The organism is Embleya sp. NPDC020630 (assembly GCF_044334985.1).
In the GTDB taxonomy this organism is placed as follows: domain Bacteria; phylum Actinomycetota; class Actinomycetes; order Streptomycetales; family Streptomycetaceae; genus Embleya.
Genome location: NZ_JBIRUB010000021.1, coordinates 56410 through 112515, shown reverse-complemented (window position 1 = coordinate 112515; position 56106 = coordinate 56410). Strand labels below are relative to the sequence as shown.

Annotated in this window: 61 protein-coding genes (2 of these 61 cut by a window edge); 39 read left to right on the top strand and 22 right to left on the bottom strand. The window is 71.4% G+C overall.

The window, feature by feature from the left end; translation table 11 throughout:
• On the top strand, positions 1 to 742 hold the 3' portion of the coding sequence (locus tag ACH4XV_RS40540) for an IS1380 family transposase (protein WP_395798287.1). Its footprint begins 638 nt before the window's first position; the window shows 742 of its 1380 coding nt (coding positions 639–1380); the start codon falls outside the window, past its left edge; its stop codon occupies positions 740 to 742.
• A gap of 712 nt (positions 743 to 1454) precedes the next feature.
• Positions 1455 to 1838: an HNH endonuclease signature motif containing protein gene (locus ACH4XV_RS40535; protein WP_395798285.1), complete on the top strand. Its 384-nt coding sequence runs from the start codon at positions 1455 to 1457 to the stop codon at positions 1836 to 1838.
• Positions 1839 to 2186: 348 nt separating this feature from the next.
• On the opposite strand, the gene ACH4XV_RS40530 is transcribed toward ACH4XV_RS40535, so the two are convergent.
• The 9 genes from ACH4XV_RS40530 to ACH4XV_RS40490 form a co-directional block, all read right to left on the bottom strand.
• Complete coding sequence (locus ACH4XV_RS40530) at positions 2187 to 2657, bottom strand: NUDIX domain-containing protein (RefSeq protein WP_395798318.1); 471 nt, start codon at positions 2655 to 2657, stop codon at positions 2187 to 2189.
• Positions 2579 to 3367, bottom strand: a complete 789-nt coding sequence (tmk, locus tag ACH4XV_RS40525) for a dTMP kinase (protein ID WP_395798283.1) — start codon at positions 3365 to 3367, stop codon at positions 2579 to 2581. Before tmk ends, ACH4XV_RS40530 begins: the two co-directional genes overlap by 79 nt.
• The gene (locus tag ACH4XV_RS40520) at positions 3364 to 4779 is read right to left on the bottom strand and encodes a B12-binding domain-containing radical SAM protein (RefSeq protein ID WP_395798281.1); all 1416 of its coding nucleotides are present in this window, start codon (positions 4777 to 4779) and stop codon (positions 3364 to 3366) included. The genes tmk and ACH4XV_RS40520 overlap by 4 nt, the downstream gene beginning before the upstream one ends.
• Positions 4780 to 4819: 40 nt before the next feature.
• A complete protein-coding gene (locus ACH4XV_RS40515; protein ID WP_395798279.1) occupies positions 4820 to 5653 on the bottom strand; it encodes a hypothetical protein in 834 nt (277 codons plus the stop codon).
• A gap of 327 nt (positions 5654 to 5980) precedes the next feature.
• Positions 5981 to 6616 carry a hypothetical protein gene (locus ACH4XV_RS40510; protein WP_395798277.1) on the bottom strand — a complete coding sequence of 212 codons (636 nt, stop codon included), beginning with the start codon at positions 6614 to 6616 and terminating at the stop codon, positions 5981 to 5983.
• A 405-nt stretch (positions 6617 to 7021) separates the two neighbouring features.
• Positions 7022 to 7690, bottom strand: a complete 669-nt coding sequence (locus ACH4XV_RS40505; protein ID WP_395798275.1) for a hypothetical protein — start codon at positions 7688 to 7690, stop codon at positions 7022 to 7024.
• Positions 7687 to 8406, bottom strand: a complete 720-nt coding sequence (locus ACH4XV_RS40500) for a hypothetical protein (protein ID WP_395798273.1) — start codon at positions 8404 to 8406, stop codon at positions 7687 to 7689. Before ACH4XV_RS40500 ends, ACH4XV_RS40505 begins: the two co-directional genes overlap by 4 nt.
• Complete coding sequence (locus tag ACH4XV_RS40495; protein WP_395798271.1) at positions 8403 to 8804, bottom strand: hypothetical protein; 402 nt, start codon at positions 8802 to 8804, stop codon at positions 8403 to 8405. Before ACH4XV_RS40495 ends, ACH4XV_RS40500 begins: the two co-directional genes overlap by 4 nt.
• A gap of 1155 nt (positions 8805 to 9959) precedes the next feature.
• A complete protein-coding gene (locus ACH4XV_RS40490; RefSeq protein WP_395798269.1) occupies positions 9960 to 10511 on the bottom strand; it encodes an ATP-binding protein in 552 nt (183 codons plus the stop codon).
• A 152-nt stretch (positions 10512 to 10663) separates the two neighbouring features.
• Between ACH4XV_RS40490 and ACH4XV_RS40485 the strand changes: the two genes are divergently transcribed.
• The 4 genes from ACH4XV_RS40485 to ACH4XV_RS40470 all read left to right on the top strand — a co-directional run bounded on the left by ACH4XV_RS40485 (position 10664) and on the right by ACH4XV_RS40470 (position 15033).
• Entirely contained in the window at positions 10664 to 12103 is a 1440-nt protein-coding gene (locus ACH4XV_RS40485) for an NF041680 family putative transposase (RefSeq protein WP_395798267.1), read from the top strand.
• 369 nt (positions 12104 to 12472) lie between these two features.
• Positions 12473 to 13207: a DUF5753 domain-containing protein gene (locus tag ACH4XV_RS40480; protein WP_395798265.1), complete on the top strand. Its 735-nt coding sequence runs from the start codon at positions 12473 to 12475 to the stop codon at positions 13205 to 13207.
• Between the two features lie 23 nt (positions 13208 to 13230).
• Positions 13231 to 13437: a DUF397 domain-containing protein gene (locus tag ACH4XV_RS40475; protein ID WP_395798263.1), complete on the top strand. Its 207-nt coding sequence runs from the start codon at positions 13231 to 13233 to the stop codon at positions 13435 to 13437.
• 936 nt (positions 13438 to 14373) lie between these two features.
• The gene (locus ACH4XV_RS40470) at positions 14374 to 15033 is read left to right on the top strand and encodes a pentapeptide repeat-containing protein (RefSeq protein ID WP_395798261.1); all 660 of its coding nucleotides are present in this window, start codon (positions 14374 to 14376) and stop codon (positions 15031 to 15033) included.
• A 24-nt stretch (positions 15034 to 15057) separates the two neighbouring features.
• Here the strand turns inward: ACH4XV_RS40470 and amcA are convergent, their stop codons facing one another.
• Both amcA and amcB read right to left on the bottom strand, forming a co-directional pair.
• The gene (gene amcA, locus ACH4XV_RS40465; RefSeq protein ID WP_395798259.1) at positions 15058 to 15225 is read right to left on the bottom strand and encodes a multiple cyclophane-containing RiPP AmcA; all 168 of its coding nucleotides are present in this window, start codon (positions 15223 to 15225) and stop codon (positions 15058 to 15060) included.
• Positions 15209 to 16303, bottom strand: a complete 1095-nt coding sequence (amcB, locus tag ACH4XV_RS40460) for a cyclophane-forming radical SAM peptide maturase AmcB (protein ID WP_395798258.1) — start codon at positions 16301 to 16303, stop codon at positions 15209 to 15211. The genes amcA and amcB overlap by 17 nt, the downstream gene beginning before the upstream one ends.
• A gap of 771 nt (positions 16304 to 17074) precedes the next feature.
• On the opposite strand from amcB, the gene ACH4XV_RS40455 reads away from it, so the two are divergent.
• Positions 17075 to 17623 (top strand): DUF6879 family protein, encoded by a 549-nt coding sequence (locus tag ACH4XV_RS40455; RefSeq protein WP_395798256.1) that lies wholly within the window; start codon positions 17075 to 17077, stop codon positions 17621 to 17623.
• Between the two features lie 33 nt (positions 17624 to 17656).
• On the top strand, positions 17657 to 18511 hold the full coding sequence (locus ACH4XV_RS40450; protein ID WP_395798254.1) for a DUF5753 domain-containing protein: 855 nt from the start codon (positions 17657 to 17659) through the stop codon (positions 18509 to 18511).
• Between the two features lie 56 nt (positions 18512 to 18567).
• Here ACH4XV_RS40450 and ACH4XV_RS40445 read toward each other — a convergent pair whose 3' ends face one another.
• Positions 18568 to 19365, bottom strand: coding sequence for a helix-turn-helix domain-containing protein (locus ACH4XV_RS40445; RefSeq protein ID WP_395798252.1), 798 nt, complete (start codon positions 19363 to 19365; stop codon positions 18568 to 18570).
• A 339-nt stretch (positions 19366 to 19704) separates the two neighbouring features.
• Between ACH4XV_RS40445 and ACH4XV_RS40440 the strand changes: the two genes are divergently transcribed.
• From ACH4XV_RS40440 to ACH4XV_RS40360, 17 genes are all read left to right on the top strand, one after another.
• On the top strand, positions 19705 to 20238 hold the full coding sequence (locus ACH4XV_RS40440; protein WP_395798250.1) for a hypothetical protein: 534 nt from the start codon (positions 19705 to 19707) through the stop codon (positions 20236 to 20238).
• A gap of 356 nt (positions 20239 to 20594) precedes the next feature.
• Complete coding sequence (locus ACH4XV_RS40435; protein WP_395798248.1) at positions 20595 to 21050, top strand: hypothetical protein; 456 nt, start codon at positions 20595 to 20597, stop codon at positions 21048 to 21050.
• A 78-nt stretch (positions 21051 to 21128) separates the two neighbouring features.
• Positions 21129 to 21866 carry an SAF domain-containing protein gene (locus ACH4XV_RS40430; protein ID WP_395798246.1) on the top strand — a complete coding sequence of 246 codons (738 nt, stop codon included), beginning with the start codon at positions 21129 to 21131 and terminating at the stop codon, positions 21864 to 21866.
• On the top strand, positions 21866 to 22699 hold the full coding sequence (locus ACH4XV_RS40425; RefSeq protein ID WP_395798244.1) for a hypothetical protein: 834 nt from the start codon (positions 21866 to 21868) through the stop codon (positions 22697 to 22699). The genes ACH4XV_RS40430 and ACH4XV_RS40425 overlap by 1 nt, the downstream gene beginning before the upstream one ends.
• Positions 22696 to 24078, top strand: a complete 1383-nt coding sequence (locus ACH4XV_RS40420) for a CpaF family protein (RefSeq protein WP_395798242.1) — start codon at positions 22696 to 22698, stop codon at positions 24076 to 24078. Before ACH4XV_RS40425 ends, ACH4XV_RS40420 begins: the two co-directional genes overlap by 4 nt.
• A complete protein-coding gene (locus ACH4XV_RS40415) occupies positions 24075 to 24977 on the top strand; it encodes a type II secretion system F family protein (protein WP_395798240.1) in 903 nt (300 codons plus the stop codon). Before ACH4XV_RS40420 ends, ACH4XV_RS40415 begins: the two co-directional genes overlap by 4 nt.
• On the top strand, positions 24974 to 25870 hold the full coding sequence (locus ACH4XV_RS40410) for a type II secretion system F family protein (protein ID WP_395798238.1): 897 nt from the start codon (positions 24974 to 24976) through the stop codon (positions 25868 to 25870). The genes ACH4XV_RS40415 and ACH4XV_RS40410 overlap by 4 nt, the downstream gene beginning before the upstream one ends.
• 76 nt (positions 25871 to 25946) lie before the next feature.
• On the top strand, positions 25947 to 26237 hold the full coding sequence (locus tag ACH4XV_RS40405) for a hypothetical protein (protein ID WP_395798236.1): 291 nt from the start codon (positions 25947 to 25949) through the stop codon (positions 26235 to 26237).
• 104 nt (positions 26238 to 26341) lie between these two features.
• Positions 26342 to 26740, top strand: a complete 399-nt coding sequence (locus tag ACH4XV_RS40400; RefSeq protein WP_395798234.1) for a TadE family protein — start codon at positions 26342 to 26344, stop codon at positions 26738 to 26740.
• 3 nt (positions 26741 to 26743) lie between these two features.
• Positions 26744 to 27226 carry a TadE/TadG family type IV pilus assembly protein gene (locus ACH4XV_RS40395; protein WP_395798232.1) on the top strand — a complete coding sequence of 161 codons (483 nt, stop codon included), beginning with the start codon at positions 26744 to 26746 and terminating at the stop codon, positions 27224 to 27226.
• Complete coding sequence (locus ACH4XV_RS40390) at positions 27223 to 27711, top strand: pilus assembly protein TadG-related protein (RefSeq protein ID WP_395798230.1); 489 nt, start codon at positions 27223 to 27225, stop codon at positions 27709 to 27711. Before ACH4XV_RS40395 ends, ACH4XV_RS40390 begins: the two co-directional genes overlap by 4 nt.
• Positions 27708 to 31115, top strand: coding sequence for a BTAD domain-containing putative transcriptional regulator (locus ACH4XV_RS40385; protein ID WP_395798228.1), 3408 nt, complete (start codon positions 27708 to 27710; stop codon positions 31113 to 31115). Before ACH4XV_RS40390 ends, ACH4XV_RS40385 begins: the two co-directional genes overlap by 4 nt.
• A 751-nt stretch (positions 31116 to 31866) precedes the next feature.
• The gene (locus tag ACH4XV_RS40380; protein ID WP_395798226.1) at positions 31867 to 32268 is read left to right on the top strand and encodes a hypothetical protein; all 402 of its coding nucleotides are present in this window, start codon (positions 31867 to 31869) and stop codon (positions 32266 to 32268) included.
• A 177-nt stretch (positions 32269 to 32445) separates the two neighbouring features.
• Entirely contained in the window at positions 32446 to 32688 is a 243-nt protein-coding gene (locus tag ACH4XV_RS40375) for a hypothetical protein (protein WP_395798224.1), read from the top strand.
• A gap of 158 nt (positions 32689 to 32846) precedes the next feature.
• The gene (locus ACH4XV_RS40370) at positions 32847 to 33287 is read left to right on the top strand and encodes a hypothetical protein (RefSeq protein WP_395798222.1); all 441 of its coding nucleotides are present in this window, start codon (positions 32847 to 32849) and stop codon (positions 33285 to 33287) included.
• A gap of 25 nt (positions 33288 to 33312) precedes the next feature.
• Positions 33313 to 33537 (top strand): hypothetical protein, encoded by a 225-nt coding sequence (locus ACH4XV_RS40365; RefSeq protein ID WP_395798220.1) that lies wholly within the window; start codon positions 33313 to 33315, stop codon positions 33535 to 33537.
• A gap of 128 nt (positions 33538 to 33665) precedes the next feature.
• On the top strand, positions 33666 to 34475 hold the full coding sequence (locus ACH4XV_RS40360; RefSeq protein ID WP_395798218.1) for a hypothetical protein: 810 nt from the start codon (positions 33666 to 33668) through the stop codon (positions 34473 to 34475).
• 126 nt (positions 34476 to 34601) lie between these two features.
• On the opposite strand, the gene ACH4XV_RS40355 is transcribed toward ACH4XV_RS40360, so the two are convergent.
• Entirely contained in the window at positions 34602 to 34790 is a 189-nt protein-coding gene (locus ACH4XV_RS40355; RefSeq protein ID WP_395798216.1) for a hypothetical protein, read from the bottom strand.
• Positions 34791 to 35183: 393 nt separating this feature from the next.
• Here ACH4XV_RS40355 and ACH4XV_RS40350 point away from each other — a divergent pair, with 393 nt between their 5' ends.
• From ACH4XV_RS40350 to ACH4XV_RS40300, 11 genes are all read left to right on the top strand, one after another.
• On the top strand, positions 35184 to 35837 hold the full coding sequence (locus ACH4XV_RS40350) for a hypothetical protein (protein ID WP_395798214.1): 654 nt from the start codon (positions 35184 to 35186) through the stop codon (positions 35835 to 35837).
• An 88-nt stretch (positions 35838 to 35925) separates the two neighbouring features.
• On the top strand, positions 35926 to 36378 hold the full coding sequence (locus ACH4XV_RS40345) for a hypothetical protein (protein WP_395798212.1): 453 nt from the start codon (positions 35926 to 35928) through the stop codon (positions 36376 to 36378).
• A gap of 152 nt (positions 36379 to 36530) precedes the next feature.
• Positions 36531 to 37877, top strand: coding sequence for a DUF317 domain-containing protein (locus ACH4XV_RS40340; protein ID WP_395798210.1), 1347 nt, complete (start codon positions 36531 to 36533; stop codon positions 37875 to 37877).
• Positions 37878 to 38090: 213 nt separating this feature from the next.
• Positions 38091 to 39050, top strand: coding sequence for a hypothetical protein (locus ACH4XV_RS40335; protein WP_395798208.1), 960 nt, complete (start codon positions 38091 to 38093; stop codon positions 39048 to 39050).
• A 167-nt stretch (positions 39051 to 39217) separates the two neighbouring features.
• Positions 39218 to 39757 (top strand): hypothetical protein, encoded by a 540-nt coding sequence (locus ACH4XV_RS40330; RefSeq protein ID WP_395798206.1) that lies wholly within the window; start codon positions 39218 to 39220, stop codon positions 39755 to 39757.
• Positions 39758 to 39869: 112 nt separating this feature from the next.
• Positions 39870 to 40847: a hypothetical protein gene (locus tag ACH4XV_RS40325; RefSeq protein ID WP_395798204.1), complete on the top strand. Its 978-nt coding sequence runs from the start codon at positions 39870 to 39872 to the stop codon at positions 40845 to 40847.
• A gap of 93 nt (positions 40848 to 40940) precedes the next feature.
• A complete protein-coding gene (locus ACH4XV_RS40320; protein WP_395798202.1) occupies positions 40941 to 41783 on the top strand; it encodes a hypothetical protein in 843 nt (280 codons plus the stop codon).
• A gap of 59 nt (positions 41784 to 41842) precedes the next feature.
• Positions 41843 to 42325, top strand: a complete 483-nt coding sequence (locus ACH4XV_RS40315) for a hypothetical protein (protein WP_395798200.1) — start codon at positions 41843 to 41845, stop codon at positions 42323 to 42325.
• Positions 42326 to 42477: 152 nt separating this feature from the next.
• Entirely contained in the window at positions 42478 to 42750 is a 273-nt protein-coding gene (locus ACH4XV_RS40310) for a hypothetical protein (protein WP_395798199.1), read from the top strand.
• 118 nt (positions 42751 to 42868) lie between these two features.
• Positions 42869 to 43300 carry a hypothetical protein gene (locus ACH4XV_RS40305; RefSeq protein WP_395798197.1) on the top strand — a complete coding sequence of 144 codons (432 nt, stop codon included), beginning with the start codon at positions 42869 to 42871 and terminating at the stop codon, positions 43298 to 43300.
• Between the two features lie 55 nt (positions 43301 to 43355).
• A complete protein-coding gene (locus tag ACH4XV_RS40300; RefSeq protein WP_395798196.1) occupies positions 43356 to 44012 on the top strand; it encodes a hypothetical protein in 657 nt (218 codons plus the stop codon).
• A 128-nt stretch (positions 44013 to 44140) separates the two neighbouring features.
• Here ACH4XV_RS40300 and ACH4XV_RS40295 read toward each other — a convergent pair whose 3' ends face one another.
• The gene (locus ACH4XV_RS40295; RefSeq protein WP_395798194.1) at positions 44141 to 44887 is read right to left on the bottom strand and encodes a prepilin peptidase; all 747 of its coding nucleotides are present in this window, start codon (positions 44885 to 44887) and stop codon (positions 44141 to 44143) included.
• 1720 nt (positions 44888 to 46607) lie between these two features.
• On the opposite strand from ACH4XV_RS40295, the gene ACH4XV_RS40290 reads away from it, so the two are divergent.
• Positions 46608 to 49466 (top strand): AfsR/SARP family transcriptional regulator, encoded by a 2859-nt coding sequence (locus ACH4XV_RS40290; protein ID WP_395798192.1) that lies wholly within the window; start codon positions 46608 to 46610, stop codon positions 49464 to 49466.
• Between the two features lie 94 nt (positions 49467 to 49560).
• Here ACH4XV_RS40290 and ACH4XV_RS40285 read toward each other — a convergent pair whose 3' ends face one another.
• From ACH4XV_RS40285 to ACH4XV_RS40275, 3 genes are all read right to left on the bottom strand, one after another.
• The gene (locus ACH4XV_RS40285) at positions 49561 to 49959 is read right to left on the bottom strand and encodes a hypothetical protein (RefSeq protein ID WP_395798190.1); all 399 of its coding nucleotides are present in this window, start codon (positions 49957 to 49959) and stop codon (positions 49561 to 49563) included.
• A gap of 238 nt (positions 49960 to 50197) precedes the next feature.
• Complete coding sequence (locus tag ACH4XV_RS40280) at positions 50198 to 50527, bottom strand: pyridoxamine 5'-phosphate oxidase family protein (protein ID WP_395798188.1); 330 nt, start codon at positions 50525 to 50527, stop codon at positions 50198 to 50200.
• Between the two features lie 35 nt (positions 50528 to 50562).
• Positions 50563 to 50703 (bottom strand): hypothetical protein, encoded by a 141-nt coding sequence (locus tag ACH4XV_RS40275; protein ID WP_395798186.1) that lies wholly within the window; start codon positions 50701 to 50703, stop codon positions 50563 to 50565.
• Positions 50704 to 50992: 289 nt separating this feature from the next.
• Here ACH4XV_RS40275 and ACH4XV_RS40270 point away from each other — a divergent pair, with 289 nt between their 5' ends.
• A complete protein-coding gene (locus tag ACH4XV_RS40270; protein ID WP_395798184.1) occupies positions 50993 to 51250 on the top strand; it encodes a helix-turn-helix domain-containing protein in 258 nt (85 codons plus the stop codon).
• 319 nt (positions 51251 to 51569) lie between these two features.
• On the opposite strand, the gene ACH4XV_RS40265 is transcribed toward ACH4XV_RS40270, so the two are convergent.
• The 4 genes from ACH4XV_RS40265 to ACH4XV_RS40250 all read right to left on the bottom strand — a co-directional run bounded on the left by ACH4XV_RS40265 (position 51570) and on the right by ACH4XV_RS40250 (position 54295).
• Positions 51570 to 52139, bottom strand: coding sequence for a YrhB domain-containing protein (locus ACH4XV_RS40265; protein WP_395798183.1), 570 nt, complete (start codon positions 52137 to 52139; stop codon positions 51570 to 51572).
• Positions 52140 to 52218: 79 nt separating this feature from the next.
• Positions 52219 to 52659, bottom strand: coding sequence for a hypothetical protein (locus ACH4XV_RS40260; RefSeq protein WP_395798181.1), 441 nt, complete (start codon positions 52657 to 52659; stop codon positions 52219 to 52221).
• Positions 52646 to 52855, bottom strand: coding sequence for a hypothetical protein (locus tag ACH4XV_RS40255; RefSeq protein ID WP_395798180.1), 210 nt, complete (start codon positions 52853 to 52855; stop codon positions 52646 to 52648). Before ACH4XV_RS40255 ends, ACH4XV_RS40260 begins: the two co-directional genes overlap by 14 nt.
• 279 nt (positions 52856 to 53134) lie before the next feature.
• Positions 53135 to 54295: a permease-like cell division protein FtsX gene (locus tag ACH4XV_RS40250; protein WP_395798178.1), complete on the bottom strand. Its 1161-nt coding sequence runs from the start codon at positions 54293 to 54295 to the stop codon at positions 53135 to 53137.
• 435 nt (positions 54296 to 54730) lie between these two features.
• On the opposite strand from ACH4XV_RS40250, the gene ACH4XV_RS40245 reads away from it, so the two are divergent.
• Positions 54731 to 55606: an aminoglycoside phosphotransferase family protein gene (locus ACH4XV_RS40245; RefSeq protein ID WP_395798176.1), complete on the top strand. Its 876-nt coding sequence runs from the start codon at positions 54731 to 54733 to the stop codon at positions 55604 to 55606.
• A gap of 48 nt (positions 55607 to 55654) precedes the next feature.
• Here ACH4XV_RS40245 and ACH4XV_RS40240 read toward each other — a convergent pair whose 3' ends face one another.
• Positions 55655 to 56106 carry the end of a helix-turn-helix domain-containing protein gene (locus ACH4XV_RS40240; protein ID WP_395798174.1) on the bottom strand. The gene runs 943 nt beyond the window's last position, so 452 of the gene's 1395 nt are visible here — the last part of the coding sequence; the start codon falls outside the window, past its right edge; the stop codon is at positions 55655 to 55657.

Below are 56106 nucleotides of genomic sequence, written 5' to 3'. Positions count from 1 at the left end.
CGCGCAGGTCCCGAGGAAGCGCCGACGGGGACGGAACACACTGATACGGACGGATTCGGCCGGCGGCACCCACGACTTCCTCGCGTGGCTCTCCCGACCGGGCCGGTGGCTCTCGTACTCGATCGGGTTCACGATCACCGATCGGATCCACGCGGCGATACTGCGCGTCCCGAAGGCCGCGTGGACACCCGCCTACGACGCCGACGGTCGCCCGCGTGAGGGCGCGTGGGTCACGGAGGTCACCGACATGCTCGACCTCACCGCGTGGCCGAAGGGCATGCGGGTGATCGTACGCAAGGAACGCCCGCACCCCGGCGCGCAGTTGCGGATCACCGATGTCGACGGCAACCGGTGCGTGGCCTTCGTCACGAACACGGCCGGCGGGCAGCTCGCGGACCTCGAACTGCGCCACCGCCGACGCGCCCGCGCGGAGGACCGCATCCGCCAGGCGAAGGCGACCGGCCTGCGGAACCTGCCCCTGCACGGTTTCGCACAAAACCAGGTCTGGTGCGAACTCGTATCCCTCGCCTGCGAATTGATCGCCTGGACGCAGATGCTCGCCCTGACCGACGACGCCCGCCGATGGGAAATAAAGAAGCTCCGCTTCCGCCTCTTCTCCACCGCGGCCCGCCTGGTCCGCACCGGCCGACGGGTCGTCGTCCGCCTGCCCGACCGATGGCCTTGGACCGGGCACATCCTCGAGGGAATCGCCCGACTCGACCAACTCGCCGCACCCACATGACACCCGACCCGATCGCCCCGACGAACCGAGACAAAACCCGGAGACGTGGAACCCGGCGCCCACCCGACGCGACAATCGGGCCACCGGCATGCCCAAGCCCCAAAAAGGCCGCACCTCACCAGCACAGAGTCCCCGTCAGCGAACCGACGAGGACTCATGAACGATCGAGGTTAGCGCGTCCGCCACCCGACAACCCGACAACCGGACAACCGGACAACCGGACAACCGGATAACCACCTCACACTCTTCACGGACGACTTTCAATACCGGCGCGAGGGTTACTCCATCGGCAAGCTCTCGCTCACGCTTGCCGAGAGGACCCTGCGCCTGAAACAGGACCGCGCCGTCCACCTGCGCGCCTGGCTCAACGCCCCCCGACGCCCGGCGCAGCGGTGACCTGTGAGGGTAACGGCGCGTGTACTCTGGGTAACACGCGTTACCCATCTCCCGTTTGCATCCTGCCGCCGTGAAATGCCGTGCCGGGAAGACGACTTGACTCTGCGGGCGGAGCAGAGTGTGCATGGAGCCGCGCCCGGATCCACCGCGTAGGCCACGCGCCGGGCCCACCCCGGCCGGGGGCCCGCTCACACCGTCGAGACAAGGAACGCTCCCAACTCAGCCTGCGAGCTGCGTTGGGACGTATTGAAGGCGGCCGTCCAGTCCTGCGGCCGACAAGCCGAGATGCGCATCGTCGGCGACGGAATCGAGACCATTGCCGGAGGTCAGGCAAGGTGATCGTACGTGTACGCAAACCCGGTCCCGCAAAAGGCTCCTGACCACGCAAGGGGAGGTCTGCGCGTTCACCGGCCCCACTCCGGCCCTGATGCTCGAGGCGGCACATCCGTACAGCTACGCCGAGGAAGGACGACACCACGACCAGAGAGGCCTGCTCCTGCGCAGTGATGTCCATCGTCTCTTCGATCTCAGGCACGTCTGCGTCGCCCCGGAGACCGGAGTACTGGAGCTTTCGGACTATCTCGTGAAGCAGCCGTGCAATGCCTCCCTGCACGGACAGGCCGTGCACATTGCCCTCCATAGGAATCACCAGGCGTGGCTCCCCCGACACTGGAACTCGCATCGCATCTCAAGGGCCTGAACACGCACCGAATCTCTTCCGGAAGTCCGAGGGTCGTTCAAGGAAAAGACGAACGTGCTGTTTTTTGAGACCACGATGCCCTCGTATGCGTCCACGCCGGTCCACGCAGCAGAGCACTGGCAACCCGACAGGGGGAACCATGACTGCGCGCGGGTTCGCCGCCGAACAGCTCCTCCCCGGCGGCCCCGCCGCAGGGCGATGACCTCGGCGGCCGGGCCACGCCGTTGTCGAATCGATCGGTTCAAGGCATCCCAGGTGCGAGGCTCGACGCCGAAGCTCGATGACCGTTGCCGTGACGGCTGGACTGCCGCACGTGTTTCGTGTGTCGCACTGGCGTATTCGGATCGGTTATGCCTTTCCGGCGGGGAAGTACCGTTCGGTCCGGTCGAACCCGGACGGACCCGGGCCTGGTGGTTCGGTTTCCGGGGTGGTTCTCGCTGGATGCGGCCAGCCGTGCATGGTGATGCCGGTGTCGCCGTGCAGGTAGGCGCGAAGTCCCGCTTCCGGGTAGGGGATCAGGTCCTCGGGCAGATCGTGCACGGCGAACCACGCCAACCGGAGGCATTTGTCGGGTTCGCGGTTGACGGGTTCGTTCTCCCATGTGGTGGCTTCGAAGAAGAAGCCGATGCGGTCGGGTGCGTCGTTGCCTTGGTGGTGGTGGACGGTGTGGACGAGACGGAGGTGGCCGGGGTCGACGACGACGCCGGTTTCCTCGTTTGCCTCGCGGGCGGTGGCCGCGGTCAGTGTCTCCCCGGGGTCGAGTTTGCCGGAGGGGGCGTGCCATCGGCCATACCCGTAGGGGCCGCCGCGTTGGGACAGGAGGATCTTGTCTCCGTCGCGGAGGATGAGGTGTACGTCGATGACTGGGGTGGTGGGGTCCATGTTCTCTGTTCGGGTGGGGGGACGTGGTCGGGGGTGACCCTAGCCGAGGTGATTCCGGTCGCGTGCACGATCGCGGCGGCGACACTCGCGGGGGTGATGGTGTCGGTGTCCAGGCGCAGGACGGGTATGGCCATGTCCTGCAGGGTGGTGATCGCTTGTTCGTACAGGTCGAGTTCGCGGGTGACGTTGTCGGGGTCGTCCTCGAAGCGGTGGTGGGATCCGCGTGTGTGCAGGCGTCGGGTGATGGTGGGGGCGGGGGCGGTGAGTACGACGGCGAGGTCGGGCAGGGTGATGCCGGTGTTGATGGCCCGGATGAACTCCGCCGGGACGCCGTCGAGGCGTTGGAGGACGAGGCTGGAGGCGAGGTAGCGGTCGCAGACCACGGTGTGGCCGGCGGCCAGGTGGGGGCGTATCTCCGTGTCGAGGTGGTGGTGTCGGTCGGCGGCCACGAGCAGGGCCAGGGCGGTGCCGCGTACCTCCTGGGCCAGGCGTCGGGTGGCGATGCCCAGGGCGCTGCCGGAGGGTTCGGTGGTGGGGTGGACGGTGTGCCCGGCTTCGCGCAGTCGGTGGGTGATCGCGGTGACGGTGGTGGATTTCCCGACTCCGCCGGGGCCGTCCACGGTCAGGAAGTATCCGGGGGCCTTCATCGGGCGTCCGTCGGGGGGTGGGTGCGGGCGTATTGGCGGCGGGTGAGGTCGGCGAGCCGGCGGCGGAGGGTGGGCAGGGGGGTTTGGGAGAACGCGATGCCGACGGAGAAGTTGAACTCGTCGCGCTGCCGCATGCCTTCGTTTGCGCCGTCGTCGGTCAGGTCCACGTCTTCGTAGGCCTGCATGCGGTCGGGGTCGTGGCCGGCCCGGACGAGCCGGTTCCATACGGGTGAGCCGGGGTAGGGGCGGAACTCGAACACCGAGGCGCGGAAGGTGCCGGGCAGGCGGTCGGACAGGGCCCACAGGTGTTCGATGTGTGCGACGGTCGCGGTGAGGTCCGCGGTGTGTTCGTCGGGGTAGCCGAGGATGAAGTAGCCCTTGACGTCGATGCCGCGTTCCATCAGGCGGCGGGCCACCGTGAGGGTCATGGCGGTGGTGATGCGTTTGTCCATCATCGCCAGGACCCGGTCCGAGCCGGATTCGATGCCGAGTGCGACCTCGCGCAGGCCGTTGGCGGCGAGGGTGTCGAGCATGGCGTCGTCGAGGCGGTGCAGGACGTTGATGCGGCCGGTGGCGTCCCAGACGTAGCGCTCGCCGGTGTGGTCGCCGGTGAAGGCGTCCATGGCGGTGCGGATGATCCGTTCGGCGCCGAGGAACAGGTCGTCGACGAACCGGAACGCGGTCGCGCCGTATCGGGCGTTGAGGTGGTCCAGTTCGGCGAGGATGCCCGCCGGGGTGCGGGTGCGGATCGTGAGGTCGCGGTTCATGGAGACTGCGGCGCCGCAGAAGCCGCAGTCGTAGGGGCAGCCGCGCGAGCCGACGATGTTCGCCTCCACCCGTCCGTCGGCCGCCCGGTAGGGATCCTGGGGCAGGAACGCGCGGTCCACGAGGGGGAGTTGCTCGACGTCCGGGGACAGCCAGGGATTCGGGTCGCCGCGGTGGCGTCCGACGGCGATGGCGTCTCGGTGGGGGTCGCGCCACATCACCTGCGGGAGTGCGGCGCGGCGGGTGTGGTCGTCCAGCAGTGCGGCGACGCGGGTTTCGCCCTCGCCCAGGACCAGGGCGGTCAGTCGTTCGAAGCGCGGATCGCACAGCACCGTGTGTGGCATGGCCTTGGCGTGGTGGCCCCCGGCCATGATTTTGATGTCCGGGTCCAGGGCGTGGGCGATGCGGGCGGAGAGGGCATAGGTGGGGGCGAGGAGGTTGAATCCGGCCCAGCGTGGTCGGGCCCGGTTCACGATCGCGGCGCTCTCGTCGATGCCCAGGCCGTGTGCCTCGGCGTCCAGGAGGCCGACGTTGTGGCCGGCGTGCCGGGCGTGGGTGGCGATGTAGGCCATGCCGAGTACGGGAAGGGTGTAGTCGTTGACGCGTGGGCGCACGGTGTAGTCGCGCAGGGGAGCGTTGACGAACACGGCGTCCAGGGTCCGTGTCGGGTCGGCTCCGGCGATGAGGTCAGTGCTGTGCCGTGGTGCCTCCGTACTGCCGTTGGTCGGCATGTGACGTCCCCCAGGTGAGTGTGAACAGCGTCAGGGCGTGCAACTGCCGGTCGGTGCGGGCCCATCGGCGCCAGTGGGTGCCGAACTCCTTTTCGGTGGCGGGCCAGGGATGGTCCGGGACGATGCGGCGGGCCCAGGTGCGGACGGCCAGGTCGTGGTGCGGGTAGATCGAGAAGTCGCCGGTGAAGTCCGCGGCGGCCGCGGCGGCGGTCCACGGGCCGATGCGCGGGACCTCGTCCAACGCCTCGACGAGTGCGCCGGCGGGCAGGGTCCGCCACCGGTCGGCGTGTTGGAGATAGGCGTGCGCGGCGGCCTGGAGCGCGGTGCGGTGGAACAGGGCGCCGACGTTCTTGAACGCCTCCTCGGGCAGCGCGAGGACCGTCTCCGGCCCGGGGGCGGTGGACAAGCGGCCCGCGGTGGTCTCCACGACGGGGCCGTGGGCCGTACACCAGGCGCGATGGATCTTGCGGGCCTGCGCGGCTCGAACGACCTGGCGCAGGATCGCGGTGCTGATCGCCTCCCACAGAGATGGGTTGGGGACCCGCACCACCGTGCCCAGGCTTTTCAACGCGGTGCTCAAGGGCTTCGGCACCGCGGGTAGTTCATCGGGTTCGGTGACGGTGACGGCGGGCTTGGGGTCGTCCTCGCCGGTGACGACGTCCAGCCGCAGACCCTCGCCCGGGTCGAACGTGGCCAGCCACAGGCCGGATCCGGTGTCCAGCAGGCGTACACGCGAGCCGGTCGGGCCGGTGGTCCAGGCGGGATGGTCGGTGGTCGGTGTGACCGTCACGAGTGCTCCTCGGCGAGGCGGTGGGGCATGCGGACAGCATGTCCCGACTCGGCGCCCCCGCGATGCGTTTCGACGTGATGTCACCCTCTGGGCCCTTTCCCGGGTAATGAGCCTTGCCGCCCTTTCGTTGTGGGGAACCGAAACGTCGGACAGGAGGGAGAACTCCCAACCCCCGCCGGCGTGAGGCGATCACCGTGGCGCGGTGGATACACGGGGCGCTTGCCCGTGCCGTTCGTTGCGTGGCGGCGGAGGCCGACGAGGTGCGCCGCGTCGGGGATGCGGCGTGTTCGTACCCGGTGAAGTACGCGGGTCCCGTGGGTGGGACGGTTACGGTTCGTCGTTGACGATCGTGCAGCCGTGCAGGATGCGGACCAGTTGGCGGGCCTGCATCCAGGGCAGGAGGGGTGAATCGAACGTCAGGGACTTCGCTGTGGAACTGGTGGTGCGGGTACGCGGGTCGATGCTCCAGAGCGTGCCGTACACGCCGGTGACCACCGATGCCGCGACGCGCACCTTCACCGCCCCGCGGCGCAGGTGTGGGCACCGTCGCAGGGATGGCTCGACGCCCGCGCGGGACATCGGCGGATGCGTGGTCTCCAGGCCGTTGGGCCAGTCCGCCCAGTCGCCGCGGCGGTCCTCCAGCAGCCACAACACGCCCCGTTCGTCGACGTCGGCCGGTTTTCCGGAGACCTGGCACAGGAGCAGTTCCATTGCTTTGCGCTGGCGTTGGGGGTGGACGAGTCCGAGGTCGGGGCGGCCGCGGCCCGGTCGGGAGGAGTAGCGGGCCCACAGGACGCCGCGGTCGTCGCGGTCGGTGGGTCGCGGCGGCAGGTAGGAGATACCGAAAGTGTCGACCTGGAGATCGCGGTTGTCGCGGGTCTCCCCGCTCCAGGTGCTGACGTAGGGGACCGGGATCGCGGGTTTGCGGTGGCCGGTGCGCTTCGGGTTCTTGGCGGCGCTCATGATCACCGTGCCGGTCGATACACGGGGACGGGAAGGGTGTCGGGCGCCGGCAGATGTGGGACGCAGGGCGAGGCCGCCGGTAGTGGGGTCGGCGGGTCGACGTGCGCCGGGCGGTCCCGGGGAAGGTGTCCATTGTTCGCCGGGTGTGCGGCCGCGATTCCGGAGGCGATGCCGCCGCACCGTTCGAGGACGGCGACCGGGGCGAGGGCGCCCGCGCTGGCGTGGAGGGTCCCGGAGCGGGGGCAGGGCGTGCACGGTGACAACGCGGATCGTCCTCTCGAAGCGGTGGACAACAGTGGCGGAAAAAGGCGTCGGGGAACGGGACACGGTCGGGCGCGTGGGCGCGACGCACGGCGTCGCAGGAGTGCGTGGCGGCCGGCGCCGCAGTCCGGTCGGGGTGGGCGTTCAGGCGGGGTCGGAGCCTGGACCTGTCTCACAGATCAGGGACGTCACGGTGTCGGCGACGTCCTCTACGCTGCGGTGGTCGGTGTCCACGACCGGGCCCGGGAAGGCGGCGGCGATGCGGGTCTGGGCGTGCAGGCGATCCACGAGAAGGTGTCTGAAGGCCACCATGCCCCGATGGCGCGGGGTCGGGTTCTCGGCGGCGTCCAGGCGGCGGATCGCCTCGTGGGGGCTCACACACAGGTGGATGGTGAGGTCCGCCGGGGGGAGATGACGCTGAAGCCTGGCCGTCTCTTCGTCCGGGTCGGCGGTGTCCGGGTCGAGATCGGTGAGGAAGGCGGCCATGGCGGTGACGGTGTAGCCGGCCATGAGCACCTCGCCGGGGGCGTCGAGCACGTGCGGATGCTCGGTGACGCAGCGCAGGGCCGCCCGCCACAGCATGGTGCGGGTGCCGTTGGCGATGGTGGGGTGTTCCCAGGACAGGTCCACGAACCGGGGGTCCGGACACGGCACCGTCGTGATGCCCAACTCCCGGTGCACGCAGGCGGCGACGGCCGTCACCCCGGACCCGGGGCCGCCCTCGATGGCGATCAGCCGTCGGGCGCGCGAGCCGGGCCGGCTCCTGGACCGAAACGGCGGGGTGACGGCGTTCGCCGGTGCCGCGACGATCATGTGGTGCCTCCGAGTTCATCGGGGGTGAAGCCGGTGCCCAGGAGCGAATCCCGCAGGTGCCGGAACAGGGTCAAAGCCGGCGGGCGCGTCAGGTGCCGGGGCTCCGTCAGGACCATGGGCAGGCCCGTCGCGTCGAAGACGTTGAAACGCCACGTCAACACGACAGGGGTGGCGGGATGCGCCACACACGACGCGGTGACCGAGTGGGCCGGCGGAGTGAACGGGCGGAACGTCTCGTTCGGGACGAACAGCGGATGTTGTGGAACGTAGGGACGGGCCCGAGGCGTTTTCACCGCGCGCCTCCGTCCGATGCCGCGGCCGGGAGCGTACCGAGCGTCGCGGCCACCTCCGTCCGCGACCGGCGGCGCTGCCCGGGAGCGGGGAAGGCGTCCGCGAGGCGCACGGCCTCCGGCGACCCGGATCAACGCGTCGCCGTCCGGCGACGCGTCCCGCAACGTGGCGGGGAAACGGGCCAGGTGTTCGGCGGCAACACGGTTGGCATCGGCGATCGGGAACGTGGCGAGCAGCCCGAGAACGGCCGCCTCGGCCTCCGCCGGGGTCAGGCTGACGACGTCGGTGACGGGGTGGGTGCAGCCGCCCATGCCCGGGACACTCAGGTGATACTGCTTGGAGTCGCTCAGGTGACGGCGCTCCTGCCCGCGGATCGGGTACCTGCTGACCTCCACATCGGGCATGTCCGCGCGCGGGCCGCTCACGAGCCGCTCCCCAACGCCCGCAGGTTCATCAGACCCAACCGGACCAGTATCGCGAACCCCTCGGGCCGGACCGCCGACCACTGCTCCGGCTCGCCGACGCAGGTGCCGACCGGGCCGGTCGCGGCCGTCTCCACCAGCACGGCGAACCCGGGCTCGGTCAGGTACGGCGCACCGGTATCCAGAACGGCCGCCAAGCCCTTGTTGTAGTGGTCCACGGCCTCGCCCAACACCGCACAGGAGGGCCTGTACCTGCCCAGGCAGCTGACGACGTCGGCCAGGTTCATCCCGAACGGCCCGTAGGACGGGGCGTCTCCGCACCCCACCAACCACGGGGCACCCGTGCAGTCGACGCGGACGTCCCTGGGCTCGAGCGACCACACGACCGTCCCCGGGGCCATGGCCACGACCCTCTCGACATCGACCAGGAATCAGCGGCCGTCGACTCCCTGTGCCAGCCCGCCGACGCGTGGCCCGTTCGAGGTCGCCACGGCGCTGGTCGGCGAACACCTCCAGCGCCACCACGAACCCCCCGTCCCGCGCCCGCGCGAGGACGGCACCGCCATCGGTGGTCGGCTCGAACACGAGAGCGCGATGAAACGCCCCGTCGAGCCGCCCGATCGCCTCGGCGGCCGGGCCCAGGCACGCCGGGTCGACGCCCACGGTGGGGACGGACGTCTCCCACTCCAAGGGCGCCAGATTGCCCAGCCACTGCTCGTCGTAGTCGGACCGCACCGCGGCCACGTGGGCGTCGAGCAGGCCGTCCGAAGCCCACGCGCGAAGTCCGGGAAACACGGCGAGGGTCGTGGCCGGCGGGGAGTTGCGTGCCGCCCGGATATTCCTGGCCCCGGATGTCTGCGGCGGGTCGGGCTCGTTCACGGCTTGCTCCAGACGGATCGATGGTCGAAGTACGGCGGACGCCACGGCCGTTCCGGTGGGTCGCGGCGCCCGCCGGTCGTCCACCGGGGGGCGGTGGACGACGGCCCGGCCGGTACCCGGCGTGCGCTCGCGGAGGTGGGGGCGAACGCGCCGACGGCACAGGAGACGGCCGGGAAACGGGTGCGTGCGGCGGCACGCGATATCCCGGTGTCGGTGCGGGCGGTGCGCGTGGGAACAGCGGCACCGCCCACACCGGCCCCGCCCACGCCCCCCGGTCCGGGGCGGGCGCATCCTCACGCCTTTGTGAGGAGCCGTGACCCACCGTGCTCTGTCTCGTCCACAGAGCACGGGTGCGGCAGTGCCGATGGCGGTGACCTCCGGATCGCGGTGCCACCGCCGTGGCGCCGATTACGGGCCGGCGGGTTGGGTGGCCGCCAGGAAGGAAATCCCGGGCTCCTGGCGGCCGACTCGCTACCTGAACCGCAAACGGCGCAGGTCGCGAGAGTCGTTGGGGTGACGGTCCGTCAGGACTGTTTGTTTCGGCGGGGTCTCGGGTGACCATCGTGGTTGCCGCTCTCCAGGCCACGGAGTTGGCGGATTGGTCGTGAGTGGCCTGGCCGGGTTCAACAGGCGCTCAGCTACGGTGGTCCCAAGTCATCCGCGATGACGGCGGTGCTTCAGGCGACTTGTATCCGATCACCGCTTTGGAGACGGGAGAAGCGGAAGGCTTCGGCCGTTCCTGCATGGGAATCGACTCCAACGCCGTGTGCGAGGTGGTTTCTGTTCACGGGCTCTATGCGCTCGGGGCAGTCGAAGGCGACACGAATGATCTTTTGGGCAGCCTGGCCCGCGAACCCGTCACCGCGAAGCACGACCAACTGCCGAGCCAGCGTCATAACCAGCCGTAGTCCGCGTCCGTGCTCACTGTTGGTGTCGGTGCTCGAATCGATACACAAGGAGCGATGGGGTGCGTCGTCCCCAACGCCGATGAGGAGCTGGTCGTCACGCTTTATCCACTCCAGGGTCACCATGCCGGTACCGACGTGCTTCACCGCATTGGTCACCAACTCGGAGACCACCAGCATCACCGTGTCGGTCCGCTCGTCATCCAGGCCAACCGCACGGCATACGCCGACAACATGAACGCGGGCCAGCGCCGGCGCTCGGCTCGACATAGGTAGCTTGACTATGGATGCCGGGTGGTTCGACGGTGCGTCTTGGGTGGGCATGGCAGGAACTCCCCTTGCTCGATAGGTGCTCAGCTTGATCTTTAACCCCGGCAAGGTTGGTCTTGCCGGGGTTTGTGCGTTTGGCGGACAGCAGTGCGGCCGCCCTGCAAGCTTCGAAATGTCTGGTAACGAAGCAAACAGGAACGGCCGCTGTGACGAGTCTTCTGCAGGATCCCGCCCGCGTCGAGTCCCTGAACGTGTTGTCACGCTTCAGGACGGACTTCCACGGCTGTCTCACCACGCGCGCGGACGCGTTGTTCGAGCTGACCGACGCGCTCTCGTGTGCCGACGGTGCCGTGACGTCCCTGGTCGACCTCACCCTCACACCCGAACACCGTCGCGGCCACGGCGCCCTCTACGACGGATTGAACAGCGGTCGGGTAGACGAGGAACGCCTGCGGACCGTCCTGGCGGGCCTGCCGCTGCCCAGATGCGCGGACGGCCGGATCGTCCTCGCCGTGGACGTCAGCCCCTGGTTGCGCTCGGACGCTCCCACCAGCGCGGAACGGCTGTTCTGCCACGTCTACGGCCGCGCGAAAAGCAAATCCGAGCTGGTCCCCGGTTGGCCGTACTCGTTCGTCGCCGCGTTGGAGTCCGGACGCACGTCCTGGACCGCGATCCTGGATGTCGTCCGCCTGGGCCCCGCGGACGACGCGACGGCGGTGACGGCGAACCAACTTCGCCGCGTGGTGGCCGCGTTGACGAAGGCGGGTCACTGGGGCGAGGGCGATCCCGACATCGTCGTCGTCATGGACGCCGGCTACGACGCCACCCGCCTGGCGTTCGTCCTGGCGGATCTGCCCGTCGAGATCCTGGGCCGGATCCGCTCGGACCGGGTGATGCTCCACCCGAGACCGCCCCGCCTGCCGGGCACCAACGGCCGCCCGCCCAAACACGGTCCCGCGTTCGCGCTCGACAGACCCGAAACCTGGTCCGCTCCGACCCACGCGACCGTCACCGAGACCACCCGCTACGGCACCGCCCGGGCCGACGGTTGGGACCGGATGCACCCACGGCTGACCCACCGCACGAGTTGGCTCGACCACGACGGCGAACTCCCCGTCGTCGAGGGCACGTTGGTCCGTCTGCGTGTCGACCGCCTACCGGGTGACCGCGACCCCAAGCCGGTCTGGCTGTGGTCGTCGAAAACCGGCGGCACGGCGATCGACGTCGACCGCCACTGGCGCTCCTACCTCCGGCGATTCGACCTCGAACACACCTTCCGCCTGTTCAAGCAGACCCTGGGATGGACCCGTCCGAGGATCCGCACGCCCCAGGCGGCCGACCGCTGGACGTGGCTCGTGGTCGCCTGCCACACCCATCTGCGGCTGGCCCGCTCGCTCGCCGCGGACCTGCGTCGCCCCTGGGAGAAACCCGCCGAACCCGGAAGGTTGACCCCGGCCCGGGTCCGCCGCGGGTTCAGGAACATCCGCCCGAACCTCGCCCAGCCGGCCGGCGCACCCAAACCCGGAAAACCCGGCCCGGGACGCCCTCCCGGCTCCAGGAATCTTCGACCCGCACCCCGCTACGACGTCGGCAAGACCGTCAAACGCGAGCGCACCCTCACCGCCCACCACGACCGCACAGGATAAAGACCAAGCTCAGGGCATGTCGGAGAACGGCGTACGGTGACCGCCGTGCCCAGATGGAGATCTTGTGTGAGCGGAGAAACGCCGTCCGTCACATCCCACAGATTTGTCCGATCGTGGGTGCACGGTCAAGCCGACAGGGTGTCTTACCGGTACTTACCAAGAATTACCGAGTCGCTGTCACGTGACGAGGAAGGCCACTACCCTCAGACTCGATCCGATCAAGTCGCGAGATAGCGAACAGGCTTTCGGAGAAGGTGAGTTCATGAATCCGTCCACGACCGGCAATGCTCGTCGCAGGCTTGGGGAGCTCCTTCGCGAGCACCGGAGGGACAGCGAGATGACCGGCGCACAGGTCGCGGCAAAACTTCGATGCTCGGGGCGCACATCAGTCGCCTGGAGACCGGCAAGCGGATCGTGACGCGCACGCTGATCAATGCCTTCGCGAAGGTCTACAATCTCGACGAGCAGCAAATCGCTGCCCTTGAGTCGCTGCGCAAACAGGCACACGAAGCCGAGGCCCCGTGGTGGGCCACGTACAACGTCGGAAGCGCATATGCGCGTCTACTGGAAGCCGAATCCGTAGCGCTGCGCTGCCTCGACTATCAGACCGTTCTTGTTCCGGCTCTGCTCCAAGTGCCGAAGTACGCCTTCGCCGTCAACGCCATGGGTTCGGCGGACCTGAGCCGTGGCCAGGTGGATGCGCTCACCGAGGTTCGCATGAAGCGGCAGGAGCGCCTGCGGGACGATCGCCCGCTCCGACTCGAGGCGATCGTGACGGAAGCAGCCTTGCGCTTCGTCGTCGGTGGCCCGGACGTCTACGGAGGCCAGATCCGCCATCTGCTCGACGTGGTCGACCACCTGGAGCACGTCACAGTGCAGGTCATCCCCTACGCGGCTGGGGAGAACGGTACGCAGACGGGTACGTTCAACTTGTACGAGATGCCCTACGGCGAGGGGGACTTGGCCTTCGGTGAATCGGTCAGCGGAGCAACGGCCATCACTGCCCCGCTCGAACTACGCCACCTGCGGAGGTTGTTCATCGAACTGCGAAACTCGGCCCTCAGCCCCAAGGACAGCCGCGCGTTGATCAGCAGCCTCGTCTGATCAACCGGAAGAAAGCGAGAGACATGAGCCACGCCTACGTCGACGATGCCACGGAACTATCCGGGGCTCCCTGGCGCACCAGCTCGTACACCGGAAACAACAGCCAGTGTGTGGAAGTCGCCCCGCTACCCACGCCATCCATCGCCGTCCGGGACTCGAAGGTTCCCTCGGGCCCTGCGCTCACGTTCGTACCGAGCGCGTTTGCGGCGTGCATAGCTGCGATTGCATAAGCGCTGTTCCACTGAGGACGCCCCGGCGAATGGGGGGCGTCCTCACCGCGTCACGGTAGCGCTCATGCCCGACGAAACGGGAGAGGTTCACGCCGCGCAGGTTGGTCCTGGGCCCATACGTTCCGCTCGCATCACGTGGCGTCGCCAGTCCAGCTGGTTGTGATGAACGTCCGTGTGTGTCGCCCGTACGTTGCGACAGACCACCCTCCCGCGTGAATTACGCCATGCCCGGGAGGACCCGACGCGACGAAGCGCTCCGTCTCCCGGGCCGGGGCGAAAGACCGAGGGAGGACCGCATGGCCGACCACGGTGGTGACAAGGCACGGATCAAACCAGGGAATTCGCAGCCCACGCCGGGCGGGTTGAACGACCACCCGAACGGTTCCGCCCGGCGCCTATCGCAGAGACGACAGGTGACGACAGGGATCGCCCGCCTCCTCGCGGACGCGGGCGCTCTCCCGCACGGCTGGGGAGATGCCTTCGCAACGGCGACTACACCTCGGCCATCGACCGCAACGCCACCGGTGAACACGGATGCCAGATGACCCGAGTCTCGGCGGCCCAGCCACCGGGTGCCAGTGCGCCGACCCGGGGACTCGGCGTCGCACCTCGGGCGGTGCGCGCGGGGGAGGCTGACGGTTCGGCCCCTTCGTTGCGGCGGGTCGGGCGGGCTGGGTTCGCCAATCGACGACGGTGACCCGGTTCGCCCACGCTCCTGTCCACTCCGAGCGGCGCTCGCCGCCGGGAAGGGTCCATCCGGTCTCCGGGGATTCGCGTACGACGGGATGTGACGCATGCGCCGCCAACTGCTCGTGGAGGCCATTGAGCCCGGAGGCCGAACAGGCGGAGACCACCGAGCTGCGGCACCGAACGCGTGGCGTGCGCTGGCGACCGGGCCGCCCTCCTGTGGTGCTCGCTCCGGCTAGCCTGGCGGTCATGGAGTTCCGCGATTTCGGCGAACGTCGGTCCGTACAGCGTCCGAACCTCGAGGCCGTGGACCTGGAGGAGCATCCGGGTCTGTTCAAGGGTCTCGTGGACCTGACGGCGGTGGTCGTCGAGGGCGGTGCACACACGGGGGTCCGGTCCGAAGGTGCGATCACCTACGGGTCGTTGACGGACGTCGGGTTGGGCGAGACGCACATCCAACCGTTGCGGCTCGCGGACGTCGTGATGAGGCGCTGTGATCTGTCCAACGCGCGGTGGCGCGATGTCGGGATGTCCCGGGTGGAGCTGGACGGTTGTCGGGCTGTGGGTCTGGCGTTGAGCGGCACGCTCGACGACGTGTACGCGGTGGACACGCGGTTCGACATGATGGCGCTGGGCCGCGAGCGTGGCCGGGCGTGGACGGTGTTCGAGCGGTGTTCGTTCAAGGATGCCGTGCTGTCCGGTTCGTTCGATCGGGTGATCTTCCGTGATTGCGACCTGTCGGGTGCCGAGTTCGAGGCGACGTCGGCGCGCGGGGCGGATGTGCGTGGTTCGCGCCTCGACGGGGTGCGCGGGCTGATGACATTGCGGGGGGCGACCCTGGACGGGGACCAGGCGCGCGAGGTGGCCGAGCAACTCGCGGCGGAGGCGGGCTTCCTCGTTGCACGCTGATCCGCCCGTTGCCCGGCGGTTCGGCTACTTGCTCCAGTTGTCCCAGGTCGGCCGATTGTCGAATCGCTGACCCTGGTTGTCCCAGGTGGGGCGGCTGTCGAACCCGGCCGGGGCGACAGTGGTGCGGGCGGCGGCGACGAGAGGCCACCAGGTCTCCGGGTCGGCCGCGATGCGGTCAGCGAGTGCGAGCATGGCGTGCAACTCCTTCTACGAGGGCGATCTTCGAGGCGGTGCAGTATCGGGTGCGGGTGCCGTCGAGGCGGCCTCCGTGCTCGAAGTACTTGTTCGCGGGGTGGCCACCGCCGCAGAACGCGTAGTACGGGCAGCCGGCCCGGCAGGCATCGACACCGGCGAGGAATTCGGCCAGCCATGCGGTGCGGTCGGCGGCTTCGTCCAGGAGCATGTCCAGCGGGGTGTGGCGGACGTTCCCCGTCGTCAAGGTCCCGAATCTCTCGTCGTCGAACCCGGCGAGCTCGGGCGAGATCAGGACCACCGAGCCGTCGTAGGCGATAGTCGGCAGCGGGTCCAACCTGTCGGAGCCGTCGGGCCGGTCACCGTGCAGGACGGCCCCGGCGAACGACAGGACCCGGTCGATCTCGCGGACCCGCATCCGGCCGTCGCCGCGCCACGCAGCGACCATGGTGTCCCAGAACGCGGTCGTCTTCTCCGTGTCGTGCCACCGACGCCGAGTGTTGGCGCCTTCCTGCTCCTCGATGTTGATGCCGGCCACGTCGGCTCCGAGGTCGGCGAGGAATCCGTACAGCTCCCGCGCGACGGCCGGCGTGGGGTCGACGACGACGGCGATGACCGAGAACGGGATCCCGTGGCGGCGCAGGGCGTCGATGCCGCGCAGGATCCGTGCGAACGCCGGTGCATCGGACCGGGTGACGCGCTCGGCGTTCATGGGCTCGGGTCCGTCGATGCTCACGCCCACCCGCATGCCGTGGTCGCGGAAGAAGCGGCACCACGCGGCGTCGATCAGGGTGGCGTTGGTTTGCACGCTGTGTACGACGCCCCGGAACGGGCGCATGAGTGCCGCGAGGCGGTCGCGGCCGACGGTGAGCGGTTCCCCGCCGTGCCAGACGACTTCGAAGTCGGGTCGGGTTGCGGCCCAGTGGTTCACGCTTGCCGCGACGCTCTCGGCGACGCTCGGCGACATGAGGTGCTTCGCCTTGCGAAAAGGCAGGTAGCAGTAGCGGCAGTCCAGATTGCACAGGGTGCCGGGCTGCATGATCACGGAGTTCGGAACGGTCGTCAGGCGCGAGGACATCGGAACCCCCGTTCGGTTGCGGTGTGGAACAGGACTCCAGGTGCGTGCACGTGCGCCGATGCGGCGAAATCAGCCTGCGACTGGTCGTACGTCGCCGTCGCTCCCGCTTTCCACTCTGGAGTCAGAGTGCCGCCGCTCGGCGGGGGTTCTCCACAGCCTTCTATGGATGTGCAGGGCGATTCATCGCCGATCGAACGCCTCGATTGCTCCCACGATCCGTCGCATCGCCGCACGTGGTGCCCAAGGCTCAACGACGAACACGGTGGCCGGCTGCCACGTGTTCGGGCCTACCACGGCCCTTCCGACCCCAACACGCGCGCAGCGGCCGTCATCGTCCGCCTGGGCTCTCGACGCCGAAGTGGTCGTGGCGTGGATGGTGGCTCCCGGGGTGGTGTGGCGGATCGATGGCCCGTCACGTCGCAGGTATGGCTTGCCGGGCTGGTTCGTCATGAAGTCGAGTTGTCGGTGGCCGTGTTGTGTCGATGAGCTTGACCGCTGTCGCCATGCGGGGTGAAGGTCGTAGAAGTCCGTGCACATCCGTCGATTCGGAGGGCGTCGTGGCCTTACGGTTCATCGCGAAGGATCCGGAAAGCAAGACGGGCGCGTCGCCCACGGTGTGGGTGGACGACGAGACCGGCGAGATCGTCGTCCAGGGGTGGACGCCCGGTGAGGCACTGCTGGCGCAGTGCCGGCACACCGGACCGATTCCGGACTCGGAGTTCGTTGTGCGTCTGCCGGCGAGGTTGGCCGGCCCTCTGAGGGAGGCTGCCGATGTCGCCGAGCGTACCGCTGGATGAGTCGCCCTTCACCGAACGGCTCGGCGGACTGATGGGCGTGGCCCGGTCGTCCGCAGTGCATTGGGAAACTCGGGACAGTTACGCCGTCGATGGTGAGGACGAGGACTTCGAGGCGTGGCGTGCCGGACGGATCACGGACGAGGAGGAGGCGGCGTGGTGGGGGCCGTTCCTGGACGAGGTGGTCGCGGCGACCGGTCGTGGTGTCACGTTCCGCAGGTTGCGGGTGGTTTCCGAGCCGATCTCGGACTACATCCGCTACGAGCACATCGGCACCGGACAGAACATCAAGGCCGGCGAGGAGGTCCGGTGGTTGCCTCGTGCACAAGCGGGCGACCTGACGCTGCCCGCGCTGGACGGCTGGGTGTTCGATGAGCAGGTCCTGCTGCTGCATCACTTCGGCGGTGACAATCGCATGATCGGCCACGAACTGGTGCGCGAAACAGCGCGGGCCGCCGCGTACTCCGAGGTGTTCGAGCGGTTGTGGGAGCGGGCCACTCCACACGAGGAGTATCGAGTCGGCTGAACCCGGATCCCAGTACCGCTGGTACGCACAGCCATGGTCACCTCACCATCCTCCGGCGCCCAGGCCGCCCGCGCGGCGTTGGGCGCGCGCCTGCGCGAGATCATGCGGAACGCGGATCTCGACGGCGTCCGTCTCGCAGCCCGAGCCGGGTTGCACGCGTCGAAGTCCAGCCGTCTGACGACCGGCGCGACGCTTCCCTCACCGTCGGACATCCGTATCTGGTGCGCGGTGTGTGGCGCGGACGACCAGGTCGAAGACCTGCTGGCCCGTTCCCGGGACGTCGACTCGCTGTACGTGGAATGGAAGCGGCGACACAGGGGTGGCCTGCGTCGGCTCCAGGACTCCTACACCGCCGAGTTCGAAAGAACGCGCCGCTTTCGCGAGTATCGGTGTGACGTGGTCCCCGGATTCGCGCAGACCCACGCCTACGCGCAGGCCCTGTTGGCTTCCGTGGCCCGCTTCGACCGCATCCCCGACGACTCGCAGGAGGCGGCGACCGCGCGCCTCGCACGATCCTCGATCGTCCGGGCGCCCGCAGAGCGCACATTCGTGCTGCTGATCGATGAAGCGGTCCTTCACCACCGCATCGCGGACAACGTGGTCATGTCCGAGCAACTGAACCACCTCGCGGCCCTGATGGCATTTCCCGCCGTGTCCCTGGGCATCCTGCCGATGCACGCACGCCGGGACTCGATCCTGCCCCTGGAGTCGTTCCTCCTCCTCGACGACTTCCAGGTACGCATCGAACTGCTCACTGCCGAGATCCGCGTCACCGCCCCGAGCGAGGTCAACGGCTACCTCCGCGCCTTCACCGAACTCTCCCGCCTCGCCGTCCACGGCGCCCAGGCCCGCGCATTGATCGGCACAGCGCTGAACACCTTGACCTGACCTTCTCGCCGCAAGCAGACCTGTCCAACTCGCACAGGCCACTCTTTACTCGCGGGCTATGGCGTGGTCGGTGAGGGGCCGGCTACGGTGGGCTCGTACATCGCGAACAGGCTCCATCCGCCCGCCAGTCGGGTCGTGACCGTGAGTACTTCGTGGACCGCGCCGTCCTCGGTCGTCTCCTCGTGCGTGATGACCGGTTCGATCAGGGCCGCGTCCTGGCTGTGCCAGTGCGGCGCGATGCCCGGCAGCGCGAGCAGCGACTCCAGGGCGGCCGTGACGTCGGTGTCGAACGGGCGCCGCACCCGAAGGTCCCGGGCCAACGCCACCGCGGTGTCGCGCAGTCGGCCGACGTCGGTGAAGCGGCGGGCGGCCGTCGGGCCGAACGCCCACAGCAGTCCGTTGACCCAGGGCCCGTCCCTCGAGGCTCCCAGCCACGCGCGGAACGGGGCGGTGGCGTCGACGAGGTTCATCGCGTGGTCCAAGAGCGCGGCGGGTCGGGGTTCGAGCCGGTGCAGGAGTTCGCGATATCGCTCTTCCGGCACCGTCTCCGGGGGCGGGTCCTGGGCCGGAGGGCACGCGAGCAGCGACAGGCGTTCGCGCTCGGCTGCGGTCATCCGCAGGGCATCGGCCACGCGGCGGAGCATGTCGGTGGGGGGAGCGGTGTGGTCGCCGCGTTCCAGGGTGGCGTACCAGCGCAGGCTCACGCCGGCGAGCGAGGCGACGTCGTTCTGGCGCAGTCCGGGTGCCCGTGCGGCGGTGCGTGGGCCCAGGTGTACGTCGCCGGGGTCGATACGGGCCCGGCAGGTGGTGAGCAGGTGACACAGGTCCTCGCGCCGGATGTGGTCGGCTTCCAACGTCCATCCCCCCAGGTCGTCGCGTTCACGGATGCGGCGACCGAAAATCGACTTGTTTGTTCCTCCGATGTTCACGACGTTTACCGCTGTGCGCGTCACATCGTGTCATTCGACGATTACGTGCGTCGAGCGTGTTTTCCCAGTTGGAGGCGCCGTGCCATGCGACGAAAGATCGAATAGGCAAGATCAGGGAGGCATATCCGCACGTGCATCCCGGTAGGCCGTTCCCCACGACCTACCGCTTCCTGTGCAGGTCAGCGACTATATGGGACGTTGACGCGGCCGTGTGATCACCGAATCGGAGAAGCACGCCATGTCGGCGGAGAAGGGAACACGGATATGCGGGGCACGATAGCGGCCATCGGGTTGGCCGTACTGGCCATGATCACAGCCGGATGCGACTCGGGAGATTCGTCTGCGGCGCAGAAGACGACGCCACCCACGGCGGCCACCCCGTTCTCCCCGGCACCGACATCGACCTGGGCTGCGGAAGCCCTCACGGCCTATCGGAATATGTGGGCGGCCGTCGCTCGAGCGCAACTTACATCCGACTATCAGTCACCGGATATCCCCCGCTACGCGGCGGACCAAGCCCTGGGCTACTTCGTCGTCACCACGAAGGACAACCACTCCAAGGGCATCGTCTCCAAGGGGGAGCCGATCATCGCCCCGCGTGTGACCCGTGAGACCACCGAGTCGGTGACCGTCGCGGACTGCGTGGACGACTCCACATGGCTGAACTACTCGGCAACTACGGGAAAACCGATCGACGACGTTCCCGGAGGACACCACCGAGGGGAGGCCGTCGTCACCAAATCACCAGACGGCTGGAAGGTTACCCATCTGACTTTGGAAGGAGTAGGCACGTGTTAGCGGCCCGAACAGCTGCCGTGGCGGCGTTCGTTATGCTTCCTCTGACATTGACCATGGCACCGGCCCACGCCGACGGCCGCATCGGGACGGGCACCGGCAGCATCACCTGCAACGGCTCCCAATGTACGATCAATGTCGGGAACAGTCCCGGTACGAGCACCCCGGGCGGTAACGGACAGGGCGCGACGCCTGCGGGTACCGGCGGAACCGCGGGCGGAACCGCGCCGCAGGGTCCTCCCGTTCAGGGGCCGCTCGGCAATCCCGCTCCCGGGTTGGCGCCTCCCGCGTTGCGCAACACCGGTGTACCTCCTGCCCCTCCGGCTCCGCCGTCGCCGCAGGAGGTGGCGCAGACGGCGGTGTCGCAGCTGCGCCTGCCGTCGCCGGTGATTGCGACGAACCCGCTGGGTGAGCAGATCGTGAATGTGCCGACGTGGTTGTGGATCGCTCCGGCGTCGTGGGTTCCGGTGTCGGCGACGGCGGAGGTGCCGGGGGTGTCGGTGACCGCGACCGCGACGCCGCAGCGAGTGATCTGGACCACAGGCGACGGGGCGACGGTCACCTGTGCCGGGCCGGGGACGGCGTACTCGACCCGGTTCGACCCGGCGTCGACGTCCCCGGACTGCGGTCACACCTACGTCCGTTCGTCGGCGTCGCAGCCGGGCGCCGCGTACACCCTGTCCGCGACGATCGAGTGGACCGTGACGTGGGCGGGCGCTGGCCAGACCGGGGTCGTGCCGGGGATGCGGACCACCGCGCAGGTTGCCACGCGGGTGGCCGAGGTGCAGGCCGTCGTCGTCGACTACCGCCCCTGATCCCCTCCATTTCCTGACACGACGCCTGTTCGAGGCTCGATCCGACTTTTCGATGGGAGGCGAGTTGTGGGTACCCCCATGCCCGAATCGCCCGCGCGGGGTGTGAACGGCGCCCCGACGCGCGGCCGCGCGGGGCGGAGCACGCCCGGGGAGGCCCGGCGCGATGCCGCGCGGCGGGCGCCGGCGGCGGTGGGTGAACGTCGGCGCAGGCACGGCTGGTTGTGGGGCGGGATCGCCCTGGTCGTCGTCGCCGGTCTGTTGTTCGCGCTCGCCGCGCAGCGCCTGGGCGATCGCCACAGCGTGCTGGCGCTGTCCCGCACGCTCCCGGCCGGGCAGGTGATCGGCGACGGGGACCTGCGCCGTGTTCGAGTGGCCGAGGACGGCGGCCTGGGCCTGGTTCGCGACGGCGACCGCGCGCAGGTGGTCGGCCGGGTGACGCTGGTCCCGCTGGAGGCGGGGGCCCTGTTGCAGCGCTCGTTCCTGGGCGAGACGCAGGCGTGGCCGCCTGCGGGTCGGGCGGTGGTGTCGGTGTCGGTCAAACCCGGTGGCGCGCCCGGCCAGTTGCGGGAGGGGCAGCGGGTGGCCGTGATCGAGGCCGCCGCACCCGCCGCTCCCGCGCCCGCCGCGTCGGGGGCGGCGAGTGAGCCGCCGGCGGCGCGGGTGGTGGCCACAGTGGTGACCCTGGGCGGCGCGTCCGTGAACGCGCAGGAGTTCGTGGTGAGTCTGTTGGTGGAGATTCCCGCGTCGCGAACGGTGACCGCGATGCGGGAGCCGCGCCTGGTCGTGTTGCCGGCGACCACGAGCGAGGTGCCGTGATGCGTCGGATGGTGGTGGTCGCCTCGCTCAAGGGCGCGCCCGGCGCGACGACGACCGCGTTGGCGTTGGCGACCCGCTGGCCCACCGTTGCGTCCGACCCGGCGTCGGGGGAGGTGCCGGCCGGGGTGCGGTTGTTGTTGGAGGCCGACCCTTCGGGTGGGGACGTGGCCGCCTGGCGCGGTCTGTCCCACAGCCCCGGCCTGTTGGACCTGGCGGGCGCGGTGCGCCACGGCTCCGACCCGGGGGACCTGATCGCCCGCTGGGCGCAGTCCCTGGCGGAGTCGGGGGCGTCGTTGGTGGCGGCGCCCGCGAGCGCGGCGCAGGCCCGCGCCGGCAGTGAACTGCTCGCTCGAGCGTCGTTCGCGGCCGTGCGGGCGTCGAACGAGGCGGCGGTGTCGGGTGTGCTGGTCGTCGACGTCGGCCGGCTCGGGCCGGTGGAGTCCTCGTGGGCGAGCGTGGCCGACGCGCTCGTGCTGGTGACCCGGGGTGGGGTGGACGCCCTTGCGCACGTCGCGGCCGGGATCGAGGACCTGAAGGCGGCCGCGTCGTGGATGTGTCTGGCGGTGGTGGGGCCGTGCCCGTACCCGATGGCCGAGATCGCCCGCACCCTCGGGCTCGACCGTGTACAGCACCTGCCGTGGGACCCCGACGCCGTCGATGCGATCCGCTGCGGCAGATCACCGCGCCGCCGCGGCCGCCGGTCGCTGGGCGCGGCGTTGGAGGAGTTGATCCGCGAGGTTCGCCGCCACATCGAACTCCCCGGCGCGGCGCGACAGATCGAGCTGTCCCCGCCGTCGCCGTTGGGTGGGATCGACAAGGGAGGCCGTCGATGAGTACCCCTCGCGACCCGGCTCACCTGCCGTGGATCGGTTACGAGCAGACCCCCGGTCGTGACGAGCAGGCATACGCGGCCGCGTTGCGTGAGCGGATCGGCCCGCGGATGACCGCCTACGCCCAACAACTGGAGGACGCGGGCCTGCCGGCGCAGTCCGTCGCCGAGCGTGAGGCGACCGTGCGCAGCCTGTTGGCGTCGGAGCTTGCCGCCGACACCGCCACCAGCCTGCAGGCGGGCCGCGCCCCGTTGGACGAGCTCGCGGAGGCGCGGGTGACGCGCCTGGTGGTGGACGGCCTGTTCGGCCTGGGTGGTTTGCAGCGGTTGTTGGAGAACCCGGAGATCGAGAACATCCACGTCAACGGCTACGACCGCGTGTTCGTCAGGTATGCGGGCGGGCGCAAGGAAAGGGTCGAGCCGTTCGTGTCGAGCGACGAGGAACTCGTCGAGTTGTTGCGGACGGTGGCCGCGCGTTCGGGTGCGGAGGAGCGGCGTATCGACCGCACCCAGCCGAGCCTGAACCTGCAGTTGCCCGACGGGAGCCGCCTGTTCGCGGTGATGTTCCTGACGCCCCGGGTGTCGCTGTCGATTCGCCGGCACCGCTTCCCGCGGGTGACCCTCGACGTCCTGGAGCGCCTGGGCGTGTTCGACCGCGACCTGCGGAATCTCCTGGGCGCGTTGGTGCGGGCCCGGATGAACATCCTGGTCGCGGGCGGCACCGACACCGGCAAGACGACGCTGTTGCGCGGCCTGGTGTCGGAGATCCCGCCCGAGGAGCGCCTGATCACCATCGAGGACACGTTCGAGCTGGGCCTGGAGCGCGACGAGCAGGCACACCCCGACGTCGTCGCCATGCAGGCCCGCGAGGCGAACCTCGAGGGTGTCGGCGCGATCGACCAGGCCGAACTCGTCCGCAAAGGGCTGCGCATGGCTCCGGACCGGGTGATCGTGGGGGAGATCCGCGGCTCCGAGGTCGTCCCCGCGTGCAACGCCATGAGCCAGGGCAACGACGGCTCCCTGTCGACGATCCACGCCTCGACGTCGGCCGGGGTGTTCGCGAAGCTGGCCGCGTACGCCGCGCAGTCGCCGGAGCGGTTGTCGATGGAGGCGACGAACCTCCTGGTCGCCGCCGCCGTGGATTTCGTCGTGCACGTCGCCTGGTCCACCGACAAGCAGCGCGTGGTGGACTCGGTCCGCGAGATCGTGGGCGCGGACGGCCCGCACGTTGTCTCCAACGAGATCTACCGCCCCGGACCCGACATGCGCGCCGTGCCCGCGACGCCCCTGCGCGCCGAGACCGCGGAACGCCTGATCCGCGTCGGCTGGCAACCGCGCACCACCACCGCATTCGGCGGCGCCGCCTGGGGCGGTGGCCGATGAACGCCACGGTGCTGGTGTGCGGGCTGCTGGGCATGGCCGCAGCCGGCGGCGTCGTTCTGGCCGCCGCCGGATGGTGGGGAACCCCGGTGCGCGTCGAGGCCGACACCGACACGGCGCCGCCCCGTTGGCTCCTTGCGGCGCGCGAGGTCCTGCGGCATCAACGCCTGGTCGTCGGTGCCGTCGTGACGGGCGTTGTCATCGGCGCGTTGACCGGCTGGCCCGTGGGCGGGTTGTTGACCGCGATCGCCGTCCTGCTGGTGCCACGCATTGTTGCCCCCGATCGGGGTGCGCGGGAGCGGACGGAGCGGATCGAGGCGGTGGCGGTGTGGACCGAGATGCTCCGCGACACCCTGTCCGCCGCGGCCGGCCTGGAGCAGGGCCTGCGGGCGACGGCCGCCGCTCCACCGGGCCCGTTGGTGGTGCCGGTGCGGGCGTTGGCGGCGCGGATCGAGGCGGGGGAGCGGTTGCCGGACGCGTTGCGGGCGTTCGCCGACGACGTCGACGACCCCACTTGCGACCTCGTCGTCACCGCCCTCGTGCTGGCGGCCGAACGCCAGGCCCGCCAACTCGCCGCCCTCCTGGGCACCCTGGCAGAGGCCGCCCGCGAACAGGTCGTCATGCGCCTGAAGGTCGACGCGGAACGCACCCGCGTACACAGCAGTGTGCGCATCGTTGTCGGCACCACCCTCGCCATGGCCGCAGGCCTCGTGCTGCTCAACCGCCCCTATCTCGAGCCGTTCGACACCGGCACCGGGCAACTCGTCCTGGCCGCGGTCGGCGCCCTGTTCGCCCTCACGTTCGCCTGGATGGCCAGGATCGCCGCGATCCCGGCGCCCGCCAGGCTGCTGCGCTCGGCCCAGGCCCCCACGCCCGCCGGCTCCCGGGAGGCGACGCCGTGATCTGGCCCATGATTCTCGGCGCACTCGCCGGCACCGGCGTCCTCGTCGCCCTCAAGGCCGCGTTCCCACCCCGAACCCCGCTGTCCGAAGCCCTCGCCGCCCTCCACCGCCCCGCCACCCCCACACCGATCACCGACACCGAGGGCGAGCGCTGGTCCGCCCGCGCCGGACGCCTGCTGGTCCCCGCCCTCCTCGCCCTGGGCCTGCCCCACACCGGACTGCGCCGAGACCTGCAAGTGGTGGGCCGCAGTGTGGAACGCCATCTCGCGGAGAAGGCCGCCGCGGGCATCGCAGGGCTCCTGCTCCCCCCACTGTTCCTGGGTCTGCTCATGGCCGGCGACGCCGTCGACGCGGACGTCGTCACCCCCACCGGCGCGGCCCTGTGCCTGGGCGTCGCCCTGTTCCTTGCGCCGGATGCGGACGTGCGCGCCAAAGCCCGCGCCCGCCGTGCCGAGATGCGCCACACCCTGGCGGTGTTCCTCGACCTGGCCGTCGTCTCCCTCGCCGGCGGCGCCGGCGTCGACCAGGCCCTCAACGACGCCGCGTCCGTCCCGAGCGGATGGGCCGCCCAACAACTGCGCCGCGCGTTGTCGACCGCCGCGCTCACCCGTACCGCCCCCTGGGAGCCACTGGCGCGGCTCGGTGAGGAACTCGACGTGCGCGAACTCCGGGAGCTCGCCGCCACGGTCGCCCTGGCCGGTTCCGAAGGGGCCCGGGTACGCGCTTCGCTGACGTCGAAGGCGGTGAGCATGCGCACCCGCCAACTCACCGACGCCCAGGGCGCGGCGAGCGCCGCCACCGAACGCATGACCCTGCCCCTCGCGGTGTTGTTCCTCGGGTTCCTGCTGTTCATCGGCTACCCCGCCGTCTCCGCCGTGGGATCCGGCCTGTGAAGCCCCCGCTTCCCGGATCCTCCCGGGCCCCGAATCCCGACCTCCACTCCACGACCGGCACGCAAGGAAGGCACCGATGACCATCCCGGAGAACACCACCCCGGACGAACACGAACGCACCACTTCAGAGCCCCGCTGGGCCCGGGCGCGGGCCCTGTGGCATCGGTTGCGTACCGAGGACGACGGCTACACCACCGAGACGATCATCGTCACCGCGACGCTGCTCGCGATCGCGATCGCCGTCCTGGTCATCCTCCGCAACAAAATCGTCGCGAAAGCCAACTCGATCAACTTCGGCATGGACACCGTCGAGGCCGCCACCCACACCGCAGCCACCGCCGCCCACACGTTCCTCACCCTCCTGTAGGCGCCGTGACCATCTCGACGACGCTCCCGCGCACCCGGAGCTCTCGTCCGCGTTCGATCCCCGCGTCCCCGAGTGGCGCCGGCGCGCCGGATCGTCTCGCTCGTGTGCGTGCGCGGCTGCGCGGGGACGCGGGCGCGGTGACGGCGGAGTTGGCGGTGCTGACGCCCGTGGTGATGCTGATCCTGTTGTTGATCGTGCAGTTCGCGTTGGCCGTGCACGCCCGGCACGTCGCGCAGGCCGCCGCGTCGCGCGCGCTGGCCCAGGCCCGCGCGGACGGGGGCACCGCCGCCGCGGGACAGGCCCGCGCCGAGTCGGTGCTGGCGGCCGTCGCCGGCGGCACGTTGCACGACCGGTCCGTACGGGTGACCCGCGACGGCACCACCGTGCGCGTGGTGATCACCGGCACCGCCACCTCCGTCGTCCCCGGCATGCACCCGCGCATCAACGTCGCCGTCACCGGCCCCGTCGACACCTTCAGGCCCGACCTCGGCCCGGGACGGTGACCGATGCCTCCCCGCACCCTGCGCCTCACGCTCGCGCTGCGCCGCCGGCTCGCGCGCGTGCGCCAAGAGGCCGACGCCGGCTCCGTCGCGGCCGAACTCGCCGTCCTGTTACCGCTGTTGGTGCTGGTTCTCCTGCTCGTGGTTGCGGCCGGGCGTCTGGCGGGGAACCGGATCGAGATCAAGGACGCGGCGCACCAGGCCGCCCGCGCCGCGTCCCTGGCCCGCGACCCCGTCTCCGCTCGCGCCCGTGCGGAGTCCACCGCCCGCAGCGCGCTGGACTCCTCCGGCCTGTCCTGTCGCAACGTCGGGGTGAGCGTCGACGTGTCCGCGTTCGCGCCCGGTGGCGTCGCCCGGGTCACCGTCCGGTGCACCGTGGACCTCGCGGACGTGACCGCGACGGGGATGCCCGGCAGCCGTACCCTGGCGGCGACCGCGACCAGTGCCGTCGACACCCACCGCGGCGTCACCGCCGGCGGTGCGCGGTGAACCCCGCACGAGAGGCGCTCCCCAGGCTGCGTGCTCGGGCACGGGGCGCGGACCCGACCGGCGACGCGGGGCGGATCACCGCGTTCGTCGCCGCGTTGATCGCCGGCCTGATGCTGTGTGCGGGTCTGGTCCTGGACGGCGGCCTCGCGCTTGCGGCGAAGACGGATGCGCTCGACGCCGCCCAGGAGGCGGCCCGTTCCGGAGCCCAGGCCCTGGATCTGGCCGCCGCGCGTGGCACGGGCCCCGCCGTGGTCGACGCCGCACGCGGCCGGCAGGCGGCGCTCGACTCGTTGGCTGCCGCCGGATATCAGGGCACGGCAACGGTCGCCGGGGCTCGGGTGACCGTGCACGTCACCCACCGGCAGCGCACGCAGATCCTCACCCTGGCCGGGGTTTCCGAGATCACGGTCACCGCGAGCGCGAGCGCCGAGGCACAGCGTGGCGTCCTCACCAAAAACGACTCCCGACCCGGAGGCACACCATGACCTCCACCCACCCCTCCACCGGAGCGCGCCGCATCCTGCGCGCGACGACAACCGCCCTGCGCCTGCTGTTCGGCACGGCCGGCCTGACCCTGGTTACCGCAGGCATTCCGTGGCTCCTGGTGCGTTTCGTCGGCAACCCCGACCCCTGGCAACACCGGGAGGGGTGGGGCTCCCCGGGCCAGACCTGGGACAACCTGTCCCAACCCCTCGACGAGGACGTCCTCATTCGGCTCCTGGCCCTCGTCGCGTGGATCTGCTGGCTCGCGTTCGTCCTCAACATCCTGGGCGAACTGTGGTGGTACCTGCGCCGGTTGCCCGCCTTGGCCGCCGACACCGGCGCCCGCGCCGCCCACGCCGCGCACATGGCGGAGTTGCCCGCCCATCGCATGGTCGCCGCCGTCCTGGTCGGGGGCGTGATGCTGGCCGTCCTGGCGATGTGGCGCACCGGCACCGCCGCCGCGGCACCCGCGGCCGCGTACCAACCCGCGCCCAGGCCCCCGGGGATCGCCCAATCGGCGACGATCACCCACGAGCACCCGCCCGCCGTGCCGCCGGCTGCCGGCGGGCACACCGCGAACGCCCGCCTCGTGCCCGGCCGTACCGCCGTGTCCGGGCCGCCGGTGCCGTACACGGTCGTGCGCGGCGACACTCTGTGGGACATCGCGGCCGAGCGCCTGGGTGATCCGCTGCGCTGGCCGCAGATCTACACCCTCAGCAAAACCCTCACCCAACCCGACGGCGCCCACCTGAGCGATCCCGACCTCATCGAACCCGGCTGGACCCTCCACCTGCCCGCCGACGCCACCACGCCCACCACGGACGCCGAGGAACCGAACGAAGCACCACAGGAGCCGGACACGGCGCCCACCCCGTCCGCCCCGCCCGCCGCTTCCGGGGCACCCGTGTACCCGCACATGCCCGACGTGCCCGGCGACTCCGGACCCGCGGCCCCGCTTCCGTCGCAGCCCACCACGCCCCCGGCCACCGGGATGCCCGGCGACTTTGCGCCGACCCCGGCCCCGGACACGAGTGTTCCGGCACCGGCCGCACCCCCGGCCCCGACGAAGGCGCTCCCGCCGGCTGCGCCTTCCCCACCCCCCACCACCGCCGCTCCACCTGCCGACGCTCCTCCCGCCGCCGCGCCCGTGCCGTCCGCGCCCGGTGCCTCGACGTCCCCGGCACCCGTTGCGCCCGCCGAGGACGAGGACGGTGGGCCGGTTGGCATCAATGTGGGGGAGGCGGGTTTCATCGGCGTCACGCTCGCGGCGGGGATCGCCGCGACTTTGGCGTTCGCCCGTGCGCACAGGCGTCGTCGGCATCGGGTGGGGGATGCGGAGCCGCCGCCGTTGTCGGGGATCGTGCGCGAGGCCCAGCACGCCCACCTGTGGGCCCACCACACCACCCCCGCCCCCGACGATCCCGACGGCGACGAAGTCGCCCACGACGCCCCGTCGTCGGCCGACGTGGCCCCGCGCCGCCCGGTGCCCGGTGTGGCGCGGCCGGCGTCGACGATCACGGTGGGGGTGCGCGGGCGGCGGGAACTCACGGTGTGGGACGCCACGGCCGGCAACGGCCTGGGCCTGACCGGCCCGGGTGCGTTGGGGGTGGCTCGGGCGGTGGCGATGAGCGTGGCCACCGCCGCCCAACGCACCCGCCCCGATCCACCGCCCGCACGCGTGCTGCTCACCACCGCGGACGCCGCGATCGTCCTGCCCGACCACCAACCCCCGCGCGAGGGCGGGCCGTTGCGGATCGTCGCCGACCTCGACCGGGCCCTCGACGAGGCCGAGGCCCACCTGCTCGCCCACCGCCGCGCCGCCGAAAACGACGACACCGACGAGCGCGGTCCCGGGACGCTGATCCTGCTGACGCGCGCGGATCGGCAACGCCTGCCGCGGATGCGGGCGATCGCCGCGCACGGCGCCGGCGGGGGAGTGGCGATCCTGACCCTGGGAACCTGGCCGGGCGCGAGCTGCCACGTCCAGCCCGACGGCTCCCTGACCCGCACGGCCGACACCCTGGGTCCGCCGGTGCGGTTCTTCCACCTCGATCCCGAGCACACCCGCGACCTCCTGGACCTGCTGGCCGCCGCCCACGGCCACACCCCGACCCCGCCCACCGCCCGCCCGCGACGCACCCCACCGGGACCCACGGCGGCGCCCCGCCCGAGCAACCGCCCCGCGACCCCACGCCGGGGCGGGACGTCCACGATCGTGGTGAGCCTGCCCACCACCACCACCGAACTCCCCGACCCCCCGCACCGCATGCCAGCCACACCGTCCTCCCCACCCGATGCCGCCGAGGCCGATGCGGAGGTCGACGACGAAGCTCACGCCCGAGCCGATCCGGCTACCGGCACCACCGCCGCGGCCGACGCCCACACCGCGGACGACCACGAACCCGACGCGGATACCGCCCCTGCGCCGGAACGCGACGCCGATGCCGATGTCGGCAACGGGACGCGACCGCAGGAAGAGTCGGACGGCACCGGCACCGGCACCGGCTCCGCGCGGCGCGACGACGGCGACCCCGAAGCCCCCGGCACGGACGCGGAGACGAATTCGGACCGGGGCGGGGACGCCGAGGGCGAAGGGGCCCCCGTCGAGCGGGGTGCGCCGCGTTCCTCGGAGCCCGTGGTGGTGTTGCGGGTGCTGGGGAAGTTCGGGATCGACGCGGCCGGTGAACCGATCCCCCTCGGCGCGTCCCTGAGATCGGGGGTGAGGGAATTCCTCGGTCTTCTGGCGGCTTATCCGGAGGGAATTCGAGGAGAGGAATTGGCGGACAAACTGAATACGCCGATGGATCCGGTGGAGGCGCGCAGGGAAATGGCGAACATCCGCCGCTCCGCCCGCAAGATCCTTGCCCGGGCCGGGGATGCGGTCGGCGCGCGGTGGGCCGTGTTCTTCTCCCGCTCCGGGGACCGCTACCTGTTGGCTGCGGACCAGATCACCAGCGACCTGCGCATCCTGACCACCGCCCTGGACACCGCCGCGCACGCCGCAGACCCCGCACAGGCCGCGGCCGCGTGGCAGCGGGCGATCACCGCCTACCGCGGCCCCTACCTCGACGGCTCGCCGTATCCGTTCGCCGACACGATCCGCGAGAGCGTCCACCACCGGATCGTCGACGCCCACACCCGCCTGGCCGAACACCACACCACCACCGGCGACACCGACCACGCCCTGGACCTGCTCGCCCGCGCGATCACCCTCGACCCCACCAACGAAGCCCTCCACCAAAAGACCATGCGCCTGCAACTGGACGCCGGCCACACCGACGCCGCGGTGCGCACCCTGGGCGCGCTGCGCCGGGCGCTGGCCGAGATCGACGCCGAACCCGACCCCGCGACCCTCGACCTGTTGGCCGCCGCCGACATCCCCGACGCCCGCCGAGCGGCCTCCTGACCCCACCCGACGTCCCCCGAGGGGCCGTTCACCCCCGGACCGTTTGGGCGTCGCCTGGGGCGTCGCCTGCCCCGTCGCCTGGGGCGTCGTCCTTGGAAACGACGCCCCCCAAGAGGCCGTTTCCGCAGCTCACGGCCCGATGTGCACCCGCGAAAATGCGCAGGCTGTATATGGGGTTCATCGTGAGTAACCCCAATCCACTCCCGGCGGCCCGGCCCCCTCCCCCCGGCCCCACGTTTCTCCGGCTCGTAACCCCTCCTTTGTTCCTGTTCCCGTCCCCTCTCCTCTCTCTCCCTGTCTCCCTCTACCTCCTCGCTCCCCTGTTCCCCCAGCCCCGGCCCCCGGCCCCGTGCCCGCGCCGGCCCCGTGCCCGCGCCCGCGCCGGCCCCGGCCCCGGCCCCGTGCCGGCAGCTGGTGTGGGCCGGCCCGCCCCGGGGGTGCCGGCGCCCCGCGCGCGGGCCGGGGCGGCCGGATTTCGGTCGTGGGATTCGCGGCCGGCGATAGAAAGCGTCGCGCATTCCCTATTCCGGCTCCGATTCGGTCGAGGCATTCGCCGAATACCAGCAATTCGCGGCGGTGCAATTCGTGGAAACCGAGCTATGCTTTTCATGTACCCGGAAAACGGGGGGCGGGAAAACCGCCGAACGGGCCGCACGAAAAAGGGGCCCGGAATGGTAATTCGTACGGCAATGAATCGCGAATCCGAGGACGGGATTTCCACGCCCGTTCCGCACCGGAGGTGACCATCGCCATGAACGATCCGCGCGCCCGACTGCGAGCGCCCGACACGCCGACGATCGCGCGGCCCTACGCGTCGACCGAGCGATACCGGGACCACCGCAACGCTCTGCTCGGCCTGCTCAAGGATTGGTGCCACACGTACACCGCCGGCCACCTCGGCTCGCGCGAGCACCGCCGGCGCCCCGAGGTCCTCGCGTTCGGCGGGGCGTTCGACGCCCTGATGGACCGGGCGCCGGGAACCTGGCGCCGCACGCCCGACACGCTGGCCCGACTCGCCGACACCGCAAGGGCGTTGATTGCCGCGATGGGCCCCGGCGACGAGCACGACGACGGCAACGGCCGGGCCGTGCTCCGCCGGATCGCCCACGTGTCCGCCCGGATCGCCGAGGGCCTGCGCGCCGACCGCGCCTGACCCCTCGTACCGCACCCGGGCGTGCCCGGGCCGCCCGCAGCACGTACGCCGCGCCACGCGGTTGGTACGGCGCGGGCGGCCACGGACACCCCGCGCACCCGCACATCACCCCTGCTCGCCGGCCCGCCGGTCGAGCACCCCTGCCCGACAACCACACTCTCCGACGGGAGCCTCGCCGTGATCACCTCCACGTCCGTGATGTCCGCCGCGAACGTCATCGGCGCCGACGTCGACTGGGCCGTGACCTACCGCCTGCCCACCACCCGCGCCGGCCAGGTCGTGGTCAGCCCGGACTGCGCCACCCTCGACGCCCTGCGGGCCATGCTCGACTCGATCAACCGGCTCGACGGTGTCACCGACGTCAGGATCGTGCAGCGCACCCTCGCGACCGCGTACGTGACGCTCGCCGACCTCGGCTGACCACCGCGACCGCACCACCGGTGCGACCGGGACCGCCCGCGCCCCGCGCATCGCGGGGCGCCGGCGGCCCGGACCCCACCGGCACACACGCATCCGCACCCCCGCCCGCCGGGCCGGCGGTCGAGCACCCCTGCCCGAACACCCGGAGGCAACCCGCCATGACCAACCCCAACCCCAACCCCAACCCCAATCCCGATCCCGCCCCGCCTCCGCCCGATCCGGCGCCGGGATCCCGGGCGGTGACCGACCGGCTCGGCGTCACCCCGCGCGAGTTGTACCGGCGTCACCGCGATGCGCCCGGGGCCCTGTTCGAACTGGCCGACCTGGTCATCGACGCCGCCCGGGAGGTCGACCGGTGCACGGCCGATCTGGTGCGCGAGGCCCGGGGCGTGGGGGAGTCGGTGACCCGCAGCGCGGACCGGATCCTCGACGGCCGCCGGTTCGACACCGGGATCCTCCAGTACTCCGCCACGCGCCTGGACCTGGCCGCCGGCCGGCACGCGCTGGTCACCGCGCACCTGACCACCCTCATCGACGCCTACGCCCGGGCCTGGAACGAGCCCACCCCCGACCCGCCCACCCCCGTACGGGGTTCGTGAACCCCGTCCACACACCGGAGGAGTCATGGATTCGAGGAAACCGTTGCGGGTCGGCGACCGGGTTCGCGTGAGGTTGCCCTGGTCCGAGGTCTGCCTGCACATGCGCGTCGCCGACCGCGAGATGGACGTCGAGATCCTCGCCGACGGCATGGCCCAACTCCACACCCTCGACGGCGCCCCGTTCTCGGCCCCGATCACCTGGGGCGAGGCCGGCGTCTACCACGACCGCGACGGCCGGCCGTACCTGTAACCCGCCCACCCCCACCCGGGGTTCGTGAACCCCGCCCCTCACCCGATTCCCGCCCCCCGGGGCCGCGTTGCGGCGGCCCCGGGACCCACCCGCCCGACACACCGCGCCACCCCTGCCGAGGAGGTTTCGTGTTCCCCCACCCGATCCCGCTCCCGACCCCGCCGGCCCCGATGCCCGCGCCGCCGCCCGGCCCCGTCGACGACGGCGCCCAGGTCACGGTGACCCCGGCGTGGTTGGCCGGCGACGACACGAACGACGCGGTGTTCAAGGCCGCCCGGGCGGCGGGGTGGCCGACCGCGATCGACGACATGGGCAACGGCCACGCCCGCTCGACCTCCGGCCGGGTGTACCTGGGGTTCCTGCCGGAGGAACTCCCCGAGGAGTTGCACCCGTTCACGCCGCTCGACCTCGACGGGGCCGGGCATGAGATCCGGGGGATCTGGACGATCGACGGCCGCCCCTACGGCGACCTCGCGTGGACGATGTCGTTCAACGACGCCCGGGGGATCGTCAGCGGGGTCCACGTGCCGCAGGAGATCGTCGCCGCCGCCGTCACGGAACTGGCCGCGCCGGGACACCAGGAGCCGGACTGGCTGGCGGACCCCGGTGACCCGGACACGGTCTGGGCGATCACCCGCGCGGCCGGCTGGACGCTCGACCATCACGACGACGACTCGATCACCGCCCGCGCGCCCGACCGCAGCGCGGCGCTCGACCACCAACCGGCCTACAGCGCCGACGAGTACGCCGTGCGCGACACCGGGGGCGGGTGGGTACTGCGCGCCTGGCAATGGTCCCTGTCCGATCACCCGGAGTTGTGGGAAGCGGAGTTCTCCCCGCGCACCCCGGCCGGTGTGATCGCCGCCGTGATGCGCGTGATGACCGGCCCCGGACTGCCCCGCCACCCGGAGGACGTGCCCGCCCACGCCCGCCGCTGATCCCCGCGACGCCCGGGGCCGCCCCGTGGGCACTGTGCCCGGCCGGCCCCGGGACCCCGCTCCCGCCCCGACGAACCACACCGACCGCACTCCACCAACCGCACGCATCGAACGAATCCACGGGAGTCACTCGTGACGAACCACGACACCGCAGACCGCATGCCGACCGACCTTCCGCCGTTCACCCTGATCCAGCGCGTCGAGACGGTGACCATCACCCGCGAGGGCCTGTGCAGCCTGCGGATGAGGCCCCTCGTACTCGACGACGCGTTCGACTCGCGCGAGGGCGACGTGTTCGTCGGCGTGATCGAGCACCCGCCCACCCCCACCACGGCGGCCCAGATCACCTGGATCGTGTTCACCCTCGCACCCCCCCGACGCCACCGACCCCCACCTGCGCATGCGCCACCGGGCCCGGTTCGACGCCGACACCCCCGAGCCCGCCGACCTGATCCGCCGGGTCGCCGCCTGCATGGCCGAACCGTTCTGACACCACCCCACCCCACCCCGTCCACCCCGCCCACCCCGGGGCGTCCACACCGCACGCCCCGGGGCCCGCAACCACCCCGCCACGACCGGAGGTTCCCCGATGTCACACACCAGCCCGCCCGCAGTGCCCCTCGGTACCCGCATGGTGGCCGCCGCCCTCCACGGGGCCACGCCCGACACCCTGCGCACCCCCACCCCGCGCACGACCCCGCAAGTCAGGTGATCGTGTTGATCGTCGCCTGCGCCGACGACGTCGACACCGCCGACGGCGAGCGCACGCGGGCCCTCGACACCACGCTCACCACCCTCGCCACCGCCTACATCTTCGACGCCGCCCCCCACCGCGCGTTGCGCCCGCACACCCCCACCACCGACCCGGCCGTCGCCGACGCCTTCCTGCGCGACGACGCCGACCACCTCGACCGCCTCCTGGCCATCCACAACGCCACGCCCCCCGGCGCCGCCGGCACACCCGGCCGCGACCCCGACCCGGACCGGCTCGCCGCCTGGCGCGCGCACACCGACAACCCCCTCGGCACCGCCATGACCCTCCAACGCCTGGACACCCACCCCGCCCTCCTCGGCGCGATCGACCCGCCCGGCGGCACCGACCCGATGGCCGGCCTGCGCCGACTGATCGCCCGCGACGCCGCCACCCTGGACGACCTCGACACCAACCTGCGCCGCCACCTGCGCGACACCGCCCGGTCCCTGTCGGCCCACGCCGACACCACCGGTGTCATCCGGCCGCCGCTCCTGCGCACCGACACCGTCGGCGCGGTGCGACACCTGCACGCCATCGGCCGCCTCGACCGCCTCCTGCGGGCCTACGCCCTCGCCCGCACCCACCTGCGCAACCGGCTCACCACCTGACCCGAGCCCGCACGCCCGGGCCGCCGCAGCGGATGCGCCCGGCCCGGGCGCCCCACCCCAACCCACCACACCCGTCCGGAGGTTCCCCGTGACGACCCGCCCCGACCGGCCCGCCCCTCGGCCGACGCCCGAGCCCGTACCGCCCCGGCCCCAGCCCGTCGCGTCGACGGTGCCGCTGGGCACCCGCATGGTCCACGAGGCGCTCGGCGACGGATCCGCCGGCCCCGACCACACCATCCACGCCCTCCTGGATGCGGGGCGCGGCCCGGGAGCGCTCCCCGGCCTGGCCCGGCTGATCGTCCACACCGCCGACACCCTCGACAACCTCGACACCGAGCTGCGGTCGAACATCGCCTCGGCCGCCGCCCGACTGGCCGCCGCCCCCGGCCTGTTGGACCGGAACATCCCCCTGGACCGGCACTACGGCGGCGACGTGGCCCTGACCGCCGCCCGCCGCCAGGACACCGCCGGCCACCTGCGCCGCCTGATCACCGTCTACCGGCGCGCTACCGGGCCCGACCCCACCGACCCCGCCGGCTGACCCCGCCCGCGCCCGGGCCGCGACAGCGCATGTGCCCGGCCCGGGCGCCCCACCCCCCCACTCGCCCGTCCCGCCACTTCCGACCGGAGGTTCCCGTGAACGCCCGCCCCGACCGGCGCACCCCACCACCCACACCCACACTGCCTTGGCCGATGCCCGATCCGTCGACGATGCCGCCCCGGGGTCGCCGCATGATCCGCCTGGCCCTCGGTGTGGACGTCACCGCCCTCACCGTCCCGCCGGGCACCGGCACCGGCACCGTCACCGGCGGCCTCGGGCCGGCCGCGCTGATCGCCGAGATCGTGCGCACCGCCGAGAACCTCGACTTCCACATCGCCGCCGAGAGGCGACGGCGGTCGGACATCGCCCGGGCCGAGGCCACCGGCGCCCGGCGCCGCTGCGACGCGCACGGCTACTCCCGGGCCGGGCGCGACGCCCTCGACGCCGGCGACGCCGCCTTCCACCGCGAGAACGCCACCCAACGGCTGCGCCGGCTCCTGGCCGCCTACCGCCATGCCACCGCCACCGCCACCGACCCGACCGCCGGCGTCGCCGACGTCGACGGCCCGTCCCGCCCCGGGGCCGAGGCCCCGATTCCCACCTGCGCGTGCGCCCGACCCGGGCGCACGATCCCACCGCACCGAAAGGACAACACCGTGAACAGCCACGCACACGCCCACCTCGACGACCCGGACAGCCGGGTCACCGTGAAGCCCTACCTGGCCGGGATCGGCGAGGACACCGTCGGCCCGATCGCCCGCCTGTTGGAGAGCCGGGGTTGGACCATGACCGACGACGCCTGCTGCAACACCACCTGGTTCTCCCCGGACGGCCTGGCCCACATCCGGTTCCAGCCCGAGGACGGCGACTACCACCGCGACGGCAACCTGTGGCGGATCACCGTCGGCGACGGCGCGTTCGGGCTCGTGTGGCAGACCACGTTCCCCGACACCGTGCCCTACGAACTGATCAAGGCGTTCGTCCTCGCCATGAACCACCCGGCCGGCCTGGAGCGCCACCCCCGCGAACTGCCCCGCCGCGCACTGGCGAGCGTGTGGGACCCGCGTCCCCTCGGCGAGGAACACCTGCACACCGACGCCCGCGCCCACCTCGACGACCCCGACAGCCGCATCGCCGTGAAGCCGTACCTGGCCGGGATCGGCGAGGACACCGTCGGCCCGATCGCCCGCCGCCTGCAGGACGCCGGCTGGACCGTGACCGACGACGCCTGCTGCAACACCACCTGGTTCTCCCCGGACGGCCTGGCCCGGGTCCGGTTCCAGCCCGAGGACCGCGACTACCACCGCAACGGCAACCTGTGGGTGATCACCGTCGGCGACGGCACCTTCGAGCCGGCCTGGCGGGTCACCTTCCCCGACGCCGTGCCCCACGAGCTGATCGGGGCGTTCGTCCGCGCCATGATCGACCCCGCCGGACTGGTGCGCCACCCGTACGAGTTGCCCGACCGCCACCACGCGGTCCACCCCGCCCGCACCTGACCCACCACCGCACACCGCCCGCCCGTCGGGCGGCACCGCGCACCACACCGGCGCCCGCCCCGCCGCACGACCGGGCGGGCGCCGGCCCCCGGGCCCGTGACCACACCGGGCCGGCCCCGCACCCCCACCCGCGCGTCGGCGATGCCCCCTGCCCGCACTCGTGCCCGCACCCCGTTCCGTCCGCCGCGCCGCCCGTCGAAGGAGGACACCACCGTGATCGTTCGCACCGCCCACGACGTCCCCGAACTCCAGGCCGAAATGGCCCAGTGGGCCCACGACGGCACCCGCCACGGCGCCGCCGCCTACTTCACCGGCGTATTCACCGCCGCCGGCTTCACCGCCCTGCCCGGCGACCCGGAACCCGCCGAACGCCCCGCGGCCGAATCGATGGCCCACCACCTCGCCGACACGCTCGACCTGGCCGAGGCGTTCTACGTCACCTCCGACATGACGGCCCTGGCCCACCACGCCGCACGCCGCCTCACCGACTACGCCTTCACCGTCGAGGACATGCCCGCCCCCGCCGGCGTCCTCGTCTACCAGGACCCGCCCCCCGACCGCCACCACCGCCCGGTCCAGGCCATCACCTGGGGCCCGCGACGCGGCCTCACCACCGTCGACTACTGGGTCCTGCCACCGCGAACCCCCCGCAACGACGAAGTGTCCCCCGACGACCCCGTCGTCCGGCGGTTCACCACCCTCGACCCGAACACACTGCCCCCGGGCATGGACACCCCACACGGCTACGCCTTCGCCTCCACCACCGCCCTGCGACCGGGGGACCGCCTCGACGGCGACGAAGGCACCCACACCCTGCGCCTGCTCGCCGCCACCTGGCTCCTGATGGGCCAGAGCATCGCGACCACCGATACCCTCCACGCCCCCCGCGCCAGTCGCCGCCGCATCGCCCGCCTCGCCCCCCGAACCCCGACCAGCGTCCGCGTGATCGAACTGCGCCATGCCCGCACCCCCGGGGACGGCACCGCCGAGAACACCCCCGGAACCCGCGCCTACCAACACCGCTGGGTCGTGCGCGGCCACTGGCGCCGCTACCGCGACCCCCGCTTCAGCGACGAGGTCCGCGCCCGCCCCATCTGGATCGGCGACCACATCGCCGGCCCACCCGGCGCCCCCCTCATCGGCGGCCGACGCGTACACGTCCTCAAACGCTGACCACCCCACCCCACCCCGGCGCACGACGCACGACGACCCCGCCGCCGGTACCACGCACCACCCCGGTGCCCACCCCGGTGCCCACCCCGGTGCCCGCCCCGCTCTGCCGCAACGACCGGGCGGGCGCCGGCCCCCGGCCCCGCGACGCCCCACGAACGGAGAATCCGGTGCCCACACCGCCCACACCCGCGACCGCCGACACCGGGCCCGGTACCCAGGCGGTCGTCGAACGCCTCGGCATCACCCCGGCCGCGTTGCACGAGCGGCACGCCGGCCCGGGCGACGTCCTGCACGGTCTGGCCGTGTTGATCGACACCGTCGCCACCGACGTCGACCGCGACACGATCCGCCTGACCGACGGCATCGGTCGACTGACCCGCACCCTGGACCGCGCCCTGACGGCGGCGACTCACACCAGCCGCCTGCACGACCTGGGGATCGCCCGGTCGGTCGGCCGCGACCTCGACCTCGTCGCCGTCCGACACGCCCACGCCCTCGCCCACCTCCACGCGCTCCTGGGCGTCTACGACAAGGCCCGCGCCGCGACCACCGCCCCCGCACCGGCGAACACGCCCGCCCCTGGGGCCGCCCTCGAACCGCCCCCGCCCCGCCGCCGCAAGGAGCCCCGCACCGGGCCGTGTTTGTGCCCATGCAACCACGGCGGGTTCTGCGGCGGTTGCGGCCACGCCGGCTGCGGCAGCCGATAGACCCCGCCCCGCACCCCGCCCAGCCCCGACAGGCAGGCCGCGCCCGCCACATCGCGGGCGCGGCGCGGCCGGAACCGACCGACCGTTCCCGCCCCATTTCCGAGGAGAAGTCATGGGCATGCTGCCCACCCGGTTCAGCCACAACAGCCCCGGCCTGTACAACCCGACCGCACCCCTGAACGAGCCCGCCCGGGTCGCGACGATCGCCCGCGCGTTGTGGGCCGCGCCCGGCGCCGGAGCGTTCCACGTGCCGGTGGCCCCCGCCTTCCGGGGGCAGGCGTCGATGAGCGTGCACCCGGTCGTCGTGTTCTCCGCCGGCCCGATCGTGGGCCTGAGCGTGCACCCGCGCACCCGGTTGGACGACCCCCGGCTCGGCGACCCGCTCGCCCACGTGACGTTGCACGGGAGCGCCGTACGGCCCGAGGTCGCCGCCCCCGTCGTGCGCGCGATCACGGCCCACGCCCCCGAGAGCCCGGGCACCACAACAGCCGCCGAATGGGACCTGGAAGCACTCGTCGGGGAGACCAACGCCCGCCCCTCCGAGCCGGGGATCACCACCGATCCGGCGAACTTCCACGGACCCGCCCACGTGAGGGTCGCGGGCCGTGACATCCACGTGAGCCGGCCCATGCTCGACACTCGCGCCGTCCTGACCCCCCTCGGCGCGTGGACCCACCCGGTGCTGGCGGCGGTCGTCGAGGCGATGGCCCAGCCCGCTCTCGGCACGCCGACGCCGCGCCTGCGCGAGGCGTACGCGCCGGTGGTCGACGCGCTCACCGCCGCCGGGCACGTCGCCCGCGTCGCCCTCGACGACGAGTACCCGGTGATCCTTGTGGTCCTGCCGGACGGTTCCCGCCTGCACATCGCCGACGCCGACCACGACGACGAACTCCCCGACCACCTCGGCGAGGTCGCCACGTGGACGGCGATGCACCACCGCTGGGACGACCCGCTCACCGACTACCTCCCCGAGGACGTCGTCCGCGTCCCGCGCACCGCACCCGCCGACGACGCCCACATGGTCGAGGCCGTCACCGCCTACGTCCGCGCCATGCGCGAGTTCTGCTACCGCCGACCGCCCACCACGTGAACCCACCGCCGAACGGCGGGGCGAACACACCACACCCGCCCCGCCGTTCCACCCCAACCCCATACCGACCCACACCCGGAAAGGGACAAACCCGTGACCGACGACCCCACACCGACAACCCCAGCCGATCCCACCGCCCCGGCCGATGCCCCCGTCCCGGCTTCCGAGCCCGAGGCGCGTCCGTCCCTGACCCTCGTCCGGCGCGAGCGTGCCCGCGTCCACGTCACCTCGCCGCTGCTGACGGCCCCGCTGGTCCCGTACACCGTGCTCGGCGTGCGGCGCGGCGAGGACAGGACGATCGTCGCCGCCGTCGAGGGGCGCTCCGGCGACATCGACATCGCCCTCACCCCCCAGAGCCGGCACACCACGGCGTTCGTCGACAGGGTCTGGAACGTCGACACCCGCGAGGCGATGCGCTGCGTCCGCGACCGACTTGCGGGCATCCGGCCCGACCACGACGGCGCGGCCCACGTCGTCGCCGAACACGAATACGTCAAGGTCCTCGCCGACGGCGTCGACTACGTCCACGCCCCGTTCACCGTCGTCGGCCTGCGCCTGCCCGACGACACCGCCCTCGTGCTGGGCGCCTTCGAGGGCGAACCCGTCGACATCGAACTCGCCTGCCTGTCCGACGGATGCGTGCCCTTCGCCGACCCGGTATGGGCCATCGACGCCGACCACGCCCTCAGCCGCGCCGGTATCACCCCCGGCCGCGCCAAGCCGGTCCGGTGGTGGAGCGTCTACGGCACGTGCGACGACGACTGCGAAGTGACGTTCCACGCCGCCATACCCGGCGAGCCCGCCCTCGACGTCCGCCACGAGATCCCCGGATTCGGCGAGCACACCTTCGCCCACGAGGACACCGTCCGCGCCACCGGCCCGGAACGCGCCGTCCGCATCGCCACCGAACGCTTCAACGCCGGCATGCGCGACTGACCCCCAGCCGAACGACCAACACCCCCAACCGAACGACCACACCCCCAAGTGAGTCACCGATGACAACCACGGAACCCACCCCCTCCACCGGACCCCGAGGACAGACCGAACCGGACGACCGCTGGACCCGCCCGACGTTCGAGGCCCTGCCCGAACGCCGCCGCGCGGCCGTGACCGCCGCCGCCGGCGCCCTGTGGCGCGCCAAGACCCACACCCCCGCCAAGGCATGGGACGCGGCCCTGAGCGCGGACTGGCGCATCCACCTCGACGCGCCCGACGAGGACGACTACACCACCGTGTGCACACCGGTCACGGGCGGCAGGACCCACACCGCCCAACCCCGCGACCCCGAACACGAATACCAGGCCGTGTATCCGCTGTGCCGCACGATGGACCGCAACCAGCGGCTCACCCACTACCGGATCACCACCGGCGAACTCACCTGCCGCACCTGCATCGGGTACCGCGAAGGACGCGCCGCCGCCCGCGCACGCCGCGCCGACGCCGCCCCCTGCACCTGCTGCCACGACACCGCGACCTGACCCGCGCCCCGGGCCCGCCGCGACGTGACGCCGCGGCGGGCTCGGAAGGCCCCGCCCGACACGCCGACGGCCGCGCGAGGTTCCACGCCGCCGTCCCGGGCGGGCCGGTCCTCGACGTCCGCCCCAAGGTCCCCATCCCCGAAAGGCACATCATGAGCTACCCCGACGAAACCTCCGCCGACGAACTTCAGGCCATCCGCGAGCAACGGCTCGACGTGGACCTCGAAATGGCGGCCATGACCGCCGTGGGCGATCGCATCGCCGAACTCCGCCGCGCCGGCATCTGCACCCACGGCTCCACCCAGGGCCACCGCGCCGACCCGGACCTGCGCCCCGGACAGCTCAGGTGCACGGACACGTGCAAGCGGGTCTTCGCCTCGGACGAGGAATGGCACGCCGCCATGGACGCCGCGCTGGACATGTGAGCCGCGCCTTCACCACCGCGCCTGATCGCGTCCGTGTCCGGGCCGGCCGGTGCGCAATGCCGCGGGCCCGGACAACCCCGCCCCCACCCGACACCTCGAACGCGGAAGGAACACAGGCATGCACACCCCCGACCATCGGGCACACGACGACGAGAGTCCGCACGTGGACGAGGCTCGCGCCTTGATCGACTCCGCCTGCGTCGACGAACACCACGTTCGACGCGAACACCACCGCGCGACGTTGTCGAACCTGTGCGACGACCTCGTCCGCGCGGCCCGCGCACACGAGTACGACCAGACCCGCGCCCAATTCCCCGACGAGGACATCCACCTGGAGAACGGACACACGCCCTACATACGCGTGCTCCAGGACGTGTGGGAGCTGCGCTACTTCCCGCCCTCCGCCGTGGAGATCCACGAGAGCGGCCACGGATACCGCGACGGGTTCTCCCTCCACGACGACCTCGACGTGCCCCTCGACGCGTTGGCCTCGGTCACCACGAACGACCTCCGCGTGTACCTGTGCCGATGGATCACAGCCCGACGGTGAACCACGCCCACGCCACACCACACCCGCATTCGCGAACCCCCGGAAGGACCACACCATGAACGACGAGCACTACGCCGCCCTGACCATCATCGACTGCTGTCCGGACACCGCCGCAGAACTCGGCGACCGGCTGCGGGACGCCGGATTCCTGACCGACGCCGAGCGCTACCGCACCGACCCCGACGCGCAGGAGCAACCCCCCGCCCCGGGCGAGGTCCTGACGGCCTACGGCATCGACACCGACGGCATCCAGGACGTCCTCGACGAACTCGCCGCGCTCGACCCCCGTTTCGCGTGCCGGGTGCGGACCGAGGGCGAACGGGGCGAACCCGGGACCCTGTTCGTCCACCTGCCGGGACGAACGTGGCGAGGCCCGTGCGACCGGGCCGCCACCCCTGTCGTCGACGCCGACACGGCCGCCGCCATCGCCGCCGAACCCGACCACCACACCCGCGCCCGACTCCTCGACGCCGCCACCGGCCACCGCATACGCGCCGCGCTCGCACACCTGCAACACCTGCACGACCTGGAGGCGATCGCGACGGAGGTCGGCATCGCCGAATCGGATCTGGACGCCGCCGTGCACGACGTGTTTGCGGAACAGGCCGCCGAGGTCAACAACGGGGGACGCCCGGCCCAACTCGTCCTGTTGAACGAGGGTTGTCGCGACCGGGACGCCTTCCGGGACCTTCTTCGAGACCTGCGGTCCTGACCCCACACGCGACCGCCCCGTACACGACCGAACCGGCACGCCACGGCGCCACCCGCCCGAGCACCGCCACACCGGGCGGCCCGCGCCGGCCGGAAGCCCCTGACCGGGCGTCGTTCCCGCACCGCACATCAGGCACCGCCCGCGGCCAGCCCGACGCAGGCGCCCGCGATCAGGAACGGCCCGAACGGCACCCGCGCACCCGGCCCACCGGTCACCAATGCGACCGCAACCCACAGAGCGGCCAGGACGAACGCCGCGCCCGTGCCGACGAGTACGCACGACCACCCCGCCCACCCCAGCCCAACGCCGACGACCACGGCCAGCTTGACGTCGCCCATGCCCATCCCGCCCACCGCCGCCATCGCCAGGTGCACCACGCCCACGACCACACCCGCCGCCGCGGCCCGCGCGAACGCCCCCGGCCGGCCCTGGACCACGGCAACTCCCGCCAGGATCACGACCAACCCCACGCCCGCCACCCCCACGAGCCGGTCAGGAAGCCTCCGCACCGAGACGTCGACCAGAGCCGAGGCAACGGCGAACGGCACCAGCCACCACCACACCACCGCCGTCCACACCGGAGCCGCCACCGCCGGCGCCCCGACGAACCCCAACCCCGTCACCACCTCCGCCACCCACGGCGCCGCACCCACCCGTACCCCGCACCACCGGCACCGCCCCCGCACCGACAACGGCCGCACCACACCTCCCGCCGCGACCACCACCTCGCCACACCCCACACACTCCCGCCGCGGCGGCGCACCCGCCGGCACCGCGTACCGGAACACGACGACCCGCACGAGGGACCCCACACCGAACCCGACGACGAACACGACCACCCACCCCGCCACCGCCATCCCGACCCCTTCCGTCACGTCGCGCCCTCGACGACCCTCGGGCCCTCTTCCGCTCGCTGCGGATGCGGAGTAGCGTTCCCGGCCCCGATCTTGGAGGTCCCGTGTGGATCATCCGTGAATAGACGAACGACGACGGCGTCACCTGCCGGGCCGTGATGAGCGAAGAGGCCGCCGCCCGCCCCGACGAGGAATACCGCGCCACCCACCGCCGCCTGCGACCCCGCCTACCCGACCCCGCGCTCGAACCCGTCAACCGCCTGCTGAACACCAACCTGGACGCGTTCGTCCTCGAACGCCTCGAAAACCTCCACACCCCCGGCAGAAACGTCGGCATGAACGACCTCCTCCCGGGCCTGCTCCGCCCGGACATCGACCCGCAGCTGCTGGCGACGATCGACCGGCTCCTCGACCAGGAGATCGAGGCCCTCGCCGACCGCATCTGCCGCGGCACACCGCGAGAGACCCGTCCGCGGGCAACCGGCCCTCCCCTCTTCCGGGGGTCCGCGCGACGCACGAGAGCGGCCCCGAAACCGCACGAGACGATTTTCGGGGCCGCTCCCATGTCATCCCCCGCGGGGCACAGCCCGCACACCACGCCGCGAGACGAATGTGTGGACCCCACGAAGGGCACCCGCCCACCCTGCCGGCAACCCGCCCACCCCCGCACACGATTCACCCGAACGACCTCACGTGCACGAGTACCCGACTGCGCCCGGTCGAGCGTCGCCGGTCGCGGCCGGCGCCCGCGGGGGCCAGGAATGGGTCGACCGCAGCAGAATTCCGACGCCGGAAAGACGCCGGACCACCGCGCCGAACCCCCGATCGCCTCCTCACGGCAAGCGAATCTTCTGTTCGAGAAGGTGCCTCAATGCGCTGCACAAGAAAAAGCCACGGTGAGAACGCCGATGTCGCACGCACACGGCCGCGCCCAGGCAGGAGCTGCAGCGGGCGGAGGCCGGCTGCCCGCCCGTTACCGACAACGCGTGCATCGTCCGGGTCCAGTTGTCGGACCGCAGGTCCCGCGTCGGGGGTAGGGCGTCACCTTCGCGGGACCTGAAACCGCTGGTAGCAGGGTTGAGTGGTCTGTGGCTCCACTCCGGCGGTCACAACTGCTGCGCGTTCTCGTGAACATCGTGTGCCGTCGTGCTCGGTTCACGGTCTGGGTTCCCATGAGCGCGGGGGTGGTTCTCCGGTCTTTCCGGGAGGGAGTCCGGGGGCCGACACGCGTGAACGAGGTGCGAACATGTGGGAGTTCGGACATGGCGGGCCTGTCGAGGTTCCGGCACCGCCCGCTGGAAGCCTTACCTCCGCCCCTTCGCCGTCGTAGCGTCCGCCCCGGGACAACCAGCCGGGCGTTCGGGTGCCGGATCGAGGGGCGCACGGCCCCGCGACGAGACATCCGCTTCGCTCACCCGACCGGCACGTGTCCACCGCACGTGGTTTCTCGTCCGTCGAGAAATGTTCACACGAGCGTCGACAGGAGTGTCCGATGAAAGAGCACACACTTCGACCACGGCACCTCACCGCGCGGGGCGTCCGCGGCGGGATCGCCGCCCCGACCGCGACCCTGGTCCGCCCCGGTGCCGCCGCGGCGACCACTGGCTCCGACCCCGCGCGGTCGCGCGCGGGCGGCGAACGGGTTCGCGTCGCGACCGCACGTGGATTCCGACCCGGTTCGTTCCTGTCCGTGCACATCCGGACCTCCGCGGTGTGCGCCGCCTGAGCGGGGGTGGGACGAATGCACGTGCAAATCCTGGGGCGAGTGCGCGCGTGGCAGGACGGTGTCGAGATCGATCTCGGTCGCGCCCGGCAGCGCGGTTTTCTGGGGCTGCTGGCGTTGACGGACGGACAGCCGTGGTCGCGGGCCGACTTGGTGGACGCGTTGTGGCCGGACGATCCACCCGCCACTGCGGCGAACATCATCCAGGGCCATGTCAAACACCTGCGCCGACTCCTGGAGCCGGAGCGCGTGCGGCGCGCCGCGAGTGTGGTCATCCCCGCGGTCGGCGACGGGTACGCCCTTCGGATCCCGGACGGCGGCTTGGACCTGGCGCGGTTCCGCGGTCTGGCCGCCGCGGCCGATGAGGCGGCGCGCGCCGGTGAACACCCGCGGATGACCCGGCTGCTCGGGGACGCGCTGCGGCTCTGGCAGGGGCCGCCCCTGGCCGACGTGCCGGTCCTCGCCGACCACCCGAAGGTGCTCCGACTGCTCGGGGAGCGCCGGACGGTGCTGGCCCGGTACGTGGACGCGCTGTTGGCCGCGGGTGCCGCGGCCGAAGCACTGCCGCTCCTGGAAGAGGAGGCGAGCCGCCACCCCTTCGACGAGGCCACACAGGCGCGGTTGATCAGGGCGTACCAACTCGCCGGGCACCGCCGAAAAGCGTTCGTCGTGCACGAGAGCGTGCGTCGGCGGCTCGTCGCCGAACTCGGCGTCGATCCCGGGCCCGAACTCGCCGCGGCACACGCCGCGTTACTGAGTCGGCGAGACCAAGACGAAGGGACGGCGGCCCCTCCCGGCTCCGCCCCGGTCGAAGGGATCGAGCGGGACGCGGCCGTGGCCGAGGCGCGGCCTCCCGCCGTGGCCGAGGTCCCCGCCCAACTCCCTCCGGACCTGCCGGTCTTCGTGGGCCGCGGCAACGAACTGGAGCAACTCGACCACCTGGTCGACCACTTGACGCCGCGCGCCGACGCGGTGACGATCGCCATGATCACCGGTCCCGCGGGGGTGGGAAAGACCGCCCTCGTGGTGCACTGGGCGCACCGTCGGGCCGATCGGTTCCCGGACGGGCAACTGTTCGTCAATCTCCGGGGATTCGCCCCGGGCGGGCCCGCGGTGACGCCGGCCGAGGCGGTACGGGGGTTCCTGGACGCGTTCGCGGTGCCGCCACAGCGTATACCGGTCAGTGTCGAGGCGCAGAGCGCGCTGTGCCGCAGCCTGCTGTCCGGCCGTCGGGTGCTGGTGGTGCTGGACAACGCCGCGCACGCCGAGCAGATCCGTCCGCTGTTGCCCGGTTCGCCCGGCTGCCTGGTGCTGGTGACCAGCCGCAACCGGATGCCGGGCCTGGTCGCCGCGGAGGGGGCCGCGCCGACCGTCCTCGATGTCCTGCCCGCCGCCGAGGCCAGGAAGCTGCTGGTCGGCCGGATCGGGCCGCACCGGGTGGCGGCGGAACCGCGGGCGACCGACGAGATCATCACCCGGTGCGCGGGGCTGCCGTTGGCCTTGGCCGTCGTCGCCGCCCGGGCGGCCACCCACCGTGACTTCTCGCTGGGTGCGCTCGCCGGCGAACTGAGCGCCGCCCGCACCACCCTCGACCCGTTCGCCGGCGACGACCAGGCCACCGACGTACGGGCGGTGTTCTCCTGCTCACACCGCACCCTCGACAGCGCGGCGGCCGGGCTCTTCCAACTCCTGGGCCTACACCCCGGACCGGACATCACGCCGCCCGCGGCGGCCAGCCTGGCGGCGGTTCCGGAGCCCCGGGCGCGCCGACTGCTCGCCGATCTGGCCCGGGTGAACCTGATCACCGAGCACCTGCCCGGCCGGTTCGCCTGCCACGACCTGCTCCGCGCCTACGCCGTCGAACTCGCGGAGGCCCACGAGCCGGCGGCGGAGCGCACCGCGGCGCGGCGGCGGATTCTCGACCATTACCTGCACACGGCATACCGGGCCACGCAGATGACGGATCCGCATCGGGACTCGGTGACGCTGACCCGGGAGCAGCTCGAGCCCGGAAGCGTCCCGGAGCACCTGATCGACCGGGATCACGCGGTGGACTGGGTCGCCACCGAACACCAGGTGCTCCTCGCCTCCGTTCGGCTGGCCGCCGACACCGGCTTCGAAGCCCATGCCTGGCGGCTGGCCTGGTGCCTGGCGAACTTCCTCGAGCTGCGCGGGCACTGGCAGCAGCAACTCACCATGCAGATGAGCGTGTTGGAGGCGGCGCAGCGTCTCGACGACCCGGTGGCACTGGCGCACACCCACCGAATCCTCGGTCGGTGCTGCGCTCGACTGGGCCGGAACACGGACTCGCGCCGCCACTTCGAGGCGGCACTCGCCCTGTTCCGAGACGTCGGCGACCTCGTTGCCCAGGCCCACACGCACCGCAACCTGACGGTGCTCTTCAACAGCCTGCACCGCTACCGGGAGTCCCTGAGCCACGCGCTGCTGGCCTTCGAGATACTGCGGTCCTCGGGCCACCGCGACGGGCAGGCCCGAGCCCTCAACGCGCTCGGCTGGGTGTACGCGCACCTGGGCGACCAACAACGAGCTCTGACCTGCTGCCGGCGGGCCCTCGTCCTGGCCCGGGAACTGGGCGATCGTTTCTGCACGGCCAACACCCTGGACAGCCTCGGCTTCGCGTATGCCTGTCTCGGACGGCACCGATGGGCGGTGGAACACTACGACCGGGCCCTGCACATGCACCGGGAGAGCGGGGACCGCTACTACGAGGCGGAAACCCTGATCCAGCTCGGCGACAGCCACCGGGCCCTGGGCGAGATCCCCAAGGCCCGGGACGCCTGGCACCGCGCCCTCGCCATCCTCGACGACCTCGGCCACGACCAGGCGGAAGCGGTACGCACCCGGCTGCGGCGGTAGCCGCCTCGCCTCGGCGCGGGACAGCGGTCGAGCCGGGTTCGTCGGCGAACCCGGCTCGACCCTGTGCGGATGCGGCGTGCAGGTTGGGAAGGGCTCAGCCCACCGATTCGACGCCTTCATCCACCCGATAGCCCTGCGGGCACTGGGCGTACACGTAGTAGCTGCCCGGTCCGTACAGACCGCTGTAGTACCTGCCGCCGACCGAGCACGTGATCCAGAAGTGGATGGTGCCACTGGACACGTTGCAGTTCCATGACGCCGCGTTGTTGTAGCGGAACGGCGGGAAGCAGGTGAAGTTGGCCATCGCCGCAGCCGGTGCCCGGTCCGACGCGGAGGCCGCGGGCGCGGCCTGGATACCGGTTCGGTGCTGCTGGAAGACGCTCTTGCCCGGCGTGGGCGCCGCCTGGGCCGAAGCCATCGTCGCGATGCCGACGATCATGGCGGCCAGGACCACCAGGCCCGCCTTCAGCGTCATGCGTATGCGATTCACCATGAGGGACACTCCTTCGGAATCTCGTACGCGGATCGATCCGCGTGTGACGACGATGGCAGCGCCGACTGGAGCATTACTGACCGACGATTGACCGGCCGCTGAATCGGGCGTGGGCGCACGTCGCCTGTTGCCGACCTCGGTGATGTTGTCGTCCGCGCGGCCTGCACGCGGCATCCACGTGCGGCGAACGCGGCGAACGCGATGACGGTGATGGCGAGGGCGACGAACAAGCCGTGGTCTACCGGCCGTCGGGCGTCACCCTGAAGTCGAAGGTGTGCCACCATGCGGGCCGCATGTGGATCGCGATGTAGCCGGCCGGGGTGTCCTCCGTCGCGTCGATGTAGTCGCCGGCGCGGTCCGAGCCCATGTATCGGGCGGCCAGGTCGAAGCGCTCCCGCCGCGAGGTCGGGCCGATCCCCACCGACACGTACCGGTAGTCGTCGACCTCGGCCACCTGCGCGCACAACGCGAACCGGCCGGCCTCCTCGATGAGCCGGACCTTGCGCAGTCCGGGGCACGTGATCACCGAGACGAGTCCGCCGGGCCCGTACTCGTACCAGATCGGCACGGTCAGCGGGGCACGTCCGGCCTCGGCCGCGACGCTCAGGTCGTGAAGCGGGTGAGTGTGAGTTCGCGGTCGCCTCCGGCCTCCGCCAGGACCGCAACCACATCCGCCACGACGACGACCCACGGGTGCGCCGTCGCGCGGTGCGGGTGGCCCGTCTGCGGCCGCACCTTCTGCACTGGGCAACCTCGGACCGCCGCGTACTGCCCAGCGACAGCACGTTCGCACCACCGACCGAACCGCCGCCGGACACCCGACTCCGAGACGTGGCAACGCGGATGCTCACATGAGCGGCACGACGCCGCGCCCCCTCACGGTTCCCATCAACGGTGTCGCGGGAATCGCGGGACCGGGCCCAGCTCCGAACAGCGCGTCGGGGATGCTTCATGGGGAAGCTGGTGGACAGGTGCGCTCGCGGTGCTTGCTTCCGGCGGGGGTTGCCGTTCACGATGCGGTGAGGAGGTGACGATGGTCTGGGTGCCCAGGACACGCTGGTTGATTGGGGACGTTCGACGGGACACGGCGCGGGAGCTGCGTGCCGCGTACGACCACGGCGCGTCGATCCGCGAGATCGCGACCGAGGCGGGACTGTCCTACACCGCGACGCATCGCCTGTTAGGAACAGTTGAGGTGTCTCACGCGCTTTGGTGTCTCAGCCGACTGCATGTCGACGCTGTCCTATTGAACTCGGTGTGCACCGGCCACGTGTCTCGCAGAGACTGCTGAAAACGTGACCGTTTCGTGGCTCGTGCCTCGAAAGGCCGGTACGAAGTGACGCTGTTCGGCCGCTGGCCGGTCGTCGTTGCGACCATCGGCGCCGGCGGCCAGGGCGCCCCGCAGTCCCGGCCCAGCGCAAGGCCCGCCGCAGGGACGCGAATCGGGTCAGCACACTCATGCCCTGAACAAGATCGTTCTCACCGATATCCGCTGTCCCGATGTTCCCCGAGGCCGGTGAGTCCCGCGAGTTCGCGAAAACTGAAGGTTCCTCAAGGCGAACCCACGGGCCAGCCACCCCGATTCTGGCGAAAGGACGCGCGAGTTCGCTTCAAGACACGGGTCCACCCTCAGCTGACTCCACATCCGGCGCCGCCTCCGCGCGGTGGATGGTGTGGACGCTGAGCACGGGATCGAGGGCAGGAACGAGGACCCTGGTGGCGATGTCCACCAGGTGCGGTGGTGCGGTGCCGGCCTGCAGGGCGGTGACGTACTCGATGACCTGCGCGTGCGTGAGTGTCTGGACCCGTTGTCGCAGCACGTGCATGGCGATGATTCGTCCATCGGCCGCCGCTGTCCGGCGGATCTCCTCGTGCAGCTCATCCACTGCGGTGCGTGTGGTCGTCTTCCTGATGCGGGTCCGGTAGTCCGGCTCCCATTCGCCGGTGACTGCGGCGACCGGTCCGATCTGGTGAAGACCCCCATCGAGGCGATCCACCAGGTAGGGGCCGTTGCCGCCCAAGAGCTGACCTGGGTCTCCCGTGCGTAGGTATTCCGCTGTTTGGTAGTAGACGATCCAGACGAGTTCGTGCTCCTCAGCCCCAGCCACCACCAGCCGCCCCGAGTACTTGCGGTCCAGATCCGCCTGGGCCACCCGGATCGCGAAGTCACGGTCGATCATGTCCGGCAGCATCTCGCACGCCGAGGGACACGAACAGGAGTTTTCCTCCGCCGGGTTCGCTTCGTCCCAGGTGAGGGATTCAGGCATCCGCTACGTGGAGATGCACTTCGACCGGGCCCAGGTGCTGGTCATGGGCCAGGACGATCTCGTCCGCGAGGTTGAGGACCCGGATGGTGCCACCGGGAAACCGGACGGTGATGCCGATGGCGAAGTCGTAGTCGCCGTCCTGGTAGCGGATCTCTCGGACGGAGAGGATCTGCCGGCCGATGAACCGGGTCATGGGGAACTCGGGTGGGTCGTCCTCGGCCGTGGTGTGGCCGTACTCGTCCATGTCGTAGGGGCCGTGGGGCTGGTCCATCTCCAGGGACAACCCGTCGCCCGTTGTGTGGAACCGGACGGGGCCGAGGCCGTCCATGTGCAGCCACATGTGCAGGAGGGAGGGCTCGGTCTCCTGGTAGTGGTGCCAGGACGTCGTCACCTTCAGCAGGTGCCTTCCGACCAGGTCCTCAGCGTTGATCATCCGTCGATGCTGCCACGACGTTCCACGATTCGGCACTGGTTTCCAGGAGGCGCCGAGCCGAGTCCGCGTAACGCATGGCGGTCTTCTCGTCGAGCCTGAAGACCTCGGCGAGGTGGAGTGGGTCGGGGCCATGGACCATGGCCTCTTCGAGCTGTCGGTCGACGCGGAGCCGCTCCAGCGTTGCGCCATCGCCCACCTCTGAGACACCAAGAGGCACACGAAGCTAACGCCCTCTGATGCATCCCGGCGGACATCGCCGAACCTCCTGAGACACCCGCAGAACCTTGGTATAACGCCTGCTCCGTGAGGGGGGAACGCCCCTGAGGGCTCGAGGCCCCAGGCGCGGCGGGCGCCCCCTCGCATGATGACGCGCCCGCTGCCGACGGGTCGTTGCTCGTTGTTTCGGTCGGCGGTGTGTGTCGACCCGGTTCGCGTCGGACGCGTCACCCCGGAGGGGGCAGCGCGCCGCCCGGGTTCAGTTGCGGGTAGTGGCGCGCAGGAGGTCGGCGGCTTGGCGGGCGAGGCGGTCCAGGGTCGCGGGGGGCAGGGTGACGTTGTCGGCGAGGGGTGTGACGACGATGCCGGCGAGGTTGGGTCCCACGCGGATCAGGATCGAGTCGACGGTTTTGGGCCCGTCGTGTTCGACGATGACGCGTATGCCGAGGCTCTCGTCCCCGAGGGCGGGGGCGGGGAGTGTGCTGAAGCGGGCGGTGGTGCCCTGGTAGGGCATGGGGATTCCGGTGCAACCGGCGAGCATGGCGCGGGTCTTGGCCACCTGGAGCGCGGCGCTGTCGCCGTTGTACACCTGCACGGAGGCGGCCAGCCGCAGCCCGTTGACGCTCTCGAATTCCCGTCGTGCGCCCAGGGCGATGGTGATTGCACCGGCCGGTGCGCCCGCGATGGCGCGGTCGCATCCCGCGTCGCCGCTGCTGCCCGAGTAGGGTCCGGAGGCGGGTTTTGACCCGGTGTCGGTGAGGGCGCCCCCGCTCCATCCGGGGCCGAGGTCGTCCGCGGTCAACACAGCGCGCCGCGCCCGTTCCTGCGTCAGCGGGCCCGCTGCGGCGGGCGGGGGTGTGGCGCGGTTGTGGTCCATGGTCGAGTCCACGCCGGGTCGTCCCTCCATCGCGGCGACGACGGCGAAGCGACCGTCGGGGCTGCGGAGTTTGACGCGGTAGGACTCGGGGAGTTGCTCGGCGGTCATGGCAGCGACGAGTGCGGGGTTGTTCGCGTTCTGCGCGCGGAACAGCTCCCACGCCTGCTGCTGGTTCTCGTAGTAGACGTGCTGGACCTGCGGCATGGCCTTGAGCGCGTCGACGATCTCCTGGCGCTGTGCGCTGGTGACCGGACCGTCGTAACAGCCCCCTCGAGGGACGGCGGTCCGGCACAGGAACACGGCCAGGTCCGCTTTGTCCGCCCAGTAGTCGACGCCCGGCGGCGGCAGTTTGCTCTCTCCGTCCGTCGTCTCGTCGTCGTCCGGCTCGGCGGAGCCGGCCGGTGCGGATGATTTGACGGCGGCTCGCTTCGGGAACGGTTTGTCGTTCCCGCCGGAACACCCCGCGACCGCCGTGATCGCCAAGAGCGTGGCCGCGCACCCGATGCTGATCCTGCCCGCGTGTGATGCGCGAAGTTTCGTCATGTTCATCCCCCGGTCGTGAACGTGCCTGGTACCGAGCGTAGTTGGCGTCTCTCTCATCGGATACGACCGATTCGCCGAAGCCGGCGCGGGGCGGCAGCCGCCAGGTGTGTCGCAGGGGCGGAGACGGATCCCCGGAAAGCATGCCCAGGCCTGGCCACATGCTCCGACCTCGCGCACGAGTCGGGTGCCGTCGCCCGCGAACGTCGCCGAGCCGGACCTCATTGCCTGGATGACCCGCGTCTTGGACTATGTCCCGCCGCCCGTCGGGGCCTTCGCCGCGTTCCTTCGGAACGACCGGCTCGACCCTGCGACGGATGGCACGGCACGAAACCGGCGGGCGCGGGGCCCGTGTGAAGTTCGCCGGCGGATTCGCCGCCGGGCGATTGTGGCTGGTGGTCTGCGTATGCGCGTGGTGGGGTGTGCGACGCTCCAGGCATGACTGTTGCGTCGATTCTCGCGGTGGCCTGTCGGCGGTACGGCTTCGACTCGGACGCCGCAGAGGTGATCCGCCTGGGGGAGAACGCCCTGTATCGATGTCCCGGTGGCGTGGTCGTGCGTATCGCGCGTGCCGGTCAACAGGCTTCGGCCGTCCGGGAGATACGGGTGGCGCGCTGGCTCGCGTCGCACGGGATACCCGCGGTCGAGGCGCTCGAGGTCGACCAGCCTCTCCTGGTCGAGGATCGGCCCGTGACGTTCTGGCGTGAGCTTCCCGCGCATCGCGCGGGTACGCCCGTGGAGATCGCGGCGCTCCTGCGACGGCTGCACGACCTTCCCGTTCCTCGGCAGGAGGGCTTCGGGATGTTGGCGCCCTTCGTGCGGCTGCCCGAACGCCTTTCCGCGAGCACCGCGGTGGACGTGGGTGATCGGGAATGGCTCCTCGATCGTCTCGCGCAACTCACCGCGCGGTGGGAGGAGGGGCTGCCGGCGGGCCTTGCGGAGGCGGCCGTGCACGGCGACTTGTGGTCGGGCAATCTGGCGGTGGACGACGCGGGAGTTGCCCGGCTGTTGGACCTGGAACGCTTCTCGGTGGGACCCCCGGAGTGGGACCTGGTGTCGACCGCGATCAAGCACACGTCGTTCGGCAAACTTTCGGCCGAGGAGTATGGGGCGTTCGTCGCCGTGTACGGGGTCGACGTCACCGGTTGGGACGGGTACGCGTTGCTGCGGGACATCCGCGAGTTGCGGATGACGTCGTACGTGATCCAACTGGCTTCGGAGAACCCGGTCCACGCGCGCGAGGCTCGGTGGCGTGTCGATTGTCTGCGCGGGCGCAACGGGCCGCGACCGTGGAACTGGACACCGTGTCCGTGAGGCCGTTTCGGCGAGACGTCGCTCGTGCTGCGACCGTGACCGGGTCGTTCACGTCGTGACGATCGTCCTGATGTGCTCGCGCAGGGCGATGACCTCGGGGACGCGTCGATACGGGGCGGACGCGGTGAACAGGTCCCCCACGTCTCGGGCGGCGCGCCCGGAGCGCAGCCGGTCCACTTCGTCCAGGGCTCGGTGTCCGATCGCGGCGGCTTCCTGGGGGTCGCCGGTGATCATGGTGAGGGTCGCCAGTTTGGTGCCGCTGAGCGCGCGGGAGCGCACGTAGGCGTCGGTGTGTCCGCTGATGGCGGTGATGAAGCGCGCGCCGGCCTCCTTCGGGGACTGTCCGGGCAGGACGGCGATGTCGAACGCCGCGTGCGCGGTGTCGCCGTGGTGCTGGGCGTTGTCGTAGTACGCCATCCAGGCGGGGTCGTCGTCGCCGGCGGTGGCGTGGGCGAACGCGTCGTCCGAGGCCCCGATCGCGGCCAGCGTTGCCTGACGGT

Excerpts from the sequence above, each read along its gene's own strand:
- tmk (WP_395798283.1), bottom strand. The coding sequence starts at position 3,367 with ATGAAGGCCCCCGGATACTTCCTGACCGTGGACGGCCCCGGCGGAGTC.
- ACH4XV_RS40510 (WP_395798277.1), bottom strand. The coding sequence starts at position 6,616 with ATGAGCGCCGCCAAGAACCCGAAGCGCACCGGCCACCGCAAACCCGCG.
- ACH4XV_RS40505 (WP_395798275.1), bottom strand. The coding sequence starts at position 7,690 with ATGATCGTCGCGGCACCGGCGAACGCCGTCACCCCGCCGTTTCGGTCC.
- ACH4XV_RS40495 (WP_395798271.1), bottom strand. The coding sequence starts at position 8,804 with ATGGCCCCGGGGACGGTCGTGTGGTCGCTCGAGCCCAGGGACGTCCGC.
- ACH4XV_RS40490 (WP_395798269.1), bottom strand. The coding sequence starts at position 10,511 with ATGCCCACCCAAGACGCACCGTCGAACCACCCGGCATCCATAGTCAAG.
- ACH4XV_RS40480 (WP_395798265.1), top strand. The coding sequence starts at position 12,473 with ATGCTCGGGGCGCACATCAGTCGCCTGGAGACCGGCAAGCGGATCGTG.
- ACH4XV_RS40475 (WP_395798263.1), top strand. The coding sequence starts at position 13,231 with ATGAGCCACGCCTACGTCGACGATGCCACGGAACTATCCGGGGCTCCC.
- ACH4XV_RS40470 (WP_395798261.1), top strand. The coding sequence starts at position 14,374 with ATGGAGTTCCGCGATTTCGGCGAACGTCGGTCCGTACAGCGTCCGAAC.
- amcA (WP_395798259.1), bottom strand. The coding sequence starts at position 15,225 with ATGCTCGCACTCGCTGACCGCATCGCGGCCGACCCGGAGACCTGGTGG.
- amcB (WP_395798258.1), bottom strand. The coding sequence starts at position 16,303 with ATGTCCTCGCGCCTGACGACCGTTCCGAACTCCGTGATCATGCAGCCC.
- ACH4XV_RS40455 (WP_395798256.1), top strand. The coding sequence starts at position 17,075 with ATGTCGCCGAGCGTACCGCTGGATGAGTCGCCCTTCACCGAACGGCTC.
- ACH4XV_RS40450 (WP_395798254.1), top strand. The coding sequence starts at position 17,657 with ATGGTCACCTCACCATCCTCCGGCGCCCAGGCCGCCCGCGCGGCGTTG.
- ACH4XV_RS40440 (WP_395798250.1), top strand. The coding sequence starts at position 19,705 with ATGCGGGGCACGATAGCGGCCATCGGGTTGGCCGTACTGGCCATGATC.
- ACH4XV_RS40430 (WP_395798246.1), top strand. The coding sequence starts at position 21,129 with ATGCCCGAATCGCCCGCGCGGGGTGTGAACGGCGCCCCGACGCGCGGC.
- ACH4XV_RS40425 (WP_395798244.1), top strand. The coding sequence starts at position 21,866 with ATGCGTCGGATGGTGGTGGTCGCCTCGCTCAAGGGCGCGCCCGGCGCG.
- ACH4XV_RS40420 (WP_395798242.1), top strand. The coding sequence starts at position 22,696 with ATGAGTACCCCTCGCGACCCGGCTCACCTGCCGTGGATCGGTTACGAG.
- ACH4XV_RS40415 (WP_395798240.1), top strand. The coding sequence starts at position 24,075 with ATGAACGCCACGGTGCTGGTGTGCGGGCTGCTGGGCATGGCCGCAGCC.
- ACH4XV_RS40405 (WP_395798236.1), top strand. The coding sequence starts at position 25,947 with ATGACCATCCCGGAGAACACCACCCCGGACGAACACGAACGCACCACT.
- ACH4XV_RS40395 (WP_395798232.1), top strand. The coding sequence starts at position 26,744 with ATGCCTCCCCGCACCCTGCGCCTCACGCTCGCGCTGCGCCGCCGGCTC.
- ACH4XV_RS40385 (WP_395798228.1), top strand. The coding sequence starts at position 27,708 with ATGACCTCCACCCACCCCTCCACCGGAGCGCGCCGCATCCTGCGCGCG.
- ACH4XV_RS40380 (WP_395798226.1), top strand. The coding sequence starts at position 31,867 with ATGAACGATCCGCGCGCCCGACTGCGAGCGCCCGACACGCCGACGATC.
- ACH4XV_RS40370 (WP_395798222.1), top strand. The coding sequence starts at position 32,847 with ATGACCAACCCCAACCCCAACCCCAACCCCAATCCCGATCCCGCCCCG.
- ACH4XV_RS40365 (WP_395798220.1), top strand. The coding sequence starts at position 33,313 with ATGGATTCGAGGAAACCGTTGCGGGTCGGCGACCGGGTTCGCGTGAGG.
- ACH4XV_RS40340 (WP_395798210.1), top strand. The coding sequence starts at position 36,531 with ATGCCCGATCCGTCGACGATGCCGCCCCGGGGTCGCCGCATGATCCGC.
- ACH4XV_RS40325 (WP_395798204.1), top strand. The coding sequence starts at position 39,870 with ATGGGCATGCTGCCCACCCGGTTCAGCCACAACAGCCCCGGCCTGTAC.
- ACH4XV_RS40315 (WP_395798200.1), top strand. The coding sequence starts at position 41,843 with ATGACAACCACGGAACCCACCCCCTCCACCGGACCCCGAGGACAGACC.
- ACH4XV_RS40310 (WP_395798199.1), top strand. The coding sequence starts at position 42,478 with ATGAGCTACCCCGACGAAACCTCCGCCGACGAACTTCAGGCCATCCGC.
- ACH4XV_RS40305 (WP_395798197.1), top strand. The coding sequence starts at position 42,869 with ATGCACACCCCCGACCATCGGGCACACGACGACGAGAGTCCGCACGTG.
- ACH4XV_RS40300 (WP_395798196.1), top strand. The coding sequence starts at position 43,356 with ATGAACGACGAGCACTACGCCGCCCTGACCATCATCGACTGCTGTCCG.
- ACH4XV_RS40290 (WP_395798192.1), top strand. The coding sequence starts at position 46,608 with ATGCACGTGCAAATCCTGGGGCGAGTGCGCGCGTGGCAGGACGGTGTC.
- ACH4XV_RS40285 (WP_395798190.1), bottom strand. The coding sequence starts at position 49,959 with ATGGTGAATCGCATACGCATGACGCTGAAGGCGGGCCTGGTGGTCCTG.
- ACH4XV_RS40270 (WP_395798184.1), top strand. The coding sequence starts at position 50,993 with ATGGTCTGGGTGCCCAGGACACGCTGGTTGATTGGGGACGTTCGACGG.
- ACH4XV_RS40265 (WP_395798183.1), bottom strand. The coding sequence starts at position 52,139 with ATGATCGACCGTGACTTCGCGATCCGGGTGGCCCAGGCGGATCTGGAC.
- ACH4XV_RS40260 (WP_395798181.1), bottom strand. The coding sequence starts at position 52,659 with ATGATCAACGCTGAGGACCTGGTCGGAAGGCACCTGCTGAAGGTGACG.
- ACH4XV_RS40250 (WP_395798178.1), bottom strand. The coding sequence starts at position 54,295 with ATGACGAAACTTCGCGCATCACACGCGGGCAGGATCAGCATCGGGTGC.
- ACH4XV_RS40245 (WP_395798176.1), top strand. The coding sequence starts at position 54,731 with ATGACTGTTGCGTCGATTCTCGCGGTGGCCTGTCGGCGGTACGGCTTC.